General features: G+C 72.0%; 58 protein-coding genes, 1 tRNA gene and 1 pseudogene (2 of these 60 cut by a window edge). 25 read left to right on the top strand and 35 right to left on the bottom strand.

Features of this window, described 5'->3' with window-relative positions; translation table 11 throughout:
• Nucleotides 1–1458, bottom strand: partial view of a diguanylate cyclase CdgB gene (cdgB, locus tag ACFYOP_RS06000; RefSeq protein ID WP_356898896.1) — the 5' portion only. 180 nt of this gene lie to the left of the window's left edge; only the first 1458 of its 1638 coding nucleotides appear in the window; the start codon lies at nt 1456–1458; its stop codon lies beyond the left edge, outside the window.
• A 383-nt stretch (nt 1459–1841) separates the two neighbouring features.
• Here cdgB and ACFYOP_RS05995 point away from each other — a divergent pair, with 383 nt between their 5' ends.
• Entirely contained in the window at nt 1842–2342 is a 501-nt protein-coding gene (locus ACFYOP_RS05995) for a flavin reductase family protein (RefSeq protein ID WP_356898895.1), read from the top strand.
• A 108-nt stretch (nt 2343–2450) separates the two neighbouring features.
• Here ACFYOP_RS05995 and arfB read toward each other — a convergent pair whose 3' ends face one another.
• A complete protein-coding gene (arfB, locus tag ACFYOP_RS05990) occupies nt 2451–2885 on the bottom strand; it encodes an alternative ribosome rescue aminoacyl-tRNA hydrolase ArfB (RefSeq protein WP_356898894.1) in 435 nt (144 codons plus the stop codon).
• A gap of 139 nt (nt 2886–3024) precedes the next feature.
• Between arfB and ACFYOP_RS05985 the strand changes: the two genes are divergently transcribed.
• On the top strand, nt 3025–3600 hold the full coding sequence (locus ACFYOP_RS05985) for a TerD family protein (protein ID WP_356898893.1): 576 nt from the start codon (nt 3025–3027) through the stop codon (nt 3598–3600).
• A 94-nt stretch (nt 3601–3694) separates the two neighbouring features.
• Here ACFYOP_RS05985 and ACFYOP_RS05980 read toward each other — a convergent pair whose 3' ends face one another.
• Entirely contained in the window at nt 3695–4234 is a 540-nt protein-coding gene (locus ACFYOP_RS05980) for a heme-binding protein (protein ID WP_356898892.1), read from the bottom strand.
• Between the two features lie 290 nt (nt 4235–4524).
• Here ACFYOP_RS05980 and ACFYOP_RS05975 point away from each other — a divergent pair, with 290 nt between their 5' ends.
• Genes ACFYOP_RS05975 through ACFYOP_RS05960 form a run of 4 tightly spaced genes read left to right on the top strand, consistent with a single transcriptional unit; the run spans nt 4525 to nt 7500 of the window.
• The gene (locus ACFYOP_RS05975) at nt 4525–5670 is read left to right on the top strand and encodes a histidine kinase (protein ID WP_356898942.1); all 1146 of its coding nucleotides are present in this window, start codon (nt 4525–4527) and stop codon (nt 5668–5670) included.
• Nucleotides 5667–6290, top strand: a complete 624-nt coding sequence (locus tag ACFYOP_RS05970; RefSeq protein WP_356898891.1) for a response regulator transcription factor — start codon at nt 5667–5669, stop codon at nt 6288–6290. Before ACFYOP_RS05975 ends, ACFYOP_RS05970 begins: the two co-directional genes overlap by 4 nt.
• A gap of 21 nt (nt 6291–6311) precedes the next feature.
• Nucleotides 6312–6986 carry a hypothetical protein gene (locus ACFYOP_RS05965; protein WP_356898890.1) on the top strand — a complete coding sequence of 225 codons (675 nt, stop codon included), beginning with the start codon at nt 6312–6314 and terminating at the stop codon, nt 6984–6986.
• Nucleotides 6987–6999: 13 nt separating this feature from the next.
• On the top strand, nt 7000–7500 hold the full coding sequence (locus ACFYOP_RS05960) for a hypothetical protein (RefSeq protein WP_356898889.1): 501 nt from the start codon (nt 7000–7002) through the stop codon (nt 7498–7500).
• 165 nt (nt 7501–7665) lie between these two features.
• Here ACFYOP_RS05960 and ACFYOP_RS05955 read toward each other — a convergent pair whose 3' ends face one another.
• Nucleotides 7666–8334, bottom strand: coding sequence for a pentapeptide repeat-containing protein (locus ACFYOP_RS05955; RefSeq protein WP_356898888.1), 669 nt, complete (start codon nt 8332–8334; stop codon nt 7666–7668).
• A 118-nt stretch (nt 8335–8452) separates the two neighbouring features.
• Between ACFYOP_RS05955 and ACFYOP_RS05950 the strand changes: the two genes are divergently transcribed.
• Together ACFYOP_RS05950 and ACFYOP_RS05945 are read left to right on the top strand one after the other, a co-directional pair.
• The gene (locus ACFYOP_RS05950) at nt 8453–9637 is read left to right on the top strand and encodes an FAD-dependent oxidoreductase (RefSeq protein WP_356898887.1); all 1185 of its coding nucleotides are present in this window, start codon (nt 8453–8455) and stop codon (nt 9635–9637) included.
• Between the two features lie 82 nt (nt 9638–9719).
• Nucleotides 9720–10715, top strand: coding sequence for a zinc-binding dehydrogenase (locus ACFYOP_RS05945; protein ID WP_356898886.1), 996 nt, complete (start codon nt 9720–9722; stop codon nt 10713–10715).
• A gap of 31 nt (nt 10716–10746) precedes the next feature.
• Here the strand turns inward: ACFYOP_RS05945 and ACFYOP_RS05940 are convergent, their stop codons facing one another.
• Nucleotides 10747–11217, bottom strand: a complete 471-nt coding sequence (locus ACFYOP_RS05940; protein ID WP_356898885.1) for a GNAT family N-acetyltransferase — start codon at nt 11215–11217, stop codon at nt 10747–10749.
• Nucleotides 11218–11242: 25 nt separating this feature from the next.
• On the bottom strand, nt 11243–11668 hold the full coding sequence (locus ACFYOP_RS05935; RefSeq protein WP_356898884.1) for an aminoglycoside phosphotransferase family protein: 426 nt from the start codon (nt 11666–11668) through the stop codon (nt 11243–11245).
• An 87-nt stretch (nt 11669–11755) separates the two neighbouring features.
• Between ACFYOP_RS05935 and ACFYOP_RS05930 the strand changes: the two genes are divergently transcribed.
• A complete protein-coding gene (locus ACFYOP_RS05930; RefSeq protein WP_356898883.1) occupies nt 11756–13147 on the top strand; it encodes an FAD-dependent oxidoreductase in 1392 nt (463 codons plus the stop codon).
• A gap of 320 nt (nt 13148–13467) precedes the next feature.
• Here ACFYOP_RS05930 and ACFYOP_RS05925 read toward each other — a convergent pair whose 3' ends face one another.
• Nucleotides 13468–13659, bottom strand: coding sequence for a hypothetical protein (locus ACFYOP_RS05925; protein WP_356898882.1), 192 nt, complete (start codon nt 13657–13659; stop codon nt 13468–13470).
• Nucleotides 13660–13818: 159 nt separating this feature from the next.
• A tRNA-Thr gene (locus tag ACFYOP_RS05920) sits at nt 13819–13892 on the bottom strand.
• A 179-nt stretch (nt 13893–14071) separates the two neighbouring features.
• On the opposite strand from ACFYOP_RS05920, the gene ACFYOP_RS05915 reads away from it, so the two are divergent.
• From ACFYOP_RS05915 to ACFYOP_RS05905, 3 genes are all read left to right on the top strand, one after another.
• A complete protein-coding gene (locus ACFYOP_RS05915; protein ID WP_356898881.1) occupies nt 14072–15196 on the top strand; it encodes a sn-glycerol-3-phosphate ABC transporter ATP-binding protein UgpC in 1125 nt (374 codons plus the stop codon).
• Between the two features lie 206 nt (nt 15197–15402).
• Nucleotides 15403–15825, top strand: coding sequence for a hypothetical protein (locus tag ACFYOP_RS05910; RefSeq protein WP_356898880.1), 423 nt, complete (start codon nt 15403–15405; stop codon nt 15823–15825).
• Between the two features lie 103 nt (nt 15826–15928).
• Nucleotides 15929–16651 carry a nucleotidyltransferase family protein gene (locus ACFYOP_RS05905; RefSeq protein ID WP_356898879.1) on the top strand — a complete coding sequence of 241 codons (723 nt, stop codon included), beginning with the start codon at nt 15929–15931 and terminating at the stop codon, nt 16649–16651.
• 96 nt (nt 16652–16747) lie between these two features.
• Here the strand turns inward: ACFYOP_RS05905 and ACFYOP_RS05900 are convergent, their stop codons facing one another.
• From ACFYOP_RS05900 to ACFYOP_RS05875, 6 genes are all read right to left on the bottom strand, one after another.
• On the bottom strand, nt 16748–18364 hold the full coding sequence (locus ACFYOP_RS05900; RefSeq protein WP_356898878.1) for a DoxX family protein: 1617 nt from the start codon (nt 18362–18364) through the stop codon (nt 16748–16750).
• A gap of 159 nt (nt 18365–18523) precedes the next feature.
• Nucleotides 18524–19474, bottom strand: a complete 951-nt coding sequence (gene rlmB, locus ACFYOP_RS05895) for a 23S rRNA (guanosine(2251)-2'-O)-methyltransferase RlmB (protein WP_356898877.1) — start codon at nt 19472–19474, stop codon at nt 18524–18526.
• A gap of 100 nt (nt 19475–19574) precedes the next feature.
• Nucleotides 19575–20969, bottom strand: coding sequence for a cysteine--tRNA ligase (gene cysS, locus ACFYOP_RS05890; protein ID WP_356898876.1), 1395 nt, complete (start codon nt 20967–20969; stop codon nt 19575–19577).
• A gap of 151 nt (nt 20970–21120) precedes the next feature.
• Nucleotides 21121–21624: a 2-C-methyl-D-erythritol 2,4-cyclodiphosphate synthase gene (gene ispF / locus ACFYOP_RS05885; RefSeq protein WP_356898875.1), complete on the bottom strand. Its 504-nt coding sequence runs from the start codon at nt 21622–21624 to the stop codon at nt 21121–21123.
• Nucleotides 21614–22351: a 2-C-methyl-D-erythritol 4-phosphate cytidylyltransferase gene (gene ispD, locus ACFYOP_RS05880; protein ID WP_388450935.1), complete on the bottom strand. Its 738-nt coding sequence runs from the start codon at nt 22349–22351 to the stop codon at nt 21614–21616. The genes ispF and ispD overlap by 11 nt, the downstream gene beginning before the upstream one ends.
• 300 nt (nt 22352–22651) lie before the next feature.
• A complete protein-coding gene (locus ACFYOP_RS05875; RefSeq protein WP_003953493.1) occupies nt 22652–23134 on the bottom strand; it encodes a CarD family transcriptional regulator in 483 nt (160 codons plus the stop codon).
• Nucleotides 23135–23694: 560 nt separating this feature from the next.
• On the opposite strand from ACFYOP_RS05875, the gene ACFYOP_RS05870 reads away from it, so the two are divergent.
• Nucleotides 23695–24360 carry a DUF461 domain-containing protein gene (locus ACFYOP_RS05870; RefSeq protein WP_356898873.1) on the top strand — a complete coding sequence of 222 codons (666 nt, stop codon included), beginning with the start codon at nt 23695–23697 and terminating at the stop codon, nt 24358–24360.
• Nucleotides 24361–24485: 125 nt separating this feature from the next.
• Here the strand turns inward: ACFYOP_RS05870 and ACFYOP_RS05865 are convergent, their stop codons facing one another.
• Together ACFYOP_RS05865 and ACFYOP_RS05860 are read right to left on the bottom strand one after the other, a co-directional pair.
• Entirely contained in the window at nt 24486–25166 is a 681-nt protein-coding gene (locus ACFYOP_RS05865) for a response regulator transcription factor (protein ID WP_356898719.1), read from the bottom strand.
• On the bottom strand, nt 25163–26419 hold the full coding sequence (locus ACFYOP_RS05860) for an ATP-binding protein (RefSeq protein ID WP_356898718.1): 1257 nt from the start codon (nt 26417–26419) through the stop codon (nt 25163–25165). Before ACFYOP_RS05860 ends, ACFYOP_RS05865 begins: the two co-directional genes overlap by 4 nt.
• Before the next feature lie 198 nt (nt 26420–26617).
• Between ACFYOP_RS05860 and phoU the strand changes: the two genes are divergently transcribed.
• Both phoU and ACFYOP_RS05850 read left to right on the top strand, forming a co-directional pair.
• Complete coding sequence (gene phoU / locus ACFYOP_RS05855) at nt 26618–27295, top strand: phosphate signaling complex protein PhoU (protein WP_356898717.1); 678 nt, start codon at nt 26618–26620, stop codon at nt 27293–27295.
• A 115-nt stretch (nt 27296–27410) separates the two neighbouring features.
• Complete coding sequence (locus ACFYOP_RS05850) at nt 27411–27560, top strand: hypothetical protein (RefSeq protein WP_356898716.1); 150 nt, start codon at nt 27411–27413, stop codon at nt 27558–27560.
• Nucleotides 27561–27874: 314 nt separating this feature from the next.
• Here ACFYOP_RS05850 and ACFYOP_RS05845 read toward each other — a convergent pair whose 3' ends face one another.
• Together ACFYOP_RS05845 and ACFYOP_RS05840 are read right to left on the bottom strand one after the other, a co-directional pair.
• A complete protein-coding gene (locus ACFYOP_RS05845; RefSeq protein ID WP_356898715.1) occupies nt 27875–28450 on the bottom strand; it encodes a hypothetical protein in 576 nt (191 codons plus the stop codon).
• A 446-nt stretch (nt 28451–28896) separates the two neighbouring features.
• The gene (locus ACFYOP_RS05840; RefSeq protein WP_356898714.1) at nt 28897–29658 is read right to left on the bottom strand and encodes a phosphoglyceromutase; all 762 of its coding nucleotides are present in this window, start codon (nt 29656–29658) and stop codon (nt 28897–28899) included.
• Nucleotides 29659–29813: 155 nt separating this feature from the next.
• On the opposite strand from ACFYOP_RS05840, the gene ACFYOP_RS05835 reads away from it, so the two are divergent.
• Nucleotides 29814–31235, top strand: a complete 1422-nt coding sequence (locus ACFYOP_RS05835) for an MFS transporter (protein ID WP_356898713.1) — start codon at nt 29814–29816, stop codon at nt 31233–31235.
• Between the two features lie 74 nt (nt 31236–31309).
• Here ACFYOP_RS05835 and ACFYOP_RS05830 read toward each other — a convergent pair whose 3' ends face one another.
• The 3 genes from ACFYOP_RS05830 to mshA all read right to left on the bottom strand — a co-directional run bounded on the left by ACFYOP_RS05830 (nt 31310) and on the right by mshA (nt 33588).
• Nucleotides 31310–31567, bottom strand: a complete 258-nt coding sequence (locus ACFYOP_RS05830; RefSeq protein ID WP_388450931.1) for a hypothetical protein — start codon at nt 31565–31567, stop codon at nt 31310–31312.
• Nucleotides 31568–31699: 132 nt separating this feature from the next.
• The gene (locus tag ACFYOP_RS05825; RefSeq protein ID WP_356898712.1) at nt 31700–32209 is read right to left on the bottom strand and encodes a YbjN domain-containing protein; all 510 of its coding nucleotides are present in this window, start codon (nt 32207–32209) and stop codon (nt 31700–31702) included.
• A 35-nt stretch (nt 32210–32244) separates the two neighbouring features.
• Complete coding sequence (mshA, locus tag ACFYOP_RS05820) at nt 32245–33588, bottom strand: D-inositol-3-phosphate glycosyltransferase (protein ID WP_356898711.1); 1344 nt, start codon at nt 33586–33588, stop codon at nt 32245–32247.
• A gap of 221 nt (nt 33589–33809) precedes the next feature.
• Between mshA and ACFYOP_RS05815 the strand changes: the two genes are divergently transcribed.
• The 3 genes from ACFYOP_RS05815 (at nt 33810) to ACFYOP_RS05805 (ending at nt 37481) form a co-directional block, all read left to right on the top strand.
• Nucleotides 33810–34595 carry a class I SAM-dependent methyltransferase gene (locus tag ACFYOP_RS05815; RefSeq protein ID WP_356898710.1) on the top strand — a complete coding sequence of 262 codons (786 nt, stop codon included), beginning with the start codon at nt 33810–33812 and terminating at the stop codon, nt 34593–34595.
• 288 nt (nt 34596–34883) lie between these two features.
• Complete coding sequence (locus ACFYOP_RS05810; protein ID WP_356898709.1) at nt 34884–35981, top strand: NlpC/P60 family protein; 1098 nt, start codon at nt 34884–34886, stop codon at nt 35979–35981.
• Nucleotides 35982–36242: 261 nt separating this feature from the next.
• Complete coding sequence (locus tag ACFYOP_RS05805) at nt 36243–37481, top strand: SpoIIE family protein phosphatase (RefSeq protein WP_356898708.1); 1239 nt, start codon at nt 36243–36245, stop codon at nt 37479–37481.
• A 123-nt stretch (nt 37482–37604) separates the two neighbouring features.
• Here ACFYOP_RS05805 and ACFYOP_RS05800 read toward each other — a convergent pair whose 3' ends face one another.
• The 3 genes from ACFYOP_RS05800 to ACFYOP_RS05790 all read right to left on the bottom strand — a co-directional run bounded on the left by ACFYOP_RS05800 (nt 37605) and on the right by ACFYOP_RS05790 (nt 39138).
• The gene (locus ACFYOP_RS05800; RefSeq protein WP_356898707.1) at nt 37605–37946 is read right to left on the bottom strand and encodes a DUF2516 family protein; all 342 of its coding nucleotides are present in this window, start codon (nt 37944–37946) and stop codon (nt 37605–37607) included.
• Nucleotides 37947–38067: 121 nt separating this feature from the next.
• Nucleotides 38068–38655 carry a hypothetical protein gene (locus tag ACFYOP_RS05795; protein ID WP_356898706.1) on the bottom strand — a complete coding sequence of 196 codons (588 nt, stop codon included), beginning with the start codon at nt 38653–38655 and terminating at the stop codon, nt 38068–38070.
• A gap of 30 nt (nt 38656–38685) precedes the next feature.
• Nucleotides 38686–39138: a helix-turn-helix transcriptional regulator gene (locus tag ACFYOP_RS05790; RefSeq protein ID WP_356898705.1), complete on the bottom strand. Its 453-nt coding sequence runs from the start codon at nt 39136–39138 to the stop codon at nt 38686–38688.
• A 234-nt stretch (nt 39139–39372) separates the two neighbouring features.
• Between ACFYOP_RS05790 and ACFYOP_RS05785 the strand changes: the two genes are divergently transcribed.
• Nucleotides 39373–40281 (top strand): aminoglycoside phosphotransferase family protein, encoded by a 909-nt coding sequence (locus tag ACFYOP_RS05785; protein WP_356898704.1) that lies wholly within the window; start codon nt 39373–39375, stop codon nt 40279–40281.
• Nucleotides 40282–40304: 23 nt separating this feature from the next.
• Here the strand turns inward: ACFYOP_RS05785 and ACFYOP_RS05780 are convergent, their stop codons facing one another.
• Entirely contained in the window at nt 40305–40898 is a 594-nt protein-coding gene (locus ACFYOP_RS05780; RefSeq protein ID WP_356898703.1) for a DinB family protein, read from the bottom strand.
• Nucleotides 40899–41070: 172 nt separating this feature from the next.
• Between ACFYOP_RS05780 and ACFYOP_RS05775 the strand changes: the two are divergent.
• Nucleotides 41071–41397 (top strand): annotated as a pseudogene (locus ACFYOP_RS05775) (hypothetical protein); the annotation flags it as partial.
• 116 nt (nt 41398–41513) lie between these two features.
• Here the strand turns inward: ACFYOP_RS05775 and ACFYOP_RS05770 are convergent.
• The 3 genes from ACFYOP_RS05770 to ACFYOP_RS05760 all read right to left on the bottom strand — a co-directional run bounded on the left by ACFYOP_RS05770 (nt 41514) and on the right by ACFYOP_RS05760 (nt 43982).
• Nucleotides 41514–42416, bottom strand: a complete 903-nt coding sequence (locus ACFYOP_RS05770; protein WP_356898702.1) for an oxidoreductase — start codon at nt 42414–42416, stop codon at nt 41514–41516.
• Nucleotides 42417–42513: 97 nt separating this feature from the next.
• Nucleotides 42514–43128 (bottom strand): TetR family transcriptional regulator, encoded by a 615-nt coding sequence (locus ACFYOP_RS05765; protein WP_356898724.1) that lies wholly within the window; start codon nt 43126–43128, stop codon nt 42514–42516.
• 8 nt (nt 43129–43136) lie between these two features.
• Complete coding sequence (locus tag ACFYOP_RS05760) at nt 43137–43982, bottom strand: TetR/AcrR family transcriptional regulator C-terminal domain-containing protein (RefSeq protein WP_356898723.1); 846 nt, start codon at nt 43980–43982, stop codon at nt 43137–43139.
• 134 nt (nt 43983–44116) lie between these two features.
• Here ACFYOP_RS05760 and ACFYOP_RS05755 point away from each other — a divergent pair, with 134 nt between their 5' ends.
• Both ACFYOP_RS05755 and ACFYOP_RS05750 read left to right on the top strand, forming a co-directional pair.
• Entirely contained in the window at nt 44117–45130 is a 1014-nt protein-coding gene (locus ACFYOP_RS05755; RefSeq protein WP_356898701.1) for an ATP-binding cassette domain-containing protein, read from the top strand.
• Nucleotides 45123–45896 (top strand): ABC transporter permease, encoded by a 774-nt coding sequence (locus tag ACFYOP_RS05750; protein WP_356898700.1) that lies wholly within the window; start codon nt 45123–45125, stop codon nt 45894–45896. Before ACFYOP_RS05755 ends, ACFYOP_RS05750 begins: the two co-directional genes overlap by 8 nt.
• Before the next feature lie 19 nt (nt 45897–45915).
• Here the strand turns inward: ACFYOP_RS05750 and ACFYOP_RS05745 are convergent, their stop codons facing one another.
• The 3 genes from ACFYOP_RS05745 to ACFYOP_RS05735 all read right to left on the bottom strand — a co-directional run bounded on the left by ACFYOP_RS05745 (nt 45916) and on the right by ACFYOP_RS05735 (nt 48753).
• A complete protein-coding gene (locus ACFYOP_RS05745; RefSeq protein WP_356898699.1) occupies nt 45916–46995 on the bottom strand; it encodes an aminoglycoside phosphotransferase family protein in 1080 nt (359 codons plus the stop codon).
• A gap of 88 nt (nt 46996–47083) precedes the next feature.
• Complete coding sequence (locus ACFYOP_RS05740; RefSeq protein WP_356898698.1) at nt 47084–47860, bottom strand: HAD hydrolase-like protein; 777 nt, start codon at nt 47858–47860, stop codon at nt 47084–47086.
• Nucleotides 47861–47862: 2 nt separating this feature from the next.
• Nucleotides 47863–48753 carry a winged helix-turn-helix domain-containing protein gene (locus tag ACFYOP_RS05735; protein ID WP_356898697.1) on the bottom strand — a complete coding sequence of 297 codons (891 nt, stop codon included), beginning with the start codon at nt 48751–48753 and terminating at the stop codon, nt 47863–47865.
• A 280-nt stretch (nt 48754–49033) separates the two neighbouring features.
• Here ACFYOP_RS05735 and ACFYOP_RS05730 point away from each other — a divergent pair, with 280 nt between their 5' ends.
• Nucleotides 49034–49222, top strand: coding sequence for a hypothetical protein (locus tag ACFYOP_RS05730; RefSeq protein ID WP_356898696.1), 189 nt, complete (start codon nt 49034–49036; stop codon nt 49220–49222).
• A gap of 42 nt (nt 49223–49264) precedes the next feature.
• Here the strand turns inward: ACFYOP_RS05730 and ACFYOP_RS05725 are convergent, their stop codons facing one another.
• From ACFYOP_RS05725 to ACFYOP_RS05715, 3 genes are all read right to left on the bottom strand, one after another.
• Nucleotides 49265–50509: a GNAT family N-acetyltransferase gene (locus ACFYOP_RS05725; protein WP_356898695.1), complete on the bottom strand. Its 1245-nt coding sequence runs from the start codon at nt 50507–50509 to the stop codon at nt 49265–49267.
• A gap of 62 nt (nt 50510–50571) precedes the next feature.
• Entirely contained in the window at nt 50572–51549 is a 978-nt protein-coding gene (locus tag ACFYOP_RS05720; protein WP_356898694.1) for an asparaginase, read from the bottom strand.
• A gap of 65 nt (nt 51550–51614) precedes the next feature.
• Nucleotides 51615–52226: an AmfC protein gene (locus ACFYOP_RS05715; RefSeq protein WP_356898693.1), complete on the bottom strand. Its 612-nt coding sequence runs from the start codon at nt 52224–52226 to the stop codon at nt 51615–51617.
• A 168-nt stretch (nt 52227–52394) separates the two neighbouring features.
• On the opposite strand from ACFYOP_RS05715, the gene dtd reads away from it, so the two are divergent.
• Nucleotides 52395–52832 carry a D-aminoacyl-tRNA deacylase gene (dtd, locus tag ACFYOP_RS05710; RefSeq protein WP_356898692.1) on the top strand — a complete coding sequence of 146 codons (438 nt, stop codon included), beginning with the start codon at nt 52395–52397 and terminating at the stop codon, nt 52830–52832.
• A gap of 9 nt (nt 52833–52841) precedes the next feature.
• On the opposite strand, the gene ACFYOP_RS05705 is transcribed toward dtd, so the two are convergent.
• On the bottom strand, nt 52842–53635 hold the 3' portion of the coding sequence (locus tag ACFYOP_RS05705) for a folate-binding protein (protein ID WP_356898691.1). Its footprint extends 178 nt past the window's final position; the window shows 794 of its 972 coding nt (coding positions 179–972); its start codon lies off the right edge, out of view — the gene reads right to left on this strand; the stop codon is at nt 52842–52844.

Raw genomic sequence — 53635 nt, 5'->3', positions numbered from 1 at the left:
GCGTACGGCCAGGTCCGCGGCGTCCGCCGCGCCGAGGCCGTCCGCCAGGACCACGAACTCGTCGCCGCCGAGCCTGGCGACCGTGTCACCGTCCCGCACCCCGGTGGTGAGCCGGCGCGCGACCTCGACGAGGACGGCGTCCCCGGTCTGGTGCCCGAACCGGTCGTTGATCGACTTGAAGCCGTCCAGGTCGCAGAAGAGGACCGCGAGCCCCTTGGCGCCGTCGTCGATCTCGTCGTCCGGCGCCACGGTGTGCACATGGTGGTCGTACGGCCGGGTGCCGACCGCGTCGAAGTCGAAGCCGTCGCTGTGGAAGGTGCGGTCGGTGTCGTACGCGGCGTCGAGCGCCTCGATGTCGGTCGCGTACGCCGCGTGCGGGCGCTCGCACAGCCGGGAGCTGAGCCGGGCGCGCAGCTCGGCGCTGTTGGGCAGACCGGTGAGGGCGTCGTGCGAGGCGCGGTGCGCGAGCTGGAGCTCGTGGCGCTTGCGGTCCTCGATGTCCTCGACGTGGGTGAGCAGGAAGCGGGGTCCGTCGGCCGTGTCGGCGACGACCGAGTTCCGCAGCGACACCCATACGTACGAGCCGTCCCTGCGGCCCAGTCTGATCTCCGCGCGCCCGCCCTCGGCGGAGGTGCGCAGCAGCGTGCCCACGTCCTCGGGGTGGACGAGGTCGGCGAAGGAGTAGCGGCGCATCGCGGAGGCGGGGCGGCCGAGCAGCCGGCAGAGCGCGTCGTTGGTGCGCAGCAGCCGGCCGTGCTGGTCGCCGCCCATCTCGGCGATGGCCATGCCGCTGGGCGCGTACTCGAACGCCTGACGGAAGGACTCCTCACTGGCCCGCAGCGCCTGCTGCTCGCGCTCGAGGCGGACGAGGGCGCGCTGCATATTGGCGCGAAGTCGTGCGTTGCTGATGGCGATCGCGGCCTGCGACGCGTACATCTGCAGCGCCTCCTGGCCCCAGGGGCCGGGGCGGCGGCCGTTGCGCGGGCGGTCGACGGATATCACGCCGAGCAGTTCGCGCCCTCCGCCGGAGGCGTACATGGGGGCGTAGAGACGGTCCTGCGGGTGCCACTCGTCCTCGAAGCGGGGCTCGGGGCCGTCGGTGTGCCACTGGGGCACGTCGTCCTCGATGAGCACCCAGCCCTCGGTGTGCGGGATGAAGCGCAGGTCGCCCCACGCCTCGCCCATGGACAGGCGGCGGTCCCACGAGGGGCGGGAGCCGACCCGGCCGGTGATCAGCGCCTCCGCGGCGGCGCTGCCGGCGAATGCGGCGACGACGAGGTCACCGTCGGGGCGGACGAGGTTGACGCAGGCCAGTTCGTAACCCAGGCCGACGACGATTCCGTCGGCGACGGTCTGCAGGGTGTCGGCCAGGCTGCGGGCCGTGTTGAGCTCCGCGACGACCCGGTGCAGCTGCCGCAGGGTCGCAAGACGGACATAGGGCTCCGACTCGGTCTCCATCGCTCGCTCTCCCCGAGACCTCGACAGCAAACTCCAGGGCGTCTGATTGGCGTACTTGTAGCGGTATCCCGGCCACTGAATCACAGCGAGCAGCCCGCTCGGTACACAGGGTCAACAAATACTGTCCTCTGTGACTCAAGTCACATCAGGTGATGAACGGTCAGATGAGGTGGGGTGCCTGGCCCCCTGCTACCCAGGCGTCAATTATTGAACACAAAACCATTGGTCCGTACTCATGGTTACGCGTGCTCCTGGGGCTGCGGACCTAGGACCCGGCTGGTCCCAGCGGCCGATGCGGCGGCGAAGCGGCCGCCACTAGCGTTCGCTGTGTGTTGCACACGACCTCCGCACCGACCGCGTCCGCCATCCCGCATCCTGAGGGGGTGAGCAACGAGGAATTCCGTGCCGCCATGTCCCGACTCGCCGCCGGCGTGGTGCTGGTGACCGCGCACGACGCCGACCACGGGCCGCGCGGTGAGGACGTGGGGATGACGGCCACGGCCTTCATGTCCGTCTCGCTCGACCCGCCGCTGGTGCTCGTCAGCCTGCGCAACGGCTCGCGCATGGACGACCTGCTCGCCGAGCAGCCGCTGTGGGGCGTGTCCGTGCTCTGCGAGAACCAGCGGCAGATCGCCGGGCGCTTCGCGATGAAGGGGCGGTTCAGCGACCGCCTGCTCTTCGACGACCTGGCCCACGAGCGGGGCGAGGTGTGCGGGTCGCCGCTGGTGGTGGGCGCGCTCGCGACGCTGGAGTGCCGTACGGAGCAGCGGGTGGAGGCGGGGGACCACACGCTGGTGATCGGCCATGTCCTGAAGGCGGGCCTCGCCGACCACGCGGCGGGACCGCTCACCTACTTCCGGGGGCGGTACCGGCAGTTGGGGTGAGGGGCGCCGGGGGTCCGTGGGCGGGGCGCCGGGGGTCCGTCGGCGGGGCACCTGGGTCCGTCGGCGGGGCGGGGGCGGCCGATCCGGCGGCCTCGTCCGCGGGGCGCGCTACCAGTCGCGGCCCGAGCGGCCACGCTTCCGCTCCGCGCGGTGCTTCTTCTCCCGCAGCCGGCGCTCATTGATGCCCCGCGGGATCTTCGTCGGCCGGCGGGGGCGCGGCGGCGGGGCGGTCGCCTCGGCCAGCAGCGAGGCCAGACGCACCGCCGCGGTCTCCCGGTTGCGCCACTGAGAGCGGTGCTCCGAGGCGCGTACGGCGATCACACCACCCACCAGCCGGCCCGCGAGCCGCTCCAGCGCGCGTTCCTTCCAGACCGGCGGCAGCGCCTCGGTCCTCGCCAGGTCGAAGCGGAGCTCCACCTGCGAGTCGCTGGTGTTGACGTGCTGGCCGCCGGGCCCCGACGACCGGGAGAAACGCCAGATGAGCTCCGCCTCCGGCAGGGAGACGGAACCGCGGATGATGTAGGGCCCGGACATGACATCCATGGTCCCGTGTGCGGCGCGGTACGTCATCCTCTTTTGGGCACAGAAGGAACCTGACGGTCCCCTCCCCGCGTTATGACCTGTGACGGTAGCTTCGGGAGGACCCGCAAGCCCGCAGAATCGAATTGAAGGGGACTTCCCAATGGCAGTAAGCCTGTCCAAGGGCGGCAACGTCTCGCTCACCAAGGAGGCGCCGGGCCTGACCGCCGTCACCGTCGGCCTCGGCTGGGACGTCCGCACCACCACCGGCACGGACTTCGACCTCGACGCGTCCGCGATCGGTGTGAACCCGGCGGGCAAGGTCGCTTCCGACGCCCACTTCGTCTTCTTCAACAACAAGGCGACGCCGGACCAGACCATCGTCCACACCGGCGACAACCGCACCGGCGAGGGCGGCGGCGACGACGAGCAGATCAACGTCAACCTGGCGGGCCTGCCGGCCGACGTCGACAAGATCGTCTTCCCGGTCTCGATCTACGACGCCGTCACCCGCAGCCAGAACTTCGGCCAGGTGCGCAACGCCTACATCCGCATCGTCAACCAGGCCGGCGGCGCCGAGCTCGCCCGCTACGACCTGAGCGAGGACGCCGCCACCGAGACCGCCATGGTCTTCGGCGAGCTCTACCGCAACGGCGCGGAGTGGAAGTTCCGCGCCGTGGGTCAGGGGTACGCCTCCGGACTCGAGGGCATCGCCCGCGACTTCGGCGTCAACCTCTGACGCGGCCTCACCCAGCAGGGCCCCGGCTCCGGCCGGGGCCCTGCCGCGCTCCCGGGGCCGCCCCGGGGCACGGCCCTCGGCGCGCCGCGCCGGCTCAGCGGCCGAGCGCCGCCACGCCCGCCCGCGCGAACTTCTCGTCCAGGTCGCCGCTCGGCGCGCCCGCCACCCCGATGCCCGCGACCGGCGCACCCTTGACCTGCACCGGCGCGCCGCCGCCGAGGAACAGCGTGCCCGGGATGTCCTTCAGGTTCGGGGCCTGCTCCAGACGCTTCGTCAGCTCGGAGGTGGGCGCGTTCCACGACACGGCCGTGTACGCCTTCTTCTCCGCCGACTCGTACGACTGCGGGCCCGCGCCGTCGCCGCGCAGAGTGACGATCGTGTTGCCGTTGCGGTCGACGACGGCGACGGTGACGCGCTGGTTCTCCTTCTCCGCGGCGTCAAGGGCGGCCTGCGCGGCCCTGGTGGCGGCGTCGATGGTCAGATGCGTGGACTGCTGGAGGCCGCGGTCCGAGACGTCGGCGGTGACGGCGGCCCTGGACTCGGCGGCCGGGGCGGAGGCGTTCGCCGAAACCGCGCCGAACGTACCGGCGGCGACGACGGCGGCGGTGACGGCGCCGATCATGGTCTTCTTCATCTGGAGTGGCTCCTTCACGAGGGCGGGGGATCCGCCGTGGTTGTCGTTCCGCCATCGATCCTCCGGCCGCGCGGCGCCCCGCCCGGTCAACGCTCCGGCTGCCGCTGCCGCGCATGATGGACGACACGGGGGTCGGCCGATCGGTTGATGCCCGCGTGGTCCCGCCGGGTCACGATGCACAGACGGGGCCGGGCAGGACGAGCGAGGAGACGGTGGTGCGGCGGGAGCACGTCCGGGACGATCAGCAGGCCGACGAGCGGGACCCCGACGCTCGCTGGCTGGCCGGGGTGATGCACACGGCGTTCTTCCTGCTGCTCGGCGCCTCCCTCGCCCGCTATCTGCTGCGCCATCCCTGGGAGTTCCGCTCCCCGTGGATCATCGGCCTCTCGGTGGCCCTCGCGATCCTCTACACGGTCGGCCCGGTGTTCGGCCCGCGCGCCACACCCCGCCGGCTGTGGTGGCTGTTTACCGTCGTGGCCGTCTGGGTCGTCCTCGTGGTCCTCGCGCCGAGCTTCGCCTGGTGCGCCGTCCCCCTCCTCTACACCGGACTGCGCGCCCTGCCGACCCGCGCGGCCATCGCCCTGGTCGCCCTGCTCACGCTGTTCGTCGTCGCCGCACAGCTGCAGCTCGCGGACGGCGGCTTCGACCCGAACCTGATCCTCGCCCCGCCCTCCGTCGCCGCCGTGGCGACGGCCGTCTTCGTCCACGCCGAACGGCTCGCGGAGCGCCGTCGGGCGCTCATCGACGACCTGGTCCGCACCCGCCGCGAACTCGCCGCCACCGAACGGCGGGAGGGCACCCTCGCGGAACGCCAGCGGCTGTCCATGGAGATCCACGACACCCTGGCGCAGAGCCTGTCCAGCCAGCAGATGCTGCTCCAGGCCGCCGACCGCACCTGGGACACCGACCCGTCCACCGCGCGCGGCCATGTCCGCACCGCCGAGTCGATCACCGAGCGCAGCCTCGCCGAGGCCCGCCGGTTCGTCCACGACCTCGCCCCGGCGGACCTCGCCGAGGGCGGCAGCCTGCCGCAGGCGCTGCGCACCCTGGCGGCGCGGGAGACGACCGGCACCCTGACGGTGCGTTTCCACCTCGACGGGCCCGACATCCCACTGCCCCAGCCGGCCCAGTCGGCGCTGCTGCGGATCGCGCAGGGCGCACTGGCGAACGTGCGGGAGCACGCGGACGCGAGCACCGCGACGCTCACGCTCACCGTCCTCGACGACCAGGTCGTCCTCGACGTCGCGGACGACGGCCGCGGCTTCGACCCGACCGCCGCCCGGCCCGGCGCGGCACCGCCCACCGGCCCGCGCGGGCACGGCCTGCCCGCGATCCGGGCCCGTACGGACCAGCTCGGCGGCACCCTCACCATCGAGTCCGCACCCGGCGAAGGCACCGTACTGTCCGCCGCGATCCCGTTGGAGGCCCGCCCATGACCGCCGTCCGCATCCTGCTCTGCGACGACCACGCCGTCGTACGCGCCGGACTGCTCGCCCTGATCGGCAGCGAGGCCGACATCGAGGTCGTCGGCGAGGCCGGCAGCGGCGAGGAGGCCGTCGCCATGGCCGCCAAGCTGAAGCCGGACGTCGTTCTGATGGACCTCCAGCTGGGCGCGGGCATCGACGGCGTCGAGGCCACCCGCCGTATCGCCTCGCCCGACATCCATGTGCTGGTGCTGACCACGTACGACACCGACGCCGACATCACCCGCGCCATCGAGGCGGGCGCGACCGGCTACCTCCTGAAGGCCGAGCGGCCGGAGGAACTGTTCGCCGCGATCCGCGCGGCCGCGCAGGGGCGGACCGCGCTCTCCGCGCCCGTCGCGAGCCGCGTCATGGACCGTATGCGCGGGGCCGCCGGACCGTCGCTGACCGACCGGGAACGCGACATCCTCGGCCAGCTCGCCCACGGCCTCGGCAACCGGGAGATCGCCCGCGCCCTGTTCATCAGCGAGGCGACCGTGAAGACGCACCTCGGCCGTATCTACGCCAAGCTCGGCGTCGACACCCGGGCCGGCGCGGTCGCCGTCGCGAAGGAGCAGCGGCTGCTGCCCTGACGCGGCGGCCGGGGTGCCGCGGTGGCCTCGTTGGCCGCCGCCCCGGCGTACGGCCCCGGGGCCGACCTGGGGGAGCACGTCTGCGCAGCCGCCCAACCTCGCACCTACGCCCGCGAGCCGACCGCACTCCCCCGTGCGGCGGAGACGGTCCGCCGCACGAGGCGAGGCGGCGAGGTGCCCGCCCCCGCCAGGCTGTACGCCATGACCACCACCGACTCGGCCGCGGTCGCCGCCCCCGTCTCCCCCGCCCCCCGCTGGGCCCGCCGCGCCGCCCACGCGATCGCGCTGTGCGCCGTCCCCTCCGGTCTGTGGCGCATCGCCATGGCGAGCGGCGTCCACGTCGGCTACAGCGACCAGGTGCTGCGCGACGCCTTCGGCATCCCCGGCTGGGGCATCGCCTACGTCGTCGGCCTGGCCGTGGTCTCCGAGCTCGCCGCCCTGTTCCCCCTGCTCCTCGTCAGCGACCGGTGGCAGCCGCTGCGCCCGCGCACCCTCGCCGGCCTCGCCTGGACCGCCTCCGTCCTGACGATCGTCTTCGCGCTGTCACAGGTGGTGGTGCTGTTCACCGTGGAGAGCCGGACCTATCTGTCGGGCACCGCCGAGACCGTCTGGGCCCTGTGCTTCGGACCGCTCGCCGCCGTCCCGTTCCTGCTGACCGCCGTCACCTGGTCGTACGGCAGGCGCCGCCGGGCATGACACCATCGACCACGTGCTCGACATCGGCTACTCCCTCTCGCGCCGCTTCCCCGACCCGCCGCAGACCGACTACCGGCGTGCGGACGTGCAGGCGCTGCGCCACGACCTCTTCTGCGGCGACGTCTACCTCGCCGACACCAAGGAGGACCGGGAGGTGTCCACAGCCTGGGGATGGGTGCCGGTGCTCGACTTCGCCTGGGCGCTGTGCGACATCGTCGAGCAGCTCGACCGCGACCCCCTCGGCAGCCGCCGGGCCAAGCCGATACACGCCGAGCTGGACTTCACCGAGTCCAGCGACCGGATGCTCTTCGAGCGCCGCTTCGGCTGGGTCGACGTCGAGGCCGACTGGATGCCCGGCGACGAGCCGCCCCTCACCTTCAACCACGGCGAACTCCGCCGTGAGGCCCGCGACTTCCTGCACGACCTGATCGCCGACCTCACCGACATGCACGAGGGCCTCGGCGACAACCCGGTGGTCTGGGACCTCCAGGCGCGCTTCCCCCGCATCGCCTGACCGGAGCGCCGCCGACCAGCGCGCCGCCCGACCGAAGCGCCGCCGACCGAAGCGCCGCCCGACCGAAGCGCCGCCGACCGAAGCGCCGCCCGACCGAAGCGCCGCCGACCAGAGCGCCGCCCGACCGAAGCACGGCCCGGTTCCACCGCCGGGCCCGCTGCACCGCTACTCCACCCGCACGCCGATCTGCGCCGCGAACGCCGGTGCCAGGTCGAACAATTGCCCGTGGCTGATCACCGCACCCGCCAGCCGCTCCACCCCACGGGCGATGTCGAGCTCCGTCGCCCCCCGCAGGTCCACGTCCTTCATCCGCACCGCCGTGAAGTCCGCCTGCCGCAGCGAGCAGTCCCTGAACTCGACCCTCTCCAGCCGGGCACCCCCGAAATCCGCCTCCGACAGCACACAGCCGTCGAACACCACATCCGTCAGTCTCGCCTCCCGAAGATTCAGATAGTCGATCTTCCCGCCCCGCAGCACCACCCCCGTCAACACCGCCCCGTGCAACTGCGCCCCGCCCAGCCGCGCCTCCCGCACCTCCACATCCCGCAGCGACGCCCCCGCGAGGTCCGCCCCCACCCCCCGGACGCCCTCCAGCAGACAGTCCACGAACCGCGCGCCGCCCAGCCCCGTCCCGTCCAGCGCGCACTCCCGCAGCGCGCAGTCGATGAACCGCGCCCCCGCTCCCGTCTGTCCCCCCAGGTCCAGCCCGGAGAACTCCACCCCGTCGTAGTCCCCGTCCGGCTCCAGCGCCCCGCCCCCGAACGCCTCGAGCCGCGGCAACCGCACCTGCGTCACCCTCGCCGCCACCACCGCCGGCCTGCGCGCCTTCGCCATGACCCCACAGTGACATGCGCCACTGACAACGCCCCTCCGGCCGTCCGATGTCACGCCGCGCGGCCCCCGGTCCGTCCCAGTCGTGAGAGAGCGTCGAGCGAAGCAGGAGAGAGACACCATGCAGGAGATCACCGTCATCGGCGGCGGTTTCGCCGGTCTCACCGCGGCCGTCACCGCCGCCGAGTCCGGCGCCCGCGTCTTTCTGTACGAGGCCCACCACACCCTGGGCGGACGCGCGCGCACCAGCGAGGGCACCTACAGGACCAACGACGGCCCGCACGCCCTCTACCACCGCGGTCCGCACTGGACCTGGCTCAAGCAGCGCGGTCTCCTCGGCCCGCTCGCGCCGCTGCCGCCCCTCGAAGCCACGCGTCTGCGCTTCCGGCGTGACGGCGCGCTGCGCAGGACGCCGCCGCTCGCCATGCTGCGGCTCGCCCGCCGCCCCCCCGAGGCGGCCCCCGTCGACATGGACTTCCTGAGCTGGGCCGGCTCCGTCGCCGGCGAGGAGGCCGCCCGCGCCGCCGCCCACTACATGGGCGTCGCCCTCTTCCACCACGACCCCGGCTCACTGTCCGCCGCGTTCGTCCAGCAGCGGCTGCGCCGCGCCACCGCCCTCCCGCCCGAGGCCCACTACCCGCGCGGCGGCTGGGGCCAGGTCCTCGAACGGATGGCCGCCCGCGCCTGGGACCTCGGCGTACGCATAGAGACCACGTCCCGCGTCGACGCGCTGCCCGAGGGCCACGGCCCCGTCGTCGTCGCCACCACCCTCGACGCGGCCCGCCGTCTCCTCGGCGACGACACCCTGCGCTGGCCCAGCGGCCGCACCGCCCTGATCGACCTGGCGCTGCGCACCCGGCGCGGCGACCCCTTCGCGATCTCCGACCTCGACGCCCCCGGCTGGCTGGAACGCTTCACCGCCCAGGACCCGACGCTGGCCCCCGCCGGGGAGCAGCTCCTCCAGGGCCAGTTGCCCATCGGCCCCGACCGGTCCAAGGCCGACGGCATCGCCCACGCGGAAGCCCTGCTCGACCTCGGCTTCCGCGGCTGGCGGGAGCGGACCGTCTGGCGGCGCGAAGCCGTCGCGAGCGGCCGCACCGGAGCCGTCGACCTGCCGGGCACCACGTGGCGCGACCGCCCCGCCGTCGACCGCGGCGACGGGGTGTATCTGGCCGGGGACCAGGTGGCCGCCCCCGGCCTGCTGTCCGAGGTGTCGTTCAACAGCGCGCTCGAAGCCGCATCGCTGGCGCTGCGCGGCAGCCGGCGCCCGGCCGCCCGCAACCACCTTGACCTCAAGCGGACTTGAGGTTGAAGAGTGGGGCTCCCAGGCTCGGCGGTGCCCTCCACGGCACCGGCACGGCCCGTCCGCAGCACGAGGGAGCCCGCCCATGCACGCCGTCCGCCTGCACGCCTTCGGCCCCGCCGAGAAGCTCACGTACGAGACCATCGACGACCCCGTACCCGGCCCCGGCCAGGTACGGATCGCCGTCGCGGCCGCCGGCGTCCACCTCCTGGACACCGCGCTGCGCGAAGGCGCGGCAGGCCCCTTCGGCGCCCCGGCCGAGCTGCCCACCGTCCCCGGCCGCGAGGTCGCCGGCACCGTCGACGCCCTCGGCGAGGGCGCCGAAGGGGCCTGGCTCGGCAAGCGCGTCGTCGCCCACCTCGGTCAAGTCCCCGGCGGCTACGCGGAACTGGCCGTCACCGACGCCGGCAGACTCCATGAGATCCCCGCCGGCCTCGACGCGAGCGAAGCCGTCGCCATGATCGGCACCGGCCGCACCGCCCTCGGCATCCTCCAGTACACGGAACTCGGCCCCGACGACACCGTGATCGTCCCCGCCGCCGCGGGCGGCATCGGCACCCTGATCGTCCAGTACGCCGGGAACGCCGGCGCCACCGTCGTCGGCCTCGCGGGCGGCCCCGCCAAGACCGCCCGCGTGCGCGACAACGGCGCAGACCTGGCCGTCGACTACCGGCGGCCCGACTGGCCACAGGCCGTACGCGGCCACCTCGGCGACCGGCGCGCCACCGTCGTCTACGACTCCGTCGGCGGCGACGCGGGCCGGGCCGCCGTCGGCCTCCTCGGCAGGGGCGGCCGGCACATCGTCTTCGGCTGGTCCAGCCAGGGCATCCGGTCCGACAGCCCCCTCACCCTGACCGAGGAGGAGCTCGCCGAACGCGGCATCACCTCGCAGAGCGTCCTCGGCCCCGCCATGCTCGAGAAGGCCGGCGGCCTGCGCGCCCTCGAGACCCGCGCTCTCGCCGAGGCCGCCGCCGGCCGGCTGCGCCCCGCCGTCCAGCGCCACGCCCTCGCCGACGCGGCCGGCGCGCACCGCGCCCTGGAGACGCGCGGCACCATGGGCAAGGTCGTCCTGATCCCCTGATCCCCCGATGCCGTCCGTCCCCCTTGACGCCCTACGACCCGAGGCTCTTGAGCGCCCCGTCCGTCAGCCGGTACACCGACCACTCGTCCTGCGGGCGCGCGCCCAGCGACCGGTAGAAGTCGATCGACGGGGTGTTCCAGTTCAGCACCGACCACTCCAGCCGCTCGTACCCCCGCTCGACGCAGATCCGCGCCAGCTCCGTCAGCAGCGCCTTGCCGTGCCCGCCGCCCCGCAGCCGCGGGCGCACGTACAGGTCCTCCAGATAAATGCCGTGCACACCGCGCCACGTCGAGAAGTTGAGGAACCAGAGCGCGAAACCGGCGACCTCCCCGTCCTCGGTCTCCGCGATGTGCGCGAACGCGGCGGGGCGCTCGCCGAACAGCGCCTCGCGCAGCTGCTCCTCGGTGGCGTTCGCCTCGTGCAGGGCCTTCTCGTAGTCCGCGAGCTCCCGGACCATCTCGTGGATCACGGGCACGTCGGCGGGTGTGGCGTTGCGAATCATGGCCCCAGCCTGCACGGACAGCCGCTCATCGCGCCAGCGGCGTCCGCGTGACGAGCACCGGCCCACGGTCGGTTCCCTGCCGTTCCCCGCCCTCCAGAGGCTGTTCTGCAACACCCTGCCCAGCGGCACGGCCCGCTCGAGCAGCGGCGTCCCCGTCGCCGTGCTCCGGCAGCCGCACCGCCCCGCCGCCCGCCCAGGTCCGCAGCGCCGGCCACTCCCCCTCGGTCTCCTCGTCCCGCTGCTGGAGCTTCAGCACCGCCCGCGTCCCGTCCGGGCGGACCACCGGCAGCACCAGCGACACCCGCCCGTACATCGACGGACCCGCGAGCCGCAGCTCCCACCGGTCCAGGAACTCCGCAGCCCGCCCGGGCAGCATCTCCACGACGGCCCGCCCGGACTCCTCGCCGTACGACAGCAAGGACGCGACCAGCTCCCGGGGAATCTCGATCACGCCGGTGATCGTATGTCGCCAAACCCCGGGCCGAGCAGTAGATTCCCGCCAGACGCAGGCGACCACCGGCAGGGAACGGCACACCACATGAGCACCGTCAACGGCGGCATATCGTTCTGGTACGCACAGGACGGCGCCCCCGCGCCCCGCGAGCCCCTCCCCGGCGACAGCACCGCCGACGTCTGCATCGTCGGCGGCGGATACACCGGCCTGTGGACCGCGTACTACCTCAAGAAGGCCGTGCCCTTCCTCGACATCACCGTCCTGGAGGCCAAGTTCTGCGGCTACGGCGCCTCTGGGCGCAACGGCGGCTGGCTCTACAACGGGATCGCCGGACGCGACCGCTTCGCGCGGCTCCACGGCCACGACGCCGCCGTACGCCTCCAGCAGGCCATGAACGACACCGTCGACGAGGTCGTCCGCGTCGCCGCAGAAGAGAACATCGACGCCGGCATCCACAAGGGCGGCGTTCTCGAGATCGCGCACAGCCCGGCCCAGCTCCGGCGCCTCAAGGACTTCCACTCCGTAGAGGTCGCCTTCGGCGAGAAGGACCGCGTCCTGCTCGGCACCCGCGAAACCGCCGAACGCGTCCGCGTCAGCGGCGCCGTCGCCGCCAGCTGGACCCCGCACGGCGCCCGGCTGCACCCGGTGAAACTGGTCAAGGGCCTCGCCGCCGCCGTGGAGGCCCTCGGCGTCACCATCCACGAGTCGACGCCCGTCACCGAGATCCGGCCCAAGCACGCCGTCACCCCGTACGGCACCGTCCGCGCCCCGTACGTCCTGCGCTGCACCGAGGGCTTCACCGCGTCCCTCAAGGGCCAGCACCGCACCTGGCTCCCGATGAACTCCTCCATGATCGTCACGGAGCCGCTCCCCGAGGACGTCTGGGCCGAGATCGGCTGGGCCGGCCGCGAGACGCTCGGCGACATGGCCCACGCCTACGTGTACGCCCAGCGCACCGCCGACGACCGCATCGCCATCGGCGGCCGCGGCGTCCCCTACCGCTACGGCTCGCGGACCGACCACGACGGCCGCACGCAGCCCGCCACCGTCGAGGCCCTCCGCGACGTCCTGGTCCGGTTCTTCCCCCGGCTCGCCGGCGCCCGCGTCGACCACGCCTGGTCCGGCGTCCTCGGCGTCCCCCGCGACTGGTGCGCCACCGCCACCCTCGACCGCTCCACCGGCCTCGGCTGGGCCGGCGGCTACGTCGGCTCCGGCGTCGCCACCTCCAACCTGGCCGCCCGCACCCTGCGCGACCTGATCCGGCAGGACTCCGGCCAGTCGGGCCCGACCGACCTCACCGCCCTGCCCTGGGTCGGGCACAAGGTCCGCAAGTGGGAGCCGGAACCGCTGCGCTGGCTCGGCGTCCGCACCCTCTACACCGCCTACCGCCGGGCCGACCACCGCGAGTCGACCGCCCACACCCCCACCACCGACCGCCTCGCCACCCTGGCCGACAAGATCTCCGGCCGGCACTGAGGCCCGCCGACACCCCGGTGCCCATCCACGCCCGCTGGCTGCACTGGCTCGCCCTCCCCACCGGCGACCAGGCGGCCGTCCTCGACGCCATGGATCTCACCGACGCCCGCCCGGTCGCCTTCGAAGCCGCCGTCGAAGCCGTCGACGAAGCCGTCGACGACGACGCCCACGACCGGGACCACGGATACGCCCGGGGTCTTCGTGACGCCCGAACTCGACGGCCGGACGCTCGTCGTCGGCGCCTGGTGCGACTTCACCGAGCCCGGCATGCCGGCCCTGTGCGAACGCCTCAGCGCCCGCTTCGGCCGGGTGCAGGCGTACTACTTCGGCGCGCAGTGCGACGGCTCCGCCTGGCTCATCGCCGAGAACGGCCGCGTGCTGCGCCGCGCGTCGTTCACCGGGGAACCGGAGGACGGGGAACTGACCGCCGGTGCGCCGCTGCCGTACGAGGCGGAGGTCCGCGCGGCCGTGGGCGACGACGAGGACGAGTGGGAGTTCCGGCTCTGGGACATGGCCCCCGGGCTGGCCGGGGCGCTCAGTGTCGATCCGCTCGCGATCGGTCCGCACACACGGGTCCGCGGCCGGGGCGTCATGGCACGTACGCGCCAGACGGCCCCCCGAAACGACAAAGGCCCCGGCATCCAGCTGCCGGGGCCTTCCGTGCTGCGCAGAGCCTCCTGTCGGAGTCGAACCGACGACCTCAAGATTACAAGTCAAGCGCTCTAGCCAACTGAGCTAAGGAGGCAGCCAGAGCAGTGTAACGAACCCCCGGACCACCATGGTCAAGAATTTTCACCGGCCATGAACTGCTGACATACGCCACCTGTCCGGGTAGCGTCACGGCAGGTCCATTCCGTTGGACTACACCACTCCCTTACAACGGATCGTCCGGCACGTTCCTGCCGGTGAAGGAGACGCTTCAGCATGGCTACTGTCACGTTCGACAAGGCGACCCGGATCTACCCGGGTTCCGAGAAGCCCGCCGTCGACCAGCTCGAGATCGAGACCGAGGACGGCGAGTTCCTCGTCCTCGTCGGACCGTCCGGCTGCGGCAAGTCGACCTCCCTGCGCATGCTCGCGGGTCTCGAGGACGTCAACGGCGGATCCATCCGGATCGGCGACCGCGACGTCACGCACCTGCCGCCCAAGGACCGGGACATCGCCATGGTGTTCCAGAACTACGCGCTCTACCCGCACATGAGCGTCGCCGACAACATGGGCTTCGCGCTCAAGATCGCCGGCGTCAACAAGAGCGAGATCCGCAAGAAGGTCGAGGAGGCCGCGAAGATCCTCGACCTGAGCGACTACCTGGACCGCAAGCCGAAGGCGCTCTCCGGCGGTCAGCGCCAGCGTGTCGCGATGGGCCGCGCGATCGTGCGTGAGCCGCAGGTCTTCCTCATGGACGAGCCGCTGTCGAACCTCGACGCCAAGCTCCGTGTGTCGACGCGTACGCAGATCGCGAGCCTGCAGCGCCGTCTCGGCATCACCACCGTGTACGTCACGCACGACCAGGTCGAGGCCATGACCATGGGCGACCGGGTGGCCGTGCTGAAGGACGGCCTGCTCCAGCAGGTCGACTCGCCGCGCCACATGTACGACCGTCCGGCCAACCTCTTCGTCGCCGGCTTCATCGGCTCCCCGGCCATGAACCTGGTCGAGGTGCCGATCACCGACGGCGGTGTGCGGTTCGGCAACAGCGTCGTGCCGGTCTCCCGCGAGGCCCTGTCCGCTGCGGCCGACAAGGGCGACACCACGGTCACGGTCGGTGTCCGCCCCGAGCACTTCGACGTGGTCGAGTTCGGCGCCGAGGCCAAGACGCTCTCCAAGGACGCCCCGGCCGGCCTCGCCGTCGCGGTGAACGTGGTCGAGGAGCTCGGCGCCGACGGTTACGTGTACGGCTCCGCCGAGGTCGGCGGCCAGCACAAGGACCTCGTCGTCCGCGTCGGCGGCCGCAGCGTCCCCGAGAAGGGCAGCGAGCTGCACGTCGTCCCGCAGTCGGGCGAGCTGCACGTCTTCTCGACGTCGACGGGCGAGCGCCTCAGCGACTGACGGCAGTCCCCCCAGGCAGGGCCGGGCTCCGCACTTCGGTGCGGAGCCCGGCTTTTCGTTTCAAGAGACAAATACCCCGATAGGCAGGGCATATGGCCCATTTCACGGCACCGCGTCAACACGCGATTCGAAAAGACACGTAGAACGGTCCCTCGCGTGAGTGACTAAATGTCGCCATATCATCACTGGACGCTACGCTCACTCGCGTGACCCACACAGCCCGCCGAATCGGCCGCTCACTCGCCCTTGTTCTGCCTGTCGTCCTGGTGCTCTCGGGAACCCTCGCGGTCACCGCCGTCCCGTGGGCGGGGCAGGCCACACAGTCTCAGATGCTCACCGCCTCCTCGGAGAACGTGTCCGTACGGGCCAAGCCCCGCGCCCCGCAGGAGGTCCTCCGCGACCGGCTGCTGTCCGAACTGCAGACGAAGGACCCCGGCGTGGCCCTCACGCACCTCCAGCGCGAGGTCGAGGCACGCCCGTCGCTCGCCGAGCACTGCGTGTCGATCGCCCGGTCCCTCGGCCGCGCCGCCGTCGAGCGTTACGGGCCGACGCGCGCCCAGCGCTTCTCCCGGCCCGTCTGCGACACCTCGTTCGCCACGGGCGTCTCGGAGCGGGCCCAGGGCTCCTAGCTCCCTCTCGTCCGGACCTGGGCCCTCGTGCACAGGACCGGCCCGTAGAGGCCCGTCGAACCCGTCGCGGTGACGGGCGGACGGGCCGCATATCGTTCACGCCATGCAAACGCCTACGTTTCCGACGCAGGCCGTGGTCCTGGCGGGCGGCCAGGGTTCGCGGCTGCGCCCGTACACGGACGACCGCCCCAAGCCGATGGTCGAGATCCCGGGGACCGGGACCCCGATCATCGGCCATCAGCTCGCCTGGCTGGCCGAGGAGGGCGTGACGGACGCCGTGGTGTCCTGCGGCCACCTCGCGGAGGTCCTCCAGGAGTGGCTGGACAGCGCGGTGCTGCCGCTGCGCGTCACGACCGTCGTGGAGACGGAGCCGCTGGGCCGCGGCGGCGGCCTGAAGTACGCCGCGGCGAGCCTGCCCCACCCCGACCGGCCCTGGTACGCGACCAACGGCGACATCTGGACCCGCTTCTCGCTGCGCGAGATGGCCGCGTTCCACGCCGAGCGCGACGCCACGGCGACTCTCGCCCTCGCGCGTCCCCGCATCCCCTGGGGAGCCGTCGAGACCGACGCCTTCGGGCACATCACGGACTTCATCGAGTCGCCCCCGTCGCCGTATCTCATCAACGCGGGCGTGTACGTCTTCTCCGCCGCGTTCACGGGCCTGCTGCCCGACATCGGCGACCACGAGCGCACGACCTTCCCGCGGCTGGCGCGCGAGCGCCGGCTGGCGGGTTTCCCGCTGCCGAACGGGGCCTACTGGCGGGCGATCGACACCGCGAAGGACCTCACAGAGGCGGCCAAGGAGCTCGACACCAAGGTGCGTTGAGGCACTCCGCCGATCTGCACACGGAAACGGAGGGGCGGCCGCCGGATCCCGATCCGGCGGCCGCCCCTTCATCGCGCCGTCGCGCGCGCCCGGCCGTCAGCCGAGCAGCCCGCCGATCACGCCACCGCCGTTCGAGCCCGTGTCGCCGCCCGGGTCGGACCCGCCGGACGGACCACCGGAGCTGCTGCCGCCCGTGGAGGTCGGCCCGGTGGTGCCGGAGGACGGCGGGGGCGCGGGCTGCTCCTCGGCGGGCGGCTGCTGCCCCGTGCCCTGCGTCTCGCTGGGCGTGCCGGCGACCTGGCCGCTCTCCCGCACCGTGTCCGCCGGAGGAGGCGTGGACGCCTCCTCCCGGGGCTTCTCCGCGGTGCGGCTGGCGGACGGGGAGGGCTTGTCCTCCTCGCCCGCCGCGGCCGAGGAGCTGCGCTTCTCGCCCGGCTCCGTCGTCAGCGGCGCGCCCGGCAGATGGTTGGTCGGATGCTGGTTCGGCCCGGGGACGGTCACCACGTCCTCGGAGCGGACGGCTCCGCCGAGCACCGAACCGACGAGCATCGTGAGCCCGACGACGACGGCGGCGACCAGACTGCCGCGCCTCAGCACACGCCGGCGCAGGTTCCACAGCTCGGAACGCGGCCCCAGAGTGCGCCAGGCCTCACCGGCGAGGCGTCCGTCGATCGAGTAGACGGGAGCGCCGGCGATGACCAGCGGCGACCAGGCGGCGAAGTAGATGATGTCGGGCGTCTCGTAGACGGGGACGTCGCTCCAGCTCACCGTCATGACCAGCGCGGCGGCCAGCAGCGCGCCGAAGACGGCCGCGATCCGCTGCCACAGCCCGAGCACCGTCAGGACGCCGACGATGACCTGGAGGAAGGCGACGGTGAGACCGGAGCCCACGGGGTGGGCGAGCGCGAAGTCACGCAGCGGCTCCCCGAGGGCCCACGGGTTCAGGGCGCCCAGCCACTTCACCAGGGAGCCGCGGTCGCCGCCGTCGAAGTAGACGGGGTCGCAGAGCTTCCCCATGCCGGCGTAGATCGAGATGAACCCGAGCAGCACGCGCAGCGGCAGCAGCACCACGCCGAGGTTCATCCGGCGGCCGGGGTAGTACGCGTGCCGTACGGAGTCCGCTCCGTGGCGCTGCGCCGGGCGCCGGTCCCGGTCGAAGGACTCGTCGTAGGGCTCGACGTCGTACGTGCCGGCGTCGTAGGGCTGCGGACCGCCGGAGGGCCGCCGGTCGTCGGCGGGGCGGTCGGACGGCAGGTCCGTGTCGTACGCGTCGTAGGCGCCGACCGCCTGCCGCATCGGCGGCAGCAGCGGCTTGTCGCGGCCCGGGCCGCCGGGCGCGGGGACCGTGGGGGCCGCCACGGTCTCCTCGAGGGAGACCCGAGGGAGGACCTGGGTCGCGGCCCCGCTGTAGGCGTCGTGCTCCATGGTGGAGTTGCGTACGGCCTGGAGGAGCCCGGTCGCGCCGGAGTCACCGGGCGCCGACCTCCCGCTCCACACGACGGGCGCCCGGCGCCGCGCCGGGGCGGCGCCGGCGAGGGGGGCGAGGCGCGCGGAGTTCGCCAGGGCACGTGCGGGGCGCGGGCTCTGGGAGAGCTGCACCCGGAAGCTGGCGTGGTTGACGATGACCTGCGCGGGATCGCAGTCCACCTTGACCATGCTCAGCGCAGGCTGATCATCGAACCCGGACCGGGGCGTTCTGGTGTCCACACTCATCTAACCGAGTGATGGCTGTTTAGGGCACGGCCCCGACGAGCCCGATCTGTCCGAGACCCGTCAAGGACTCCGTATCGTCCGCTTTACGCCCGAGTCCGCCACGAAGCGCCCGAAGTCGGTCTCCGGCCCGCCAGAAAACGACGGGACCGGACAACAACGTCATGCGCGCCGCTTGGCCGCCTCGTACAGCACGACACCGGCCGCGACACCCGCGTTGAGCGACTCGGCGCCGCCCGGCATGGGGATGCGGACGAGGACGTCGCAGGTCTCCCCGACGAGCCGGGACAGGCCCTTGCCCTCGCTGCCGACGACGATCACCAGCGGCCCGCCCAGCGCCTCGAGGTCACCGACCTCGGTCTCGGCGTCGGCGGCGAGACCGACGACCGTCAGACCGGCCTTCTGGTACGCCTCGATGGCGCGCGTCAGGTTGGTGGCGCGGGCGACGGGCGTACGGGCGGCGGTGCCCGCGGACGTCTTCCACGCACCGGCGGTCATCCCGGCCGCGCGGCGCTCCGGGACGACCACGCCGTGACCGCCGAAGGCGGACACCGAGCGGACGACCGCGCCGAGGTTACGGGGATCGGTGACGCCGTCGAGGGCGACGATCAGCGGGTCCTCGCCGTGGTCGAAGGCGGCGGCGGCCAGGTCCTCGGGGTGCGCGTACTCATACGGCGGGACCTGGAGCACCAGGCCCTGGTGGTTGAGCCCGTTCGTCAGCCGGTCGAGCTCGGGGCGCGGCGCCTCCATGATGTTGATGTTGCCGCGTCCGGTGGCGAGCTGGAGCGCCTCGCGCACCCGCTCGTCGTTGTCGATGAACTGCTGCACGTAGAGCGTCGAGGCGGGCACGCCGTCGCGCAGCGCCTCGAAGACGGGGTTGCGGCCGACGACCATCTCGGACGTGCCCTTGCCGCCGCGGCGGGCGACGGGCCGGCGGGTGCTGTGCTTCGCCTTGGCGTTGGCCACCCGGTTCTTGACGTGTCCCTTGCGGGCGGAGGCGGGCGGCGTGGGGCCCTTGCCCTCGAGCCCGCGACGCCGCTTGCCACCGCTGCCGACCTGCGCGCCCTTCTTGTTGGACGTACGGCGGTTCCTGCGCTGGCTGTTCCCGGCCATGACTTTTCGTTCCTCTGGATCGCGTCGTTGAGTGAAAGTGTGCTGCCCGGGTCGCCGGGCGGCACATCGCGCCTGGTGCTGCGGACGCGAGGGCCAGACCCTAGCGAGGTCCCAGCGTCCAGCGGGGTCCGTCCGGACCGTCCTCGATGACGAGCCCGGACTGGTTCAGCTGGTCACGGATCGCGTCCGCCGTCGTCCAGTCCTTGCGGGACCTGGCCGCTTCGCGCTGCTGGAGCACGAGGCGCACGAGGGTGTCGACGACTCCGTGGAGGTCCTCGCCACGGTCGGTCTCGCCGGCCCAGTGCGGGTCGAGCGGATCGAGGCCGAGGACACCCAGCATGGCACGGACCTCGGCCAGGCGGGAGACAGCGGCTTCCTTGTCGTCGGCGGCCAGCGCGCTGTTGCCCTGGCGGACGGCGGTGTGGACGATCGCGAGGGCCTGCGGCACCCCGAGGTCGTCGTCCATGGCCTCGGCGAACGCCGGCGGCACCTGCGCGGCCGGGGCGACCGGGCCGGCCTTCTCGACGACCCGCTGGACGAAGCCCTCGATCCGCGCGAACGCCGACTCTGCCTCGCGCAGCGCCTCCTCGCTGTACTCGATCATCGAGCGGTAGTGCGGGGTGCCGAGGTAGTAGCGCAGGACGATCGGGCGCCAGTTCTTGACCATCTCGGAGACGAGCACCGAGTTGCCGAGCGACTTGGACATCTTCTCGCCGCTCATGGTCACCCAGGCGTTGTGCACCCAGTACGAGGCGAAGGCGTCGCCGTAGGCCTTGGCCTGGGCGATCTCGTTCTCGTGGTGGGGGAAGACCAGGTCCAGGCCGCCGCCGTGGATGTCGAAGGCCGCGCCCAGGTACTTGTGCGCCATGGCCGAGCACTCGAGGTGCCAGCCGGGCCGGCCGCGGCCCCAGGGCGTCTCCCAGGACGGCTCGCCCGGCTTGGTCGCCTTCCACATGGCGAAGTCGCGCGGGTCGCGCTTGCCGGAGACGCCCTCGTCGGGCTGGCGCAGGTCGTCGATGTCCTGGTTGGAGAGCGCCAGGTACTCGGGAAACGACCGCACGTCGAAGTAGACGCTGCCGTCCGACTCGTAGGCGTGGCCGCGCTCGATGAGGCCGCGCATCATCTCGACCATCTCGGTGATGTGGCCGGTGGCGCGCGGTTCGTAGGTGGGCGGGAGGCAGCCGAGGGCCTCGTAACCGTCGTTGAAGGCGCGCTCGTTCTCGTAACCGATCGACCACCACGGGCGGCCCTGGTCGGCCGACTTGGCGATGATCTTGTCATCGATGTCGGTCACGTTGCGGATGAACGTGACGTCGTAGCCGCGGTGGTCGAACCAGCGGCGCATGATGTCGAAGTTCAGTCCCGACCGGATGTGCCCGATGTGCGGTGCGGCCTGCACGGTCGCGCCGCACAGGTAGATCGAGACGCAACCCGGCACGAGAGGGGCGAAGTCACGGATCTGCCGGGCGCTGGTGTCGTACAGGCGAATGGTCACGCAACAAGGGTAGTGGGCGCGTGGTAGTGCCTCGATACCCCTTCCGGGGCACGGCTGCGGCGTGACGCGCACCCGGCGGCCCGGCGATGCCGGTGCGCGCCCGGTGCCCCCCAGTCGTTCCGTGCCAGCCGTAACGCGTCAGCCCTTCCCGTCAGTCGTTCCTGACGACGAGCGCCGTCGCGATGGCGGCGAGTCCTTCGGCCCGGCCGGTCAGGCCGAGCCCGTCGGTCGTGGTCCCCGAGACGGCGACCGGCGCGCCGACCGCGGCGGACAGCTCCTTCTGCGCCTCGTCGCGCCGCTTGCCGATCTTCGGGCGCACCCCGATCACCTGAACGGAGACGTTGCCGATCTCGAACCCGGCCGCGCGCACGATCCGCGCGGCCTCCGTGAGCAGGGCGACCCCGGAGGCGCCGGACCACTCGGGCCGGGAGGTGCCGAAGTGGGCGCCGAGGTCGCCGACGCCGGCCGCGGAGAAGAGGGCGTCGCAGGCGGCGTGGGCGGCGACGTCACCGTCGGAGTGGCCGGCGAGACCGTACCCGTCGCTGTCGGAGCCCTCCCAGAGCAGCCCGGCGCACCACAGTTCGCGCCCCTTCTCGAAGGCGTGGACATCGGTGCCGATGCCGACCAGCGGCAGGCGCAGCGGCTCAGAAACCATCGTTGGCCCTTCTCCGGGCGAGTACCGCCTCGGCCAGTACGAGATCCAGCGGCCGGGTCACCTTGAAGGCTTCCTCGTGGCCGGGGACGACGACGACCGGCAGGCCCAGCTGCTCGACCATGCTCGCGTCGTCGGTGACATTGTCCGTGACCGTGTCGTGGGCGCGGACGAGGGTGTCCCGGTCGAAGCCCTGCGGGGTCTGCACGGCCCGCAGCACCGCCCGGTCGGGAGTGGCGACGACGGGCTCCGGCTCTCCTTTGGCGGCCGGCTCGACCTGCTTGACGGTGTCCGCGAGGGGCAGCGCGGGCACGACGGCGGGAGCACCGCCGTGCACGGCCGCGACGACCACGTCGACGGTCTCCTCGGGCACCAGCGGGCGGGCCGCGTCGTGGACGAGCACGGCGGTGATGTCGTCGGGCAGCGCGTCGAGGCCGAGCCGCACGGACTCCTGGCGGCTGTCACCCCCCGGCACGACGAGGTAGTCGGTCCGCTCGGGCAGGGCGTGCGCGTCCAGGAGCAGCTTGACCTCCGGGGCGCCGTCGGGAGGTGCGACCACCACGACGAGCGAGACGGCACGCGAGGCGGCCATGGCGCGGACGGCGTGGACGAGCATGGGTGTGCCGTTCAGCGCGCGGAGCGCCTTCGGGGCGCCCGGGCCCAGCCGTACGCCGCGGCCGGCCGCCGGGATCACGGCGGCGGTGCGGTGGTGGCGCGAATCGTCAGACATCGGTTGCACTCCGGCAGGTTTGTTTCCTCAGCCGACATGGGTATGGCCTGGGCGTGCCCCGGCCGCAGGTTGGGGCAGTGCCGGGCGCGACGCCTTGACCGGACCCTTCCGTGACCAGGTCTACGCCAGCCGCCCGGGCCCGGCACGACAGTACGTACGGCGAAGGCGGCCTTGATCCGTCAGGAGCGAGACCGCCGTGCGCATACCGCGTCGTACACATGCCGCAGCGCCCGGCGGCAGGCTGGAGTTCACAGTAGTGATTTCACAGCGTGTCGGCGGGCACTGCGGCATTGCCGTGCGTCAGGACGCGAGGACCTCGTCGAGCAGGGCCTCGGCCTTGTCCTCGTTGGTGTTCTCCGCGAGGGCGAGCTCGCTCACCAGGATCTGGCGCGCCTTTGCGAGCATCCGCTTCTCGCCGGCGGACAGCCCGCGCTCACGCTCGCGGCGCCACAGGTCACGCACCACTTCGGCGACCTTGATGACATCGCCGGAGGCGAGCTTCTCGAGATTTGCCTTGTAGCGACGGGACCAGTTCGTCGGCTCTTCGGCGTACGGCGCGCGAAGCACCTCGAAGACCCGGTCCAGTCCGTCCTGGCCGACCACATCGCGAACGCCGACGAACTCCGCATTGTCCGCCGGTACGCGAACCGTCAGGTCGCCCTGGGCGACCTTGAGCACCAAGTAGGTCTTGTCCACGCCTTTGATCTGGCGAGTTTCGATAGCCTCGATCAGCGCGGCCCCGTGATGGGGATAGACCACGGTGTCGCCAACCTTGAACGTCATGTGACAGGTACCCCTTCCGTGGCTATCCAGGGTAACACGGATACAGCTTCTTCTGAATGGCGTTTTCGCAGGTCAGGGCATATCTCGGGGCTTGACAACAGCGACACGAACGTGCTGCGGACGACTTCCGGAGTGCGGTATTCGCAGGTCGGAGCGGCTGCGCGGGCGGACGGAAACACGGCCGTTTCACCCCCCGCGCCCGCCTCTCAAGAGACCAAACGTCCCGATTTGCCAGGTTCTTGATGGTGAGCTTTCCGTACTCCGTTCGGCCGCCGCTCACCCGTTCGGGCGGACGCTCCCGAGAATCCTGAATTGATCAACGACGGGTATTCGTAAGGAATGTGTGGCGACCCCGGAAATTGATCACCGTGGTTTTGTGAACACACCGGTCCGGCGCGTCGGCCGGACGGCGCCCCCGGCCGTTCGTCCTCACCCGTGCCGGCAAAGGGCGGGTCGGGTGCGGGACGTGATCGGCGGCTCGGTAACCTGAGCCGGTGCTGGCACGCGATCAGCCGGTGACAGCCACCACCCGTCCGTACGTACAAGGAGAAGCCGCAGCCGTGAGCAGCAGCCTTCGACGCGGTGCCCTCGCCGGCGCTGCCATCGTCTTCTCGATCGCCTCGCTCTCCGCCTGCGGTGCGGGCAACGACGCGCAGACCCTCGGGGTCAGGCCGGACAACGCCGCGGTCGCGGTGGACAGCCTGAAACTGCAGAACGTGACCGTCATCACCCAGCCGAAGCCGGACGCCCAGGGCCCGGCGGCCGTGAGCCTGACGATCTTCAACGAGGGCGACAAGCCGCAGACGCTGGAATCGATCTCGCTGCCGGGCTCCAAGGCCCAGGTGAAGCTGACCCCCGCGGAGGGATCGGGCTCCGTCTCCGTCCCCGCGCAGGGCAGTGTCGTCATCGGCGGCGAGGGCAACGCGACCGCCGTCATCGAGAACGGCAGCCAGGAGCTCGACCACGGCGTCATGCGCGAGGTCGTCTTCCGGTTCAGCGAGACCGGCAACGTGAACGTGCGGGCGCTGGTCGCCCCGGCGACCAACTACTTCAAGGAGTGGGGCCCGAGCGAGATCCCCAGCCCGCCGGAGCAGTCCCCGGAGCAGTCGCCGTCCGGCAGCCCCGCCGCCACGGAGACCGACCCGGCGCGCTCCGAGGCCGCGGGCGGCGAGGGCGAGGCCGCCCCGTCCGACGAAGCCACCGCGACGGACGGCGCCGGTCACTGACCCGTGGACGTACGGAAAAGGGGGCGCCCGCCGAGACCGGCGGGCGCCCCCTTTTCCGTACGTCTCTTCCGTAGCCCCCGTACGCACGGCCCTCCCGTGCGTACGGACCGACCGGCGGCAGCGGCCTACGGCTCGAACTTGTACCCCAGGCCGCGGACCGTCACCAGATAGCGCGGCGCACCCGGGTCCGGCTCGATCTTGGCGCGCAGACGCTTCACATGGACGTCGAGGGTCTTGGTGTCTCCCACGTAGTCCGCGCCCCACACCCGGTCGATCAGCTGCATCCGGGTCAGCACCCGGCCCGCGTTGCGCAGCAGCATCTCCAGCAGGTCGAACTCCTTCAGAGGGAGGTCGACCTTGCCGCCGGAGACGGTGACGACGTGACGGTCCACGTCCATCCGCACGGGCCCCGCCTCCAGGGCGGCGGGCGTGACCTCCTCCGGCTCGCCGCGGCGGCGCAGTACCGCGCGGATGCGGGCGACGAGCTCCCGCGTGGAGTAGGGCTTGGTGATGTAGTCGTCGGCTCCTATCTCCAGCCCGACGACCTTGTCGATCTCACTGTCCTTGGCGGTCACCATGATGACGGGCACGTTCGAGCGGCTCCGCAACTGGCGGCACACCTCGGTGCCCGGCAGGCCGGGCAGCATCAGGTCGAGGAGCACGAGGTCGGCGCCGTTGCGCTCGAACTCGTCGAGTCCGTCGGGGCCTGTGGCCGCGACCGCGACCTCGAAGCCTTCCTTGCGGAGCATGTAGGACAGGGCGTCGCTGAAGGATTCCTCATCCTCGACGACGAGCACTCGGGTCACGGAAGGACCTCCGGGGCAGGGATTTCGCTGTTGGGATCGGTGTCGTAAGGCCGGTCGTCGTCCTCGTCGACGCGATCCCGGCCGCTGGTTGCGCGGTCTTTCGCTGCGCCCGCCTCAGGCAGTCGCAGGGTGAAGGTGGAGCCCTGTCCCTCGGAGCTCCACACCGTGACCTCTCCGCCGTGCGAGGCGGCCACGTGCTTGACGATCGCCAGTCCGAGGCCGGTGCCTCCGGTGGCGCGGGAGCGGGCGGGATCGACGCGGTAGAACCGCTCGAAGATCCGCTCGCGGTCCTTCTCGGAGATCCCGATGCCCTGGTCGGTGACGGCGATCTCGATCAGGTCGCCGCCGGGTGCGTTGACGCGACGGGCGGAGATGCCGACCCGGGTGCGGGCCGGCGAGTAGTTGACGGCATTCTCGACCAGATTGCCGAGAGCGGCGGCGAGCTTGCCGCGGTTGCCCCATATCCGCAGGTCGGGGGCGGCCCCCGCGGCCATGGTGATCTGCTTGGTCGACGCGGTCTGCCGGGAGCGGTCGATGGCCTCCGCGACCAGTTCGTCCACCCGCACGGGCTCGGCGTCCTCCAGCGGGTCGTCGTTCTGCACCCGGGAGAGGTCGATGAGCTCCTGTACGAGGTTGGTGAGCCGGGTCGCCTCGATCTGCATCCGGCCGGCGAAGCGGGTGACCGCCTCGGGGTCGTCCGAGGCGTCCATGACCGCCTCGGAGAGCAGGGAGAGCGCCCCGACCGGGGTCTTGAGCTCATGGCTCACGTTGGCGACGAAGTCGCGCCGTACTGCCTCTATCCGGCGGGCCTCCGTCAGGTCCTCGACGAGAAGCAGGACCAGCCGGGAGCCGAGGGGCGCGACGCGGGCGGAGACGGCCAGCGCCTCGCCGCGCCCGGTGCCGCGGCGCGGCAGATCGAGCTCCACCTGCCGTATCTCGCCGTCGCGGCGGGTGTCGCGGGCCATGTGCAGCATCGGTTCGACGGCCAGCTTGCCGCCGCGGACCAGACCGAGGGCGTACGCCGCCGAGCTGGCCTTCACCACCGAGTCGGACTCGTCGAGGACGACCGCGGAGCTTCTGAGGACGGACAGGACGGTGTCGACACCGGGCGGAAGCACCGCGTCGGTGTGCAGCGAGCTCCGGGTGGGGCGGCTCTGTTCGCGCTCGCTCCAGCGGAACGCCAGCATGGCGATGACACCGGTGCAGAGACCGGCGATCGCAGCCGCTGCGGCAACAGCCGCGTTCACGTCCATGCATTCAGGTTATGCGTGCTCCGGGGCACACTCCCAGCCAAACGGGTGGCACCTCGAACAGTCGTCGCCCAGAGTTCACCAAGGAGAAAGTACTGATTCATTTGGGATGGAGCTCACGGACTCCTGACCGGCCGACCGTGGGAGCGTGGGGGTTCCGAGCCCCACCCGGACCCCGGTCGCATCAAGAGAGGGACACCCATGCGTGACGCGTACCACGAGGAACTGGACTCGATCGGCGAGGGCCTGGTCGAGATGGCCAGGCTGGTCGGGTCGGCGATCGGGCGCGCCACCACGGCCATGCTCGACGCCGACCTCAAGCTCGCGGAGACCGTGATCGCCGCCGACCAGAAGGTCGACGACCTCCAGCACGAGCTGGAGGCACGGGCGATCGCGCTCCTGGCCCGGCAGCAGCCGGTCGCCACGGACCTGCGGATCGTCGTCACGTCGCTGCGGATGAGCGCCGACCTGGAGCGCTCGGGCGACCTGGCCCAGCACGTGGCCAAGCTCGCCCGGCTGCGTTTCCCCGACCGCGCCGTGCCGGACGACCTGCACGCCACGATCCTCCAGATGGGACAGCTGGCGCAGCGCCTGATGGCAAAGGCGGCGGAGGTCATCATCACCAAGGACGTCGACCTCGCGCTCCAGCTGGAGCAGGACGACGACGAGATGGACCTGCTGCACCGCGCGCTCTTCCAGCATCTGATGGACGACCGCTGGAAGCACGGCATCGAGACCGCGGTCGACGTCACCCTGCTCGGCCGTTACTACGAGCGGTACGCCGACCACGCCGTGTCGGTGGCCAAGCGCGTGGTGTACCTGGTCACGGGCGAGCACGCGGACGAGCTGCAGCAGCAGACCACGGTGGAGGGCGCGTAGCGGCGCGGCAGGGGGCGCACGTCCGGAGCCTGCGCGGATGCGCCGTTGATGCGCCCGGCCCGCCGGGGCTGCAATGGGCGTGGCGGCATTCCCATACGCCCTTGAGGAGGGACCCATGGCCGAATCCCCCACAACCGACCCCCGGCAGGACACCCCGCACGACGCGGTCTTCCCGCCCGTCCTCGGCGCCTGCGGCTGCGGCGCCGGCTGCGGCTGCGGCTGCCAGTCCGGCGCGCCGTGCCAGTGCGGCGGCTGCTGCGGCTGACACTCCGCGCACCTGGTGCGCCAAGGGCCCCGTCCGGCATCGGACGGGGCCCTTGGCGCACCACGTGCCCGCGCACGCCGCGCGCCGCCGCGGAACCGGGCCGTTGTCGGAGCCGGCCCGTTGTCGGAGCCGGGGGATGCGGTGCGGCCACGACTGAGCGCGTTCGGGGAGGGGCATGGGGAGCCGCCCGCGCGACCGGGGCACCGTCGCGCCGCTCGCGTTGAGGGTGCTACGCGGGGGCTGTTCAGGGCGGCGGGAAGGCCCTCTCCCTGAAAAGCCGTCCGAAGCGGGACGACGCACGAACTCCGGCTCCCTCAGAGTTTGCCTTCCATGAGGACCGTGCGATGCCCCCCGAGCGCGCGTGAGAGACCTTCGAGGAAGCCGGGGCTGAAGTCGGGCCAGTCCCAGAACTCGAAACCGAGATATCCGAAGGCGAAGTAGTCATCCGACCACGTCCACGCGGTCAGGTCACCAGGGCGCCGACAATGCGGGCAGGCGACTGCCGCGCTGCCTGTGTCGCTCCAGGTGCTGATGGCCTCACTGAAGGGTTCCCACGCGCCCTCAATCTCCTCCAGCCGGTCGGTGTAGAAATCCGCCCGACCGGCACAACGGGGGCACACCGCGAACATGGGTTCGCCCTGGCCGCAGTTGAATACGGTGCGGCCGGTCTCGACCCTGAGTCCGTCGCTGGGCTCCCAGTCCTCCTGACCGACCGCCTTGGCCCAAGAGGGACCGGGCGGATGCCCCGACGGCGCCCCGAGAACACAGTCGGTGAGCTCGGCCCGGACTATCCCCTCCCTCACCAGCCAGTCGAGTCCGCTGTCTGCCAGGGTCCGGGCGTCCGCATGCGTGGCGTCGAGATCGACGACGGTCTGGAAATAGTTCCCCATGAGGCAACAGTAGAAGCAGCCACCGACAGCCCGTCACTCACAACTTCGACACCTACCGGTCCTTCACATCCCGGATGTCGGGCAGGTACGGAAGGCCATGCGCAGGCCGCGACAGAACCGGCCCAGAATGCTCACCGGCCGAAACGGCTCCTCCACCTGCAGTGAACCACCTGCCGGGAACTGCTGCTTGGGCTTACCGACGCCCGATCGATCGCCCATGCCGGGTGCACACGCCAGCCAAGCGCCTGATCTTCACCGGTCCCCTCGGTGGGCATGTCTGGCGCATGCGCTGAACGAAGACCGCCCGCAGCGCGCTGGCCAAGGTCGGCGTCATCCCGAAGGCAAAGCCGCGAACACGCCCCCGCTCGGGAGCACGGCATGCACGCGCTCAGGCACATGCCCCCGATCCGCGCCATAAGCGCAGCTCGGGGGCATGATCGCAAAGGCTACTTCTTCTTGCCCTGGTTCTTGACCGCCTCGATCGCCGCCGCGGCCGCCGCCGGGTCGAGGTAGGTGCCGCCCGGGTTGACCGGGTTGAAGTCGGCGTCGAGCTCGTAGACGAGGGGGATGCCGGTCGGGATGTTCAGGCCGGCGATGTCCGCGTCGGAGATGCCGTCCAGGTGCTTGACCAGCGCGCGCAGGCTGTTGCCGTGGGCGGCGATCAGGACCGTGCGGCCGGTGAGGAGGTCGGGGACGATGCCGTCGTACCAGTACGGCAGCATGCGCTCGACGACGTCCTTGAGGCACTCGGTGCGGGGGCGCAGCTCGCTGGGGATCGTCTGGTAGCGGGCGTCGTTCGCCTGCGAGAACTCGTTGTCGTCGGCGAGGACCGGCGGAGGCGTGTCGTACGAGCGGCGCCAGAGCATGAACTGCTCCTCGCCGAACTCGGCCAGCGTCTGGGCCTTGTCCTTGCCCTGGAGGGCGCCGTAGTGGCGCTCGTTCAGCCGCCAGGTCCGGTGGACCGGGATCCAGTGGCGGTCGGCGGACTCCAGCGCGAGCTGCGCCGTGCGGATGGCGCGCTTCTGGAGCGAGGTGTGGAGTACGTCGGGGAGCAGGCCGGCGTCCTTGAGCAGCTCACCGCCGCGGACTGCCTCCTTCTCGCCCTTCTCCGTGAGGTTGACGTCCACCCAGCCGGTGAACAGGTTCTTCGCGTTCCATTCGCTCTCGCCGTGGCGGAGGAGGATCAGCTTGTACGGTGCGTCGGCCATGCGCCCGAGCCTAATCGACTCCCCCGGAGCGCCGCGCGGCTGCCCGAGGAGCGGACTCGCTTGACGGTAGCCGTCAATTGAGTGGCGGCGGGAGCCGCGCTCTCAGTAACTTGCGGTTGCTTATTGAGACCATTACAGCCGTGGGGGGCTCCCGTATGTCCATCGCTTCGCTCGTCCGCCCGGCGCGTGCGACAGTCTCGGGTCTGCCGCAGGGCTTCTGGTGGCTGTGGACCTCGACGCTCGTGAACCGCACCGGCGCGTTCGTCCTCACCTTCCTGTCGCTGTATCTGACGCAGGAACTCGGCTACTCGGCCTGGTACGCCGGTCTCGTCATCGCGCTGCACGGACTCGGCGGCGTGGCCGGGTCGCCGCTGGGCGGGATGCTCACGGACCGGTGGGGACGGCGTCCCACCATGATCTCGATGCACCTGGCCGGCGGGACGTGCGCCGCCGCGCTCGCCGTGGTCGGCAGCGCCTGGGCCATCGCGGTCGTGGTGCTGCTCATGGGCGTGGCGATGCAGGCCGTGCGGCCGGCGATCAGCGCCATGATCGCGGACATGGTGCCGGAGCCGGACCTGCGCCGGGCCTTCGCGCTCAACTACTGGGCCCTCAACCTGGGCTTCGCCGTCGCCGCTCTCGGCGGTGGCGCCGCGATCTTCCTCGGCTACCGGACCCTGTTCGTCGTCGACGCCGTCGCGACGGCACTGTGCGCGCTGATCGTCTTCCTCCGGCTCGGCGAGACCCGCCCCAAGACCCGGGTCGACAGCGCCGGCGAGACGGTCGAGGAGGAGCGGGTGACCGTGCTCGACGTGCTGAAGGACTCCCCTTTCCGCACCCTGGTCCTGCTGAACCTGCTGGTCTGCCTGATCTTCACCGCCCCGTGGGTCGGTCTGCCGTTGACCATGGCCGGCGAGGGGCTGTCGGCCGATTCGTACGGGATGGTCATCGCCGTCAACGGCATGGTGATCGTCGCCCTTCAGCTCCTCGTCAACAAGATCACGGACAAGCGCTCGCCGGCCGTGCTGCTCACCGTCTCCTCCCTGCTGTTCGCCGTCGGAACCGGGGCGACCGCTCTCGCCGGTACGCCTCTGGTGTTCGCGGCGACCGTGGTGGTGTGGACGATCGGCGAGATGGTGCACGTCCCGACCAACGCCGCCGCGACCGCCCGACTCGCCCCCGAGCACGCGCGCGGCCGCTACCAGGGCGTGATGGGCATGTCATGGGCGGTGGCGGGCTTCGTGGCCCCGCTCCTCGCGGGCTGGATCGTGGACGGACCCGGGCCGGACATCCTGTGGATGGGCTGCGCCGTGGTCGGCGCGGTGGCCGCGGTGGGCTACACGGTGCTGCTGCGGCGGGCACTGGCGGAACACGACGGACCTGGCGCCGGCGCGAAGAAGGACGCGGTGAAGAAGGGCGCGGTGAAGAAGGACGCCGGGCTGAAAGACGCCGGCCTGAAGGACGCCGGGCAGGGGGCCGTACAGAAGGGCGCCGGGCGGAGCGGTGCCGCGCAGGCGGACGCGGGGCAGCTGGAGGCCGCACCGGTCGCCGTCGAGAAGGCGGAGCCCATCGGCGGCTGAGCCCGCCCCCGCCCGGGTCCAGCGGGCGCGGTCCGAGCCTCCCGCGGCCTCCCCGGCGCCTGCCGGCTCGGCCGTCACCCGTCTCCCCGGGTGCCGCAGCGCACACAGAAAGGCGAGGGCCAGAGCGATGGCCATCCCGTAGAAGACCGCTGGTCGGCCTCGGCGAAGTGCAGGCGGATCGCGTCCGTCGAGTCGCGCATCATCTGTGCCTGCTCGCCGGTGTCCGTCGGAGCGCGATCGTCCGCGTGGCCGGTGACCGCCTCGGCGATGCCCCGGACCGCGTCCTGGCCGCCGGGGCAGAGACGCCCCGCGAGGTGAGCCCGTTCGTCCACGGAACACCAGGTCGGCGGAGAGGCAGGCGAGTGCCGGCGTGCCGGAGCGGGCCGGGGGCACCCCGCTCGCGATGCGGCGCCCGTCCGTGTCGCTCGCCGGCCGGGGTGATGCACGCCGGGCGGGGAACCGCGTCAGGCAGGCCCGTTCGCGGGGCGCTGCGTGAGGTTCTTGAACGCGTCCAGGTTGCGGGTCGATTCGCCGCGCGAGACACGCCACTCGTACTCACGGCGGATCGCGCTCGCGAACCCCAGCTCCAGCAGCGTGTTGAAGGAGCCGTCCGCCGCCTCCAGGATCGAGCCGAGCAGCCGGTCGAGTTCGTCGGGCGTGACCACGGACAGCGGGAGTCTGCCCACCAGGTAGATGTCGCCGAGGGAGTCGATCGCGTAACTCACCCCGTACAGCTTGAGGTTGCGTTCGAGGAGCCAGCGGTGGACGGCCGCGTCGTTCTCGTCCGGGTGACGGACGACGAAGGCGTTGACGGAGAGCGAGTGCTTGCCGACGAGGAACGAACACGTCGTCGACAGCTTCCGGGTGCCCGGGAGTTTGACCACGTAGGAGCCGGTGTCCGGGCTCTCCCACTCCAGGTCCGCGTCCTTGAAGGTCTGCTCGATGACCCGTGTCACCTGCTGCACGTCAGACATGGGGCGAGCGTACGTCAGTGGTGCGCGGCCGTACGTCAGTGGTGCGTCGCGGCCCGGGTGCGGCGGCGGTGCTCGTACATGGCGGCCTGGTAGACGTCCGCCGTCGTCGACGCCGCCGTGTCCCAGCCGAACGACTGCGCGTGCAGAGCCGCGGCCTCGCCCATCCGGTCCGTCAGGGAGGGGTCGCGCACAAAAGAGGCCAGCACGTCCGCGTAGTGCGCCGGGTTGTGCCCGGGCACCAGGAAGCCGGTGCGCTCGTCGCGGACGGCGACCGGGAGGCCGCCGACGGAGGCCGCGATCACCGGCGTGCCCGCGGCCTGGGCCTCTATGGCGACGAGGCCGAAGGACTCGCTGTACGAGGGCATGACCAGCACGGAGGCGGCGCGGAACCAGTCCGCGAGCCGCTCCTGGTCGACCGGCGGCCGGAAGTGGACGACGTCCGCGATGCCCAGCCTGGCCGCCAGCTTCTGCAGCCCCTCCGGCTTGGCCAGCCCGCTGCCGCTGGGGCCGCCGACGACGGGCACGAAGATGCGGCTGCGCAGTGACGGGTCGCGTTCCAGCAGGGTCGCCACGGCGTGCAGCAGGATGTCGGGGGCCTTCAGCGGCTGTATACGGCCGGCGAAGACGGGGATGAAGGCGTCCTGCGGGAGCCCGAGGCGGGCCCGGGCGGCGGCGCGGCCGTCCGCGGGGCGGAAGAGGTCCAGATTGACGCCCGGGTGGACGACGGCGACCTTCGCGGGGTCGGCGTCGTAGAAGCGGACGAGTTCGCCGGCCTCCTCCGCGGTGTTGGCGATGAGCCGGTCCGCGGCGTTGACGATCTGGGTCTCGCCGATCACGCGCGTGGCCGGCTCGGGGGTGTCCCCCTCCGCCAGCGCGGCGTTCTTCACCTTGGCCATCGTGTGCATGGCGTGCACGAGCGGGACGCCCCACCGCTCGGCCGCCAGCCAGCCGACATGGCCGGAGAGCCAGTAGTGCGAGTGGACCAGGTCGTAGTGACCGGGGCGGCGGGCGGCCCACGCCTGCATCACGCCGTGCGTGAAGGCGCACAGCTGGGGCGGCAGGTCCTCTTTGGCCAGGCCCTCGTAGGGCCCGGCGTCGACATGCCGTACGAGCACGCCGGGAGCGAGCTCCACGACGGGCGGCAGCCCACCGGTGGTGGCCCGGGTGAATATCTCCACCTCGACGTTGATGGCGGCGAGGCGCTTGGCGAGCTCGACGATGTACACGTTCATGCCGCCCGCGTCGCCCGTGCCCGGCTGGTGCAGGGGGGAGGTGTGGACGCTGAGCATCGCGACCCTGCGCGGCTTGCGGTGGCCGCCGGGGAAGCGGATACGCGGTGCCATCCGGCTGCTGCCGAGGCGGGACACGTACTGGCTCACGGCGGCGGTCCTCTCGCTGCGGGCACGGCTAGGTGCGGGGCAAGCGGGTCCCGCACGGTCTCGTAACAGCGGAGGGGCGAATTCCATTTCCCACTGGGGCCACTTTGCCGAATCGTTACCTTCTGCTGCCGCCGCACCTCTTGCACCTCGCATTCGTCCGGCCGCCGGGAGGGAGCGGCCGGGTCGGCCGCCCGCCGGTGCGACCGCATACCCTCGCTGCCATGAACCGCCCCGTCGGCACCGCGACCCGCGGGACGACCAACCCCAACCGGCTGCGCCGCATGGACCGCTGGATCGCCCACGCGCACGGCCCCGCCCTGCGCCGCGCCGACTGCGCACCCGTCGCGGTCGATCTCGGTTACGGCGCGGCCCCGTGGACCGCGGTCGAGCTGCTGCGGCGACTGCGCACCGCGGATCCGCGGTGCCGGGTCGTCGGCATCGAGATCGACCCGGCCCGGGTCGCCGCCGCCGAGCCGTACGAGCGCGACGGGCTCACCTTCCGCCACGGCGGCTTCGAGGTGCCGACGGCTGACCGGCCGGTGCTCATCAGGGCGGCGAATGTGCTGCGCCAGTACGACGAGTCCGAGGTCGCCGCGGTGTGGGCTCGGCTGTGCGACCGGCTCGCGCCGGGCGGGCTGCTGGTCGAGGGGACGTGCGACGAGATCGGGCGGCGGCACGTGTGGGTGGCGCTCGGCCCGGAGGGGCCGCGGACGGTGACCTTCGCGACCCGGCTCGGCTCACTCGAACGCCCCTCCGACCTCGCCGAGCGGCTGCCCAAGGCGCTCATTCACCGCAATGTGCCGGGCGAGCCGGTGCACGCGTTCCTGCGGGACTTCGACCGCGCGTGGGCGGCCGCCGCTCCGTACGCCTCACTCGGCGCGCGGCAGCGCTGGATCAGGGCCGTGACGGATCTGGCGGGCGCGTGGCCGGTGACGGACGACCGGAGACGGTGGCGGCAGGGCGAGGTCACGGTGGAATGGGCGGCGCTTGCCCCGAAGCCGGGATAATCCGGTAATCGGGACGAGGAGCGCCTGCGCCACGATCGGGTGAACCGGCCGAACACGGGCACGCACGCGGTGCGTTGCTCGTCAGTCGAGGAGAGGGGATCGGCGGGCGCGCTGTGGGGCGGGGTGATGTGTGGGGGTGATGCGCGTGCCGAACTGCCGATCGACTCTGTCACTTTTGCGTGCGTCATGACACCATCACGTCGTCACTCAGAAGTTACTGACGGTTAATCACATCCGACTCGCTCCGCACAGCGGCCGGATGCCAGGCGCTCGTCCGAAGGGGGAGTCGTGAACCGACGCCACTGTGCCACTGCCGCGATCACACTGGTCTGCGCTCTGACGCTGCTGACGTCTCCCGGGCCGGCCTTCGCGGCCCCTGAGCCGGCCCCGACGACCCCGGCGTCCGTCACACAGCCGAACGCGCCCGCGCCGCCCGCCCCGCCCGCGGCGAACTCGTCGCTCGAGGAAGTCCGCCTGCAGATAGACGGCCTGTACCGCCAGGCGGCGTCCGCGACCGACGCGTACAACCTCGCGGAGGAGCAGACGCAGCAGCAGTCGGCCGAAATCGTGAAGCTGGCGCAGGAGATGGCCAAGGGGCAGGCCCGGATCAAAGAGCTGAAGAACCGGGCGGGCGCCGCCGCCCGTGCCCAGTACCGAGGGGGCGGCCTGCCGCCGGAGGCTCAGCTGGCGCTCGTCGACGACCCCCAGCTCTTCCTGGACGGCGTCGGCCGGATACAGCAGGGCCAGAAGGCCACCAAGGACCTCATCACCGAACTGACCCGGACCCAGGCCGATCTTGCGACCTACACCAAGGACGCCAGCGCCCAGTGGGAGCGGCTGGAGAGCAACCGCACCAAGAAGGAAAAGGCCAAGAAGGAGATCAAGGAGAAGATCGCCGCGGCCAAGAAGCTGGAGGACCGGCTCGAGAAGGAGGAGCTGGCGCGACTGCGGCAGTTGGAGCAGCAGGCGCAGCAGAGGGCCCAGTCGGCCTGGCTGGACTCGGGCATCCTGCAGGGCGTCGGCGGCACCGCGAGCGAACAGGGCCGCAAGGCGGTCGAGTTCGCGACGCGCCAGCTCGGCAAGCCGTACGTGTGGGGCGCCGAGGGCCCGGGCTCGTACGACTGCTCCGGACTCACGTCACAGGCGTGGGCCGCGGCGGGGCGGGGCATCCCGCGCACCTCGCAGGAGCAGTGGCGGCTGCTGCCCCGGATCGACATCAAGAACATGCGGCCCGGCGATCTGATCATCTACCACTCGGACGCCAGCCATGTGGGCATGTACGCCGGCAACGGCACGATAATCCACGCGCCTCGACCGGGAAGACACGTGACCGTCGCGGGCGCCGGCTCCATGTCCATCCTCGGGGTCGTACGCCCCGACAAGTGACGCAGACCACCGAGGACTCCTGCACCGTACGGCGGTACGTCCCCGCGTGACGCGCGCCACGTGGGGATCGGGGCAATAGGGGCAGGCCGGGTGATGTTGGTCATGCCGCACCTGGCAACTACGCCCCCATGCGCGGCATATGCCAACGGCTCTTTGCTGATCACCATTCCGTTCGGCTGCCCCGTACCGCTATGGTCCCCGTCTGGCGGGACGTCGATCGTCGCCCTGCCCGCCCTCGGGGGGAGGGAAGGAACAGCACCGATGCCCGTACCCGTACCGCGACAGAGGAACGTCCCCGTCGCGGAGAGCGCCCCCGGCGGAGCCGGCGGCGACCTGACGCTTCTGGTCGTCGAGGACGACCCCGCGGGCACCCTGAACGTCCCCGAGCTGCTGGACGACACCGGCACGCGCGTCCGGATCCGCACCGCCCGGAATCTCACCGAGGCGGAACGGCTGCTCACGGACGACGTGCACTGCGTCATCGTCGACCTCGCGCTGCCCGGCCGCGCGCAGGACGACGCCCTCGGCGCGCTCAAGCACGTCCTGCGCCTCGCGCCCCGGCACGCCGTGCTGGCGCTGACCGGATCCGGCGACGTGGAGCTGGCGGCGGAGGCGGTACGGCTCGGCGCCCAGGACCACCTCGTGCGAGAGGAGCTCGACGGACGCCTGCTGACCCGCGCGGTGCGGTACGCGGTGGAGCGCAAACGGGCCGACAGCGTGCAGGTGAAACTCGCCGAGTCCCGGCTGCGCGCCCAGGAGAACGCCCGGCTGGAGCGCGGCCTGCTGCCCACCCCCCTGTTGGAAGGCTCCGACCTGCGCTTCGCGGCGCGCTACCGCCCCGGCCGCTCCCGCGCCCTGCTCGGCGGCGACTTCTACGACACCGTCCGCACCCCGGACGGCACGGTCCACGCCATGATCGGCGACGTCTGCGGCCACGGCCCCGACGAAGCGGCGCTCGGCGTGGAGCTGCGGATCGCGTGGCGGGCGCTGACGTTCGCCGGCCTGTGCGGCGACGACCTGCTCTCCACACTCCAGCAGGTGCTGGAGCACGAGCGGGAGAGCGACGAGATCTTCGCGACGCTCTGCACCGTGGACATCGCGCCGGACGGGCGCCGCGCCGGGCTGTGCCTGGCCGGCCACCCCAGCCCGCTCATCGCCCGCCACGGCCGTGCGGCACAGCTGCTGCCCTACGACGACGGCGGCCCGGCACTGGGCCTGCTGCCGCGCGCCCGCTGGCCGCGCCGGCAGGTGGAGCTGGGCGGCTCCTGGAGCCTGATGATGTACACGGACGGGCTCATAGAGGGCCGCAAGGGCCCGGACACCAAGCAGCGACTGGGCCAGGAAGGCATGGTCTCGATGATCGACCGCCAGCTCGCGGCCGGCCTGGAGGGCGAAGCGCTGCTGGAGGCGGCCGTCGGCGAGGTCCGCGAGCTCAACGGCGGCGACCTGACGGACGACGTGGCGGTGCTGCTGCTCAGCCGGAACGACGCCCGCCGCTGAGGCGGTGTGACGCCCGCCGCTGAGCCGGTGTCGCGCCCGCCGCTGAGCCGGAGCGTCCACCGTCGGCGGACCGCCCGCCGCTGAGGCGGGAGCTGCCATCGGCCACGGTGCCGTGCGGTGCGGTTACCGGCCGCCGTTGTACGGGCCGTACGGGCCGTCGCTGCTGGAACCGCCGGAGCGCCTGCCGCCGCCTCCCGAGGTCTGCTGCAGCGCGGGGCGCACGTCGACGAAGAACACGATCGAGGCGATCAGGCCCGCGATCTGCAGGAACAGCATGGGGATGAACAGGTTCACGGCGACCGCGACGCCGAGGACGACCATCCAGAAGGGCTTGGTCTTCTTGTCGGCGGCCCGATAGGCGTCCTCACGGGCCAGGGCGGCCATGACGAACGCGGCCACGGAGGTGACGAGGAAGACCAGACTGACGATCATCCAGAGTCCGAAGTCGAAGTTGTCAGCCAGCATCCTCAGCACCGCCTATTGAGTGGGTTGGTGTCACCTGCCTCGTCGGCCAAGGTACCTCTGTGGGGCACCCGGGCGCGATGAACGTGCCGGACGCCGCGTCACCGCGGCGCCCGCGCATCGCTCACTTCCCGGCCGGCGGCGTGCTCTTCTTGGCGGCCGGCTTGCGTGCCGTCGTCCTGCGGGCGGCCGGCTTCTTGGCCTCCGCGGCCTCCGGCTCCGTGGCCGTCGCGGAGCCGGCGGAGGCCGCGGGCTCCGACTGCGGCTCGACTGCGACGGCGATCTCGGTGATCTCCTCCGCCGCCTCGCCGCGCCACGCCCGCACCGTCTGCTCGCCGTGCTCGGCGACCTTCTCGTACGTCTCACGCGCCTTGACCGCGTACTCGGCGGCCACGCCGACGCTGCGCAGCGCCAGGTCCTGAGCGCTCTCGCCGAGCTTCTTCAGGTCGGTGTCGAAGGTGCCGAACACCTCGGCGACCTTGGCCTGCACGGTGGCCTGCGCCTCCTTGGCCTGCGTGGTCACCTTCTCCTGCACGGCCTTGGGGTCCGTGTTGCGCACGGCGTCGATCCGGGCCGGCGCCTCGGCGGCGAGCTGCTCGATCAGTACCGGCACCTTCCTGGCCTGCTGAACGGCGAGGTCCGCGGTACCGGCGGCGAAGTAGAGGGGGGTCGGGTCGGTGAGGGTCTTACGCAGGTCATCGGTGATGGCCATGACTGTGGTCCTCCCGGAACGCAGATCAGTTCATTTCGTTTTCGGTCCGGCATCGCCCGGCTCGTCGGCCGTGCGGGGGCCGTCAGCGGCGGTGTCCTGGGCGGCGTCCGGCGACGCGTCCGCGACGCCGGCGGTCTCGAGCCCGTTCTCCTTGCGGAAGGACTCGTAGATCTGCAGAAGCACCTGCTTCTGGCGCTCGTTGATGGAGGGGTCGGCAAGGATGACGGCACGCGTCTCCAGCTCGTCCCGCTCCTGCTCGTCGAGGATCCCGGCCCGCACGTACAGCGTCTCCGCGGAGATCCGCAGGGCCTTGGCGACCTGCTGGAGGACCTCCGCGCTCGGCTTGCGCAGCCCGCGCTCGATCTGGCTCAGATACGGGTTGGACACCCCGGCGGCGTCGGCGAGCTGCCGCAGGGACAGCTGCGCGGTGCGCCGCTGTTCGCGGAGGTACTCACCAAGATTGCCGACGTTGAGCGATGCCATATGCCGATGATGCCCGGCGCTTGCTAACTTTTGCAAGCACCTGCTTGCAAAAGTGTTCCTCGCAACACTCGCCCGGCCTACTGAGGCACTGAGACCGCACGGAACCCCGGTGACGGCGAGGGGGTGCTGCTCCAGCGTTCGACTCATGGCCACTCCGGACAGCGACGTCGACGAGCAGGGAGCCGGCGAAAACTCGCTGGCCTCCCGCCCCACCCGGCGGTCAGACTGCCGGGCGTGACGCTTCACGCGAATGAGATCCCGGGCGACGAGACGCTCGTCCGGTCACTGCTGAAGGCGCAGCGCCCGGAGTGGGCCGACCTGCCGTTGTCGCCCGCGGGCGCGGGCACGGACAACACCATGTACCGGTTGGGCGACGACCTGCTCGTGCGGCTTCCACGCACCGCCGACCACGGACCTTCCCTGCGCAAGGAACAGGAATGGCTTCCCCGCCTGGCGCCCCTCCTGCCGTGTCCGATCCCCGAGCCCGTCCACGCCGGGACGCCCACCGACGCCTTCCCGCTGGTCTGGTCGGTCCACCGCTGGATCGACGGCGAAGAGGCCGGCCCCGACACCGTCCGGGACTGGGCCGCCTTCGGAGCCGACCTGGCGGCGGTCGTGCGGGAGCTCCATCGCATCGACCTCATGGGAGCGACTCGCGCCGACGGCCTCAGCTGGTACCGCGGCGGCAGCCCGGTGCCGTGCGACGAGTGGGTCAGCGGGTGTCTCGACGAGTGCCGGACCATCGTGGGCTCCGAACTCGACGTCGACACTCTGGAGCAGTTGTGGCGAGCAGCGCTCGCCCTGCCGGAGCCCGCCGGGCCTCACGTGTGGCTCCACGGCGACCTCAAGCCGACCAACCTCCTGGCCCGGGACGGCAGGCTCCACGCGGTCATCGACTTCGGAGGACTCTCCGTCGGCTTCCCCGACGCCGAGCACGCCACCATCTGGGACTTCCCGCCGCAGGCACGGCAGGCCTACCGGGACGCCTTGGACCTCGACGAGGTGACCTGGACCCGCGCCCGTGCCTGGGCCGTCGCGGTCGGCGTCAGTGGAGTCTCGTACTACTGGCACACGTTCCCCGCCTTCGTCGCCGAATGCCGGGCACGCCTTGAAGCGATCCTCACTGACGCCGCTGCGCGCTGAGCGGCCTGACGGCCCGGGAGGGGTCAGTCCTTCCGGTCGGCCTCGCGGGCCGCGCGCTCCAGCCGGCTGCGGTGGTTCTCCCACCAGGCCGCGTCGCCCGGCGGCATGCTGTCCTTGCCGTCCTTCATCCCCACGGCACCGTCCATGAGTTCCCGCAGGATGTCGGCGTGTCCCGCATGCCGGTTCGTGTCGGCGACCACGCGCACCACGGCATGGTGCAACGTCACCTCGGCCCGGTGGCTCGGCCACCACGGCACCCTGCCGGTCGTGTCCAGGGGCAGCGCGTCGATCGTCGCGTCCGCGTGTGCCCACGCCCGGTGGTAGAGCGCCACGATGTCCTCGCTCGACTCGTCGGCGGTGACCCACATGTCCGCGTTGGGCTCGGCACCGTCCTCGACCCAGGGCAGCGACTCGCCGGACAGGCGTCCGAAGGTGTCGCCGAGGTACCCGAGCTCCACACCGGCCAGGTGCTTCACCAGGCCCAGGAGGTTGGTGCCGGTCGGCGTCATCGGGCGGCGGATGTCGTACTCGGAGAGACCTTCGAGCTTCCACAGCAGCGCATCGCGGGCGGACTGCAGATAGGTGTGAAGATCGGCCTTGGGGTCTGTTGCGGTCATGGGGCCAGTCTGCGGCTCGCGCGATCTTTGTCCACCGCGTTTCCTGTGCGGCAAACGGTAGGAGCTGGACGCAAACAGGGCCGCGGCGCCGCGAGTTCGGCTGGATCGCGAAGCTTCACGGCAGCCGCCGGACTCCTGCGGCGTACGCCGGTCCGTCAGTAGCGTGCAGCCCATGAACGGGTACGGGGACACGCACTGCGCACAGGACCACGGGCCGGGCTGGGATTCGACCCGCGCCTGGGTCGAGAAGCAGCTCGGCGCGGGTGAGCGGATCGACGGCGTCGAGCGGCTCGTCGGCGGATGGACGTCGACGATGCGGCGGCTGCGCGTCACGGGGGCGACGGCCGGCGACGGGCGCACGCTGGTGCTGCGTTCGTTCGTCAGGCCCTTCTATCTCCGGCACGCGGCAGGGCTGCTCACCCGCGAGGCGGACATCCTGCGCCTGCTCGGCCCGACGGCCGTACCGGCGGCGGAGCTGTGGGCCGTCGACGCGCTCGCCTTCGCCCCGGACGCGGAGAAGGTCGCCGTCCCCTGGCGGGAGTGCGGCCGTACCGACTTGACCGCCCCGCTGCTCACCCGCCGCCTCGAGGACTATCTCGAAGCACTGCTCCGCCGCTACGGCTGAGGGTCCCCGCCGGCCGACGTCAGGAGGGCCATCTCGTCGTCCGAGAGCCGCAGGGCGCCGGCTGCCACGTTCTCGGTCAGGTGGGCCGGGTTGCCGGTGCCCGGGATCGCCAGCACGTGCGGGCCGCGCCGCAGGGTCCAGGCGAGCCGGACCTGCGCCGGGCTCGCGCCGTGGGCGCGGGCGACGGCGAGGACCTCGTCGCTCTCCGTACCGCTCACGCCGGCCTCGCGCCCCGCGCCCGCGACGGCGAAGAACGGCACGAACGCCACGCCCTGTTCACCGCAGGAGTCGAGGAACGCGTTGTGCTCGGGCGAGGCCCCCACCCCGAACGGGTTCTGTACGCAGACCACCGGCGCGATGGCCTGCGCCTCCGCCAGCTGCCGCGGCCTGACGTGGGAGATGCCCAGGTGCCGTACGAGTCCGGCGTCCCGCAGCTCGGAGAGCGCCCCGAAGTGGTCGGCGAGGGAGCCGTTCTCCTGGCTCCGCGGCAACCGGAGGTTCACCACGTCGAGGTGGTCGCGGCCGAGTTGCCGCAGATTCTCCTCCACCTGGCCGCGCAGCTGCTCGGGCCTGGCCCACCACCACTCCCCCGACGTGTCGCGGCCCGGCCAGACCTTGGTGGTGATGACGAGGTCGTCCGGGTACGGCGCGAGCGCCCGGTTGATCAGCTCGTTCGCGGAGCGCGTGGACGAGAAGTAGAACGCGGCGGTGTCGATGTGATCGACCCCGAGCTCGACCGCCCGCCGCAGCACCGCGACGGCCCGGTCCCGGTCGCTCGGGCTCCCGTCCGCCTTCGCCGTCAGCCGCATCGCGCCGAACCCGATCCGGTTGACCTTCAGGCCCCCCAGCGTCCAACTCCCGGCCGCCGCCGCGTCGATCGTCTCCGTAGCCATCCCGGGAGTCTGCCACGCGGCCCCGCCGGCCCCCGGAGCCGGCCGGGTGCGGTCCGCGCGCTTCCGCCTCTGTGATCGCCGCCGGTCGGCGGCGGCCCTACCGGACCCCGGTACGCAGCTGCGCGAAGGCCAGCTCCGCCGCCGCCAGCGCGTCCGGCACCACGTCGGCCGCGGGTTCGCCCGACTCGATGCGCCGCCAGTTCTCCTCCGCGAGGATGCGCTGCACGGCCACGATCTGAGCCGCCGCGAGGCGGGCGGGAAGCTCCTCCGCGCCCGCGCCCGCGCCGCGCAGCGCCTGCGCGAGCACGTGCTCGGCTCTGTCCCGGTAGGCGTGGAGCCGTGCCACCAGGCTCGGCGTGCCGTAGAGGAGCCGGTGGAAGGCGAGTACGCCCTGTTCGTCGTTCAGGCCGGTCGCCGGGTCGCGCCGGGACAGTCCGTCGAGGAAGTGGCGGCGCAGGGCCTCGAGCGGCGCGACGCCGGCCGGCCGGGCCGTGACCACGCGCGCGGCCTCGTCCTCGTGGTCGGCGAACCGGTGCAGCGCGAGGTCCTCCTTGGCGGGGAAGTACCGGAACAGCGTCGGCTTCGAGACGTCCGCCGCGGCCGCGACCTCGGCGACGGAGACGGCGTCGAAGCCCCGTTCGAGAAAGAGCGCGATCGCGGCGTCCGAGATCGCCCGGTACGTGAGGCGCTTCTTGCGCTCCCGCAGCCCCATCCCGCCGCTCACGGCGCACCGCCCTCCTCGGGCGCGGCGCCGCCGTCCCCGCCGTCGCACGCTTCGCCATCACCGCCGGCGCGGCTGTCGATCAGCATGCCGACCCCGTCCAGCAGGCGATCCAGGCCGAAGACGAAGTCGAAGTCCTGGATGTCCGGCTCGTGCATCACCTTCGATGCGAGCAGCCGGGCGAGCGCCGGATAGCGCTCGGGGTCCGCGAAGCGCTCCAGGGTCTGCCCGTAGCGGCGCATGACAACCTCGGGCGGCTCGCCGCTCGCCGCGATCGCCGCGCCCAGGTCCGCCCTCAGCATGGCCTCGTTCCGCACGAAGCCGCCGACCAGCAGGATCACGGAGAGCTTCTCGCCCTCGTCGAGGCCCGTATCGGCCAGGGCGGCGAGGCCGCGGTCCCACCAGGCGACCGAGTTGGGGGTGGCCGGCGGGCCGGAGATGGGGATGCGCAGCACCCACAGATTCCGGTGGAACACCTCGCGCTGCGCCCTGGCCCAGGCCGTCAGCGCCTCGCGCCAGCCGGTCCCCGGCGGGGGCGGCGCCGGCGGCAGGCCGACGGCCTCCTCCTGCATCAGGATGTAGAGCTCGTCCTTGGCGGCGACGTACCGGTACAGGGACATCGTCGAGACGCCCAGCTCCTTGGCGACCCGCCCCATGGAGACCGCCCCGACCCCCTCGGCCGACGCGAGGGCGACGGCTGCCGCCACGATCCGCTCGATGCCGATCCCCGGTTTGGGGCCCTTGCCGGGCCGCTCCCGCAGACCCCACGCCGCCTCGATGCTCGCGGGCAGCCCGGTGCCGGTCCGCGCACCTCCCGAGCCGCGCCCGCGTCCGTCGCCCGCCATCGCCTCCGCCGTCCTCCGGCCTCTGACCGCCGTCTTGGTGCCGCCCGCCGCCTTCTCGCGCTTGACGTACATCCTAGTAATGCGTAACCCTTACACAGTAGCGCGTATCCGATACGCAGAAGGAGTCCGCCACCATGAGCCCTCACCGACCGCCGCCCCCCGCCGCCCCCGAAACGGCGACCACCCCAACGGCCGCACCGGCCCCCGGCGCGGCCGTCGACGCGCGCGGCCTGCGCAAGACCTACGGCAAGGTCGCCGTGCTCGACGGCGTGGACCTCCTGGTGGAGCGCGGCAGCGTCTTCGCCCTGCTCGGGCCGAACGGCGCCGGCAAGACCACGATCGTGCGGATCCTCGCGACCCTCACCGCCGCGGACGCCGGACGTGCCTGGGTCGCCGGACACGACGTGACGGCCGAACGCGGCCGGGTACGCCGGGCCATCAGCCTCACCGGCCAGTTCGCGGCGGTCGACGAGAGGCAGACCGGTGTGGAGAACCTCCGCATGATGGGCCGCCTCAGCGGCCTGTCACGCCGGGCCGCCCGCCACCGCGCCGCCGAACTGCTCGAGCGCTTCGACCTCACGGGCGCCGGCGACCGCCTCGCGGTGACGTACTCCGGCGGTATGCGCCGTCGGCTGGACCTGGCCGCCGGGCTCGTCGGCGAACCGGAGGTCGTGTTCCTGGACGAACCGACGACCGGCCTCGATCCGCGCAGCCGCCAGGAGCTCTGGCAGGTGGTGCGCGGCCTCTCGGCCCGCGGCACCACCGTCTTCCTCACCACCCAGTACCTGGAGGAGGCCGACCGGCTGGCCGACCGCATCGCCGTCGTGGACACCGGCCGCATCGTCGGCGAGGGCACGGCGGCGCAGTTGAAGGCCACGGTCGGCGGCCACCGCCTGGACCTCGTCTTCACCGACCCGGCGGCCTACCTGCGGCATGAGGACCGGGCCGTGCACCGCTCCCCCGAGACGCTCACCCTCGGCGTGCCGACGGACGGCTCGGCCGCCCTCGTCCGTGCCCTGCTCGACGAGATCGACCCCGAGCGGCGGGACGTCGCCCGCTTCTCCCTGCACACGACCACGCTCGACGACGTGTTCCTGTCCCTCACCCGTACCGGCGCACGCCGCCAGGAGGAGCACACCCATGTCTGAGTCCCCCGGCGCCACCGGCCTCCTGACCCCCGCCCTCACCATGACGGGCCGCTGCGTCCGACTCAGCCGCCGCAACGTCGACGCCGTCATCACCTCGATGATGCTGCCGGTCATGCTGATGCTGGTCTTCGTCTACTTCTTCGGCGGCGCGATCAACACCGGCACGGAGTACGTCAATTACGTCGTACCCGGCATCCTCGTCCTGTGCTCCGCCTTCGGCTCGGCCGGCACGGCGGTCCGGGTCAGCGAGGACATGAAGGGCGGCATCATCGACCGCTTCCGCTCCCTCGACGTGAGCGCCACGTCGATCCTGGCCGGCCATGTCGTGGCCAGCACCGTGCGCAACCTCTTCTCGACCGCGCTCGTCCTCGGCGTCGGCCTCCTCATCGGCTTCCGCCCCTCGGCGCCCCTGACCGGCTGGCTCGCCGCCGGAGGCGTCCTGGTCGTGTTCGTGGTGGCGCTGTCCTGGCTCTCGGCGGCGGTCGGCCTCCTGGCGAGGACACCGGAGGCGGCGGCGGGCTTCACCTTCTTCATGATGTTCCTGCCCTATCCGAGCAGCGCGTTCGTCCCCATCGAGACGATGCCGACCTGGCTCCACGGCTTCGCCGACCACCAGCCGGTCACCCCGCTGATCGAATCCCTCCGCGGCCTCCTCCACGACCAGCCGGTGGGCTCGGCGCCCTGGCTGGCGCTGGCGTGGTGCGGCGGAATCCTGGCGGTGGCGGTGGCGCTGTCGGGGGTGCTGTTCAAGGTGCGCACGGCGTGAGACAGGGCCCCTTCGGTGCTCACGTCCCGCCGGCGGTCTCGGCCAGCGCCTGCGCTGTCCGCCGCCTGCCCGGCACCCGCCGGGTGCCGAGCGGCCCGCGCGCCGCCCGCAGTACGGACTCGATCCCGGCCACGATCCGGTCGCGTCCCGCCCTGTCCGGGCAGCGCGAGAAGTCCGACGCCAGTCGGATCACATCGATGTGGACCGACTGCAGCCGCTCGAAGTCGAGATAGACCCGCAGCGCCCGGCGGTGCCCAGCGAGCGCGGCGGGGTGCACACGGCGGAGGGCCGCACGCCAGGCCCGGTGCGCCGCCCGCCGTTCCGCCCATGTCGCGTACCGCATCCGGGACAGGTGTGAGGCCAGCTCGTACACGGGGTCGCCGAAGAGGGCGAGTTCCCAGTCGATCAGCGAGAGCCCGCCGTCGGGGCCGACGATGAGGTTGCCGCGGTGGATGTCGGTGTGCAGCAGTACGAAGGGGCGCTCGCCCAGCGGCTCCGCGCGCTCCAGCAGCCGGGTGAAGGCGCCGTCCGGAACCCCGAGCGCGGCGAACAGGGCCTGGTGGTCCTTGCCGTGCCGCCCCTTCACCTCGCTCTCGGTGAACTCGACGAGCGTACGCAGGAAGCCGGCGCAGTCGCCGTCCTGCGGCCAGTCGTCGGGGCAGGCGGGCAGCAGGGCCGGCGGAACGGCGGCCAGCTCGCGGAAGATCCCGCCGAGCGAGTCGATGCACGCGCGCCCGACCGGAGCGTCGCGGCCCACCAGGTCGGCGAGCGACCGGCCTTCGGCGAACGAGTGCACGGTGAAACCCGGCCGGTCGGCGAGCACCCGGGGGCTGCCCGTCACCCGGCCGCGGATGGCGCCGAGTATCTCCCCCTCGGGCCATATCCGTAAGTTGAGCTGCGCGGCCTCGGTGATCGGGGTCCGGAACTTCACCGTCGTGCCCGCGGGCAGCGCCACCGAGCGTGCCGGTCCGGAGGGCAGCCGCACGCAGTGATTGCGGTGGTAGTAGCCGGTGAGCGGAACGCCTTCAGCGGCCGTCCGGTACAGCGAGACCCAGTTGTCCACGACACGGCCGGAGTCGCTGCGCGCTACCTCGGGCATGCGGCTCCTGCGGTCTCAGGTCCGACGACACCGGCGGCGGGCCGTCCCCGACCGCCGATCATCTTCATACCCAGCAGTAGCCAGAGGCTCAAACCCGCCGCGACGCAACAAAGTCCGGAAGCAGGAATGTCATGTCGGGCACGGCGTGCGCCACCTCGACCGGCTGCGGACGGCGCCATCTGCCCTTGTCGGGGTGGACGCCGACGAACGGCATGCCGACGCGTTGCGCCGCGCCCGCGTCGGCCCGCGAATCGCCGACCATCACGCTGTCGGCGGGTCGTACGCCGGCGGTGTGCACCACCTGAAGCAGGCCGAAGGGGTTCGGCTTCATCAGGTCCGGCTCTTCGGGCCGGCCGACGACACCGGCGGTGATGTGCTTCTCGAGGTCGTGGCGCTTGAGGAAGGTCAGCACCGCGAGTTCGCAGTTGTTGGACACGACGGCCATCTCCTTGCCGAGGCGCGCCAGCTCCTCCATCACCGCGGCGGCTCCCGGCATACGTGTGGCCGACTCGGCGGCCGCCACCTCCTCGGCGTCCAGCCGCTCCTTGACGGCGGCCACCAGGCCCGGAGCGGTGTCCCGGTGTGCGGCGTGGAGTCGGGTGAAGACGAGGAGCGGATCAGCCAGGCCGGTGGCGCCGGCCCTGCCGCACGCCTCGGAACCGGCCAGTTCGCCGAGGCGCTCCGCGATCCCGTCGGCCGGGCTGCGGACGAAGAGATCGCACACGATCTTGTCGAAGTCCAGGACGACCAGCGAAGCCCCGGAGAGCAGGCCCCATGCCGGGCTCCTGCCGGCGGTGCCTGTCTCGCTCCCGGTGCCGGCGTCCACACTGGCGTCGGTGTCGGTGTTGGTGTCGGTGGGTGGCACGATCAGTCGCCGAAGTCCGCATCCTGGGCCAGAAGGTCCCAATAAGAGTCGAAGAAGGTCTGCGCCGTCTCCACCTTCAGTGCCTGGTCAGGCTTGGAATACGGAAAGAGCGTCGCGCCGAGCCCGAGAGAGTTGAGGGTTGTGCCCTCGTCCTCCTCGCCCTCGACCGGGTCCGGATCCGTGCCCTCCAGGGTGTAGTAGCCCTCGAGCAGCAGATCCTTGTTCAGCAGGTACATCTTGCCGGTCGGCGTCAGCGGCACGGTCCTGATGCGGACCGAGACCTCCGGTACCAGCCGCTGCCGCTTCAGCGTACGCAGTTCGTACCGCAAGGACCTGGAGCACTGGATCAATGTGTCACGATGCCGCTGCCGCGGCCGTTCGTCCTCCGGGTCGGCGAGTGACGCCGGGAAGGCGAGCCTGATCTGCGGGTCGGGAACCATCAGACGCAGCGAGATGCTCTGCGGCCGGATCACACCGTCGTGGATCCGGGTGACCTGCGCCCCCAGATGCCGGTTCATCGTCTCCGAGGTCAGGGAAAAGACGTCCATGGTGATGTGATCGGCCTCGAACGCGGCCTGCAGATGGGGCCGGAGCGTCTCCAGGGCGGGCAGCGCGGCGCCGGACGGCCGGTGCGGGACGGTGTGCTCGGACCGTTCCTGGGCGGGCAGGACGCGGGCCCCGCTGCCCTGGCGGGACTCGATCAGCCCCTCGTCCCTCAGCAGGCGCAGGGCCGCGGTGACCGTCGCACGGGACACGTCGAAGTCGTCCACCAACTGCCGCTGCGTGGGCAGCAGTTTCCCGGCCTGGTAGACGCCGTCGCGGATGCGGGTCCGCAGCTCCTCCGCGACGTACTCGTACTTCCTGCTGTCGCCTGCTTGCCCGTGGGTTGCCACACCACAACCGTACAACTACACAAAGCCCAGGCGTAATTGACTTGACGAAGTCTCCAAGACCGATCCAATTCCGAAGAACGGACACATCCCGGTCAACCGACCTGACCGATAGTCGTACAAGTTTACCGACACACAAGAAGCGGGAAGACAAGTCATAGGCCAACTCCCCGAATTTGACTGGAAGTTGGCTGCTCGAGCGAACTTCCACGGGGCGCCCCAGCCAGTGACAACGGCGTGCGGGCAGAAGGCGCTCCCCGCCCTTTTGAAGGAGGGGACCCCCATGCCTCTGATCGCACTCGTACTCGCAACCTTCGCCCTCGGCTTCGAGCAGCTCGTCCAGTGGAAGTACGGCGCCATGGGCGTGGTGGGTCTGGCCATGCTGACCGTCGGGCTGAAGGCCAGGAGCACCGCCTGCACCGTCATCGGCTCGATCATCCTCGTCCTGCTGCTGACCCAGCCCGGTCAGTGACCCGCGGGAACGGCGGCCGGGCACACGGACCCCGGCCGCCGCTCAGAACACGTCCGGGCACCAGGGCCGGCGCGCCGTGCGGAACAGCGTGTCCGCCACGGCGACCGCGCCCGGACGGTGCTCGTCGACCCGGCCGAGGGCCGCGAGGCGGGACGCCGGCTCGTCCCCCAGGCAGAGCGTCCCCAGCACCCGCACGTCCAGCGTCAGGTCCGGCGACTGCGAAGAGGGCACGCAGGCCGCGCCGGAGGGTGACGCGTCGAGCCGGAAACGGCCGGCGGCGAGCGACGAGGAGTCCTGGACGTCGAGGACGAGGCTCCCGGACGTCGCGTACGTACGGGACTCCAGCGCCGCCGGGACGTCCAGCAGCCGCAGCCACAGGAAGTCCGCGTGGGTGACGACGCGCGCCGCCCGCGGGTCGGGCAGGAGATGGGGCAGCAGGTCGTCCGGGGCGCGGTAGCCGGTACGGACGGTGGTGACCCAGTCGACCGAGCAGACGAAGTGCCACAGGGCTCGCTCGGCGGCCGGGGTGAGCGCGATGAGGTCGCGCACCGTGACGGTGTTCAGGGGCTGCTTGCCGTCGCCCCACTTCTCGTCCGCCACATACGTCAGCAGCCCCTCGACCGTGCCGTCCGCCGAGCGGTACACCGCGTAGAACGGCTCCGTCCACGGAAACGCGGGCATCCGCACCGCGCCCGTGTTGACCTGCCACCAGCGCTCGTCCCGGTCGACCACGCCGTGCTGTGCGGCCGCCAGCCGCCGGTGGAGCTCCGGGCCCAGCTTGCGTACGTCCGTGCCGTCGACCAGGTCCACCCGGCCACCGTCGTCCGGACCCGACCAGCGCGGGTCCAGGCCGGTGCGGGGGACGTCGACGGACCACTCGGTGATCGTGGTCGCCGGGCCGTAGCCGTATCTGCCGTAGATCGGGTACTCGGCGGCGATCAGGGTAGAGACGACCTCGCCGCGCTCCTTCGCCCCGGCCAGCTCGGCCGCCATCATCCGGCTGAGCAGACCGCGGCGGCGGTGCGTCGGGGAGACGGTGACGTTCGAGACGGCGCTCGCCGGAAGCCGGGCGCCGCCGGCCATGGTGAGCTCCTGCGCGAAGGAACGGTACGTCGCCACGCACCGCCCCTCGTCGAACGCGCCCCGGACCCGGCCGAGGTCCATGCTCGCCCGGCGCTCGGTGATCTCCTCGTCGGTGAACACCGGCGGCCGCAGAAAGCCGGTGGACAGCGCCCTGAGCCAGTCGGGGTACTCGGACTCGGTGATCAGGCGGGTTTCGACGCTCATGCCGCCACGCTAGGCAGACGGGCGAGCGCCCCGCATCCGGTTTTCCACCACCCAGGAACGGCTCAGAACGCCGCCCGGATCGAGCCGACCTCCACGCCGCCGCCGAGCAGCGGCAGGTGCCCGATCCGGTCGACCACGGGCGCGTCGACGCCCATCAGCCGCAGCGCCCGCGCCAGCACCGGGCCCAGCGCCCGGATCGCACCGTCGTCGATCTTGAAGGCCAGCGCCCGGCCGTCCGGCAGGGCGACCGCCTGCACCGCCTCCGCGCCCATCTTGGAGAGCGTGCCGGGCACCTCGCGCATCAGCCAGGTGTCGGGGCGGCGGGTACCGGCGACGTACTCGGGGTGGGCGCGCATCGCGTCCGCGACCCGGCGCTCGGCCGAGCCGGGCTCGGCCAGCACGAAGTGCCGGAAGGCCCGGGCCAGGCCGGTCAGCGAGACGGCCATCAGCGGGGCGCCGCAGCCGTCGGTGCCGACCGCGGAGACCGGCTCGCCCGCGGCCTCCTCGACCACCCCGCGGACGAGCCGCTGGAGCGAATGCGCGGGGTCCAGATAGTTCGAACGGTCCCAGCCGTTCACGGCGCACGCCGCCAGCATGGCCGTGTGCTTGCCGGAGCAGTTCATGGTGACCTTGTCGCGCACCTGGCCCGCGGCCAGATACGTCTCGGCCTCCGCCGGGTCCAGCGGGAGGTCCGGCGGGGTCTGCAACTCGTCCGCCGTGAGCCCGTAACCGGCCAGCATCTTCCGTACGAGTTCGAGGTGGAAGCCCTCGCCCGAGTGGCTGGCCGCGGCGAGCGCCAGCCGCTCCCCGTCGATGTCGAGACCGGCGCGCAGCACGGCCGCGGCCTGCATCGGCTTGCTGGACGAGCGCGGGAAGACGGGCAGTGCCGGGTCGCCCACCGCCGTCTCCACGCTGCCGTCGGCCGCGAGGACGACCAGCGACCCGCGGTGGTGCCCCTCCACGAAGCCCGAACGGACGACCTCGGCGAGAACCGGCGGCGCGGACGGTACAGCGGTGGTGCTGGAGGACAGGGAGGACATCGGCGGCCTTCCGGGGCAGGGACCCGCGCCGGATGGCCGCCTCGGCGGGATGACCCCGGCCGGCCTCAGGTGAGCAGGTCGTCGACTTGCGCTTCGCCTTCACGGTACCTGCGGGCGATCTCGGCACTGCAATCGTCGGCCGTCCGCTGCAGCAGCCGGCGGCGGTGCGAGACGTGCTCCTCGTAGCCGAGCAGCCGGCCCATCGCCGACCGCAGCTCCTCGTCCGTGCGGGCCTCCAGGTCGGAGAGGCCGACCTCGTCGAGCATCTCGGACGCCAGCCGCCGGTACTCCTCGCCGTGCGGCGTGGAGAGCGTGACATGGCGGGCCGAGGAGCCGCGCCGGGAGGGCGCGTCGGCGAGGAACAGCCGGTCGCCGACCAGCCGGTCGACCACCGGCGTGCCGGACGCCCCGGGGTCGCTGCGGCGGGCCAGTTCGGCCCGCAGGATGTCGACCCGGCCCTGGACCAGTCTCCGGACATAGCTCAGGTCGGCCTCGTCGCGCTGCGCGTCGCGGCGCAGTGCGCGCAGCTCGGGCAGGCGCAGGGCGGTGAGATCGTGCCGCGGGTGCTCGGGCAGCTCCGCGCCGCTGCGCTGCCGCGGCGGGCGTGCCGTCCCGATTCCCTGCGGGAGGCTGATCGGTACGGGACCGAGCGACTGCCCGGCGCCAGAAATGGTCATGTGCGTATGTCCGTCCCCTCGACCGGTGCACGGGCTCCCCGGGCCCGAAGGGCCGAGGGGTTTGCACCGCCTTGGTGCATGGTGCCACTCCGATACGTGCCGACGCAGGCGCTCTGCACCCGTTCGGCCCTGAATGGCAGCCCGTACGGGCCCGATAGGTTGCACTCCATGCGAGCAGTGGTACAGAGGGTCGACGGCGCGAGCGTCGTGGTGCCCGGTGAGTCGGGACCGGAGACCGTCGGTGAGATCACCGGCGAGGGGCTGTGTGTGCTGGTGGGGGTCACCCACGAGGACACCGGGGAGAAGGCGGCCCAACTGGCCAGGAAACTATGGTCGGTTCGTATGCTCGAGGATGAGAGGTCCTGCTCGGACGTGGGCGCGCCGCTGCTGGTGATCTCGCAGTTCACCCTCTACGGGGACGCCCGCAAGGGCCGCCGCCCCACCTGGAACGCGGCGGCGCCCGGCCCGGTGGCCGAGCCGCTCGTCGACGAGGTGGTGGCGCAGCTGCGGGCGCTCGGCGCACACGTGGAGACGGGCCGGTTCGGAGCGAAGATGCGGGTCTCGCTCACGAACGACGGCCCGTTCACCGTGCTGATCGAGGTCTGAGGCAGCGCCTCAGGGCTCGACGACCGGCTCCTGCGCGGCCGCCGTGTCCCCGACCCGCAGCGCGGCGTCCACCGGCACGTTGCGCTTCACCAGCGCGAGCGCGATCGGCCCCAGCTCGTAATGGCGGACGGCCGTCGTGACGAAGCCCAGCTGACGGCCCTCCTCGCCCTCGGAGGCCAGGTGGACGGGCGTGCCGGGCACGGGCAGGTGCACCTCGCTGCCGTCCAGGTGCAGAAAGACCAGCCGGCGCGGCGGCTTCCCCAGGTTGTGGACGCGCGCCACGGTCTCCTGACCGCGGTAGCAGCCCTTCTGCAGATGGACCGCGCTGCCGATCCAGCCCAGCTCGTGCGGAATGGTGCGGTGGTCGGTCTCGAAACCGAGCCGCGGCCGGTGGTTCTCCACCCGCAGCGCCTCGTACGCGAGGATCCCCGCGGCCGGCCCGGTCCGCTCGGCGTACGACTCGAGGTCGGCGCGCGGCAGGAACAGATCGCGCCCGTGCGCGGTCTCCCGTACGACCACGCCGTCCGGCACCTCGGCGATGGACCCGGCCGGCAGATGGACGACGGCGATCTCGTCCGTCCGGTCGGCGACCTCGGCCCTGTAGAAGAACTTCATCGACTCCAGGTAGGCGAGGAGCGACTCGCGCGTGCCCGGTTCCACGTGCGCCCAGACCGTCTCGCCGTCGTCGACGAGATAGAGCGCGTGCTCGATGTGGCCGTGCGCGGAGAGGATCAGCGCCTCGGTGGCCTGTCCGGCGGGCAGCTCGCTCATGTGCTGGGTGACCAGCAGATGCAGCCAGCTCA

The sequence above is a fragment of the Streptomyces sp. NPDC006294 genome (assembly GCF_042870895.1).
In the GTDB taxonomy this organism is placed as follows: domain Bacteria; phylum Actinomycetota; class Actinomycetes; order Streptomycetales; family Streptomycetaceae; genus Streptomyces.
Note: the sequence above shows the minus strand (reverse complement) of the source record. Positions and strands in the feature narration are given on the sequence as shown.

Coding starts and splice junctions, on each gene's coding strand:
- ACFYOP_RS05760 (WP_356898723.1), bottom strand. CDS start 43,982: ATGGCGGGCGACGGACGCGGGCGCGGCTCGGGAGGTGCGCGGACCGGC.
- ACFYOP_RS05940 (WP_356898885.1), bottom strand. CDS start 11,217: ATGATTCGCAACGCCACACCCGCCGACGTGCCCGTGATCCACGAGATG.
- ACFYOP_RS05795 (WP_356898706.1), bottom strand. CDS start 38,655: ATGGCCATCACCGATGACCTGCGTAAGACCCTCACCGACCCGACCCCC.
- ACFYOP_RS05955 (WP_356898888.1), bottom strand. CDS start 8,334: ATGGCGAAGGCGCGCAGGCCGGCGGTGGTGGCGGCGAGGGTGACGCAG.
- ACFYOP_RS05930 (WP_356898883.1), top strand. CDS start 11,756: ATGAGCACCGTCAACGGCGGCATATCGTTCTGGTACGCACAGGACGGC.
- ACFYOP_RS05790 (WP_356898705.1), bottom strand. CDS start 39,138: ATGGCATCGCTCAACGTCGGCAATCTTGGTGAGTACCTCCGCGAACAG.
- ACFYOP_RS05720 (WP_356898694.1), bottom strand. CDS start 51,549: ATGTCCTCCCTGTCCTCCAGCACCACCGCTGTACCGTCCGCGCCGCCG.
- ACFYOP_RS05980 (WP_356898892.1), bottom strand. CDS start 4,234: ATGAAGAAGACCATGATCGGCGCCGTCACCGCCGCCGTCGTCGCCGCC.
- ACFYOP_RS05805 (WP_356898708.1), top strand. CDS start 36,243: ATGCCCGTACCCGTACCGCGACAGAGGAACGTCCCCGTCGCGGAGAGC.
- ACFYOP_RS05860 (WP_356898718.1), bottom strand. CDS start 26,419: ATGGACGTGAACGCGGCTGTTGCCGCAGCGGCTGCGATCGCCGGTCTC.
- ACFYOP_RS05985 (WP_356898893.1), top strand. CDS start 3,025: ATGGCAGTAAGCCTGTCCAAGGGCGGCAACGTCTCGCTCACCAAGGAG.
- arfB (WP_356898894.1), bottom strand. CDS start 2,885: ATGGATGTCATGTCCGGGCCCTACATCATCCGCGGTTCCGTCTCCCTG.
- ACFYOP_RS05835 (WP_356898713.1), top strand. CDS start 29,814: ATGTCCATCGCTTCGCTCGTCCGCCCGGCGCGTGCGACAGTCTCGGGT.
- ACFYOP_RS05755 (WP_356898701.1), top strand. CDS start 44,117: ATGAGCCCTCACCGACCGCCGCCCCCCGCCGCCCCCGAAACGGCGACC.
- ACFYOP_RS05745 (WP_356898699.1), bottom strand. CDS start 46,995: ATGCCCGAGGTAGCGCGCAGCGACTCCGGCCGTGTCGTGGACAACTGG.
- ACFYOP_RS05725 (WP_356898695.1), bottom strand. CDS start 50,509: ATGAGCGTCGAAACCCGCCTGATCACCGAGTCCGAGTACCCCGACTGG.
- ACFYOP_RS05875 (WP_003953493.1), bottom strand. CDS start 23,134: ATGACGTTCAAGGTTGGCGACACCGTGGTCTATCCCCATCACGGGGCC.
- ispD (WP_388450935.1), bottom strand. CDS start 22,351: ATGTCTGACGATTCGCGCCACCACCGCACCGCCGCCGTGATCCCGGCG.
- dtd (WP_356898692.1), top strand. CDS start 52,395: ATGCGAGCAGTGGTACAGAGGGTCGACGGCGCGAGCGTCGTGGTGCCC.
- ACFYOP_RS05730 (WP_356898696.1), top strand. CDS start 49,034: ATGCCTCTGATCGCACTCGTACTCGCAACCTTCGCCCTCGGCTTCGAG.
- ACFYOP_RS05970 (WP_356898891.1), top strand. CDS start 5,667: ATGACCGCCGTCCGCATCCTGCTCTGCGACGACCACGCCGTCGTACGC.
- rlmB (WP_356898877.1), bottom strand. CDS start 19,474: ATGGCCGGGAACAGCCAGCGCAGGAACCGCCGTACGTCCAACAAGAAG.
- ACFYOP_RS05715 (WP_356898693.1), bottom strand. CDS start 52,226: ATGACCATTTCTGGCGCCGGGCAGTCGCTCGGTCCCGTACCGATCAGC.
- ACFYOP_RS05800 (WP_356898707.1), bottom strand. CDS start 37,946: ATGCTGGCTGACAACTTCGACTTCGGACTCTGGATGATCGTCAGTCTG.
- phoU (WP_356898717.1), top strand. CDS start 26,618: ATGCGTGACGCGTACCACGAGGAACTGGACTCGATCGGCGAGGGCCTG.
- ACFYOP_RS05945 (WP_356898886.1), top strand. CDS start 9,720: ATGCACGCCGTCCGCCTGCACGCCTTCGGCCCCGCCGAGAAGCTCACG.
- ACFYOP_RS05840 (WP_356898714.1), bottom strand. CDS start 29,658: ATGGCCGACGCACCGTACAAGCTGATCCTCCTCCGCCACGGCGAGAGC.
- ispF (WP_356898875.1), bottom strand. CDS start 21,624: ATGGTTTCTGAGCCGCTGCGCCTGCCGCTGGTCGGCATCGGCACCGAT.
- ACFYOP_RS05925 (WP_356898882.1), bottom strand. CDS start 13,659: ATGTCCCAGAGCCGGAACTCCCACTCGTCCTCGTCGTCGCCCACGGCC.
- ACFYOP_RS05765 (WP_356898724.1), bottom strand. CDS start 43,128: ATGGGGCTGCGGGAGCGCAAGAAGCGCCTCACGTACCGGGCGATCTCG.
- ACFYOP_RS05825 (WP_356898712.1), bottom strand. CDS start 32,209: ATGTCTGACGTGCAGCAGGTGACACGGGTCATCGAGCAGACCTTCAAG.
- ACFYOP_RS05770 (WP_356898702.1), bottom strand. CDS start 42,416: ATGGCTACGGAGACGATCGACGCGGCGGCGGCCGGGAGTTGGACGCTG.
- ACFYOP_RS05915 (WP_356898881.1), top strand. CDS start 14,072: ATGGCTACTGTCACGTTCGACAAGGCGACCCGGATCTACCCGGGTTCC.
- ACFYOP_RS05750 (WP_356898700.1), top strand. CDS start 45,123: ATGTCTGAGTCCCCCGGCGCCACCGGCCTCCTGACCCCCGCCCTCACC.
- ACFYOP_RS05850 (WP_356898716.1), top strand. CDS start 27,411: ATGGCCGAATCCCCCACAACCGACCCCCGGCAGGACACCCCGCACGAC.
- ACFYOP_RS05905 (WP_356898879.1), top strand. CDS start 15,929: ATGCAAACGCCTACGTTTCCGACGCAGGCCGTGGTCCTGGCGGGCGGC.
- ACFYOP_RS05900 (WP_356898878.1), bottom strand. CDS start 18,364: ATGAGTGTGGACACCAGAACGCCCCGGTCCGGGTTCGATGATCAGCCT.
- ACFYOP_RS05780 (WP_356898703.1), bottom strand. CDS start 40,898: ATGACCGCAACAGACCCCAAGGCCGATCTTCACACCTATCTGCAGTCC.
- ACFYOP_RS05975 (WP_356898942.1), top strand. CDS start 4,525: ATGCACACGGCGTTCTTCCTGCTGCTCGGCGCCTCCCTCGCCCGCTAT.
- ACFYOP_RS05815 (WP_356898710.1), top strand. CDS start 33,810: ATGAACCGCCCCGTCGGCACCGCGACCCGCGGGACGACCAACCCCAAC.
- ACFYOP_RS05845 (WP_356898715.1), bottom strand. CDS start 28,450: ATGGGGAACTATTTCCAGACCGTCGTCGATCTCGACGCCACGCATGCG.
- ACFYOP_RS05950 (WP_356898887.1), top strand. CDS start 8,453: ATGCAGGAGATCACCGTCATCGGCGGCGGTTTCGCCGGTCTCACCGCG.